Below are 53624 nucleotides of genomic sequence, written 5' to 3' on the forward strand. Positions count from 1 at the left end.
ACTATCCCTTTTTTGCAAATAAAAAATAACTTTTCTTACGTCGAACTCACGTTATTATACCAATTTTTTCCGTACTTTTGCCCCTCGATAATATCATCATTTCAAAATGAAGAAGAAAACTACAAATATCACCCCTGTAGAAAACCTTGATGTTCAAGGCGCAAGGGTGCATAACCTCAAAAATATAGACCTTTCCATTCCCCGCGAAAAACTTGTTGTCTTCACTGGGCTTTCTGGTAGTGGCAAGTCCTCATTGGCTTTTGATACTATTTATGCCGAAGGACAACGCCGTTATATCGAGACTTTCTCGGCTTATGCTCGCCAGTTTCTCGGGGGATTAGAGCGCCCCGATGTAGATAAAATCGACGGACTATCGCCTGTGATTGCTATAGAACAGAAAACTACCTCCAAATCACCGCGCTCTACAGTGGGTACTATCACCGAAATCTACGACTTCTTGCGCCTGCTTTTTGCCCGTGCTTCCGATGCTTATAGCTATGCTACAGGCGAAAAAATGGTAAGTTATACCGATAGCCAAATTCAGGAACTCATTACCAAAGAATACAAAGGCAAACGCATTAACCTATTAGCGCCCGTGGTTCAATCGAGAAAAGGACATTACCGCGAGCTCTTTGAACAGATTGCCAAACAAGGCTTTGTAAAGGTGCGTACCGATGGCGAAATCCGTGATATCGAAAAGGGTATGAAACTCGACCGTTACAAAACACACGATATTGAAATTGTGATCGACCGTATGCTAATTGATGATACTGACGACACCCAAAAACGCCTACAAGAAAGTATCAAAATTGCAATGAACTACGGCGACGATGTGCTAATGGTTTTAGAACACGACCAAAAAAAAGCTCACTATTTCAGCCGACATTTGATGTGTCCTTCTTCGGGCATCTCATATCCTCTTCCTGAACCTAATACCTTCTCTTTCAATTCTCCTAAAGGAATGTGTCCGCACTGCAATGGGTTGGGTGAAGTGCAAGAAATCAACCTCTCCAAAATTATCCCCGACTCTTCTATCTCTATCAAGAACGGCGGGATTACAGCGGTAGGAGAGCAAAAGAACACTTGGATATTCAAACAATTAGAGCTCATTGTACAAAAGTTCGGTCATAAACTCTCCGACCCTATTGAAACACTTCCTAAAGAAGCGATGGATATTATTCTCTATGGTGGTAAAGATAAATACGCTATCAAATCGGATGTATTAGGCATTACGCGCAATTTTGAAATTGATTTCGAAGGTATCATCAACTTCATCAAAAGCCAGCACGAAAATGCCGATATGGCAGCTATCAAGCGCTGGGCTGAAGAGTTTATGGATACTATTCCTTGCGAGGAATGTCACGGCACTCGCTTGCGTAAAGAGGCACTTTACTTTAAAATAGCTGATAAAAATATAGCTGAACTATCTGCCTTAGATATTACAGATTTATTGGCGTGGTTCAAATCTCTACCTGAGCATCTCTCTACCAAACAGCGCAAAATTGCAGAAGAAATTATCAAAGAGATCACCACCCGACTCCAATTCCTCATAGATGTAGGGCTTACTTATTTAGCTCTTAACAGAAGTTCTAAATCGTTGTCTGGAGGAGAAGCTCAACGTATCAGACTGGCAACGCAGATAGGCTCTCAACTCACAGGGGTACTCTATATACTCGATGAACCTAGCATTGGTTTGCATCAGCGAGATAACAAAAGGCTTATCAACTCGCTGAAATCGCTCAGAGATATTGGCAACTCAGTAATTGTGGTAGAACACGATGAAGAAATGATACAAGAAGCCGATTATGTAGTGGATATAGGACCTAAAGCAGGCGTAAATGGAGGGGATATTATCTTTCAAGGAACGCCTAAAGAGTTGCTAAAAGCAAATACCATCACCGCCGACTATATGAGTGGGAGAAAACGAATTGAAATACCTACCCAAAGACGCAAAGGCAATGGCAAGGAAATTATCCTAAAAGGCTGTACAGGTAACAATCTAAAGAACGTAACCGTAAAATTCCCATTAGGAGTAATGATAGGGGTAACAGGTGTATCAGGAAGTGGCAAATCAACGCTTATTAACGAGACTCTGTATCCTATCTTAAACGCTCACTTCTTTAATGGCGTAAAAAAACCGATGCCTTACAAAAGTATTGAAGGCTTAGAACATATTGATAAGGTAATCGATATTGACCAATCACCTATTGGGCGCACACCACGTTCAAATCCTGCTACCTATACAGGTGTTTTCAGTGAGATACGTAACCTTTTCACCCAAGTACCCGAAGCGCAAATACGTGGCTACAAACCAGGTAGATTTAGTTTCAACGTGAAAGGCGGTAGATGTGAAACCTGCGAAGGCTCAGGCTTAAAGGTGATTGAAATGAACTTCCTCCCTGATGTCTATGTGCCTTGCGAAACTTGTAAAGGCAAACGCTTCAACCGCGAGACCCTTGAAGTGCGATACAAAGGGAAATCTATTGCCGATGTGCTGGATATGACCATAAGTGAGGCAGTAAAATTCTTTGAACCTATCCCTAAAATATACCGCAAACTAAAAACTATTGAAGAGGTAGGTTTAGGCTACATCACTTTAGGGCAACAATCTACTACCCTTTCAGGAGGAGAAGCCCAACGGGTGAAGTTAGCCACAGAGCTTTCTAAAATAGACACGGGCAATACTTTTTATATATTAGATGAACCCACCACAGGACTCCATTTCGAAGATGTGAAAGTACTCCTCGAAGTACTCGACCGTTTAGTAGATAAGGGCAATACTGTTCTGGTGATAGAGCACAACCTCGATGTTATCAGAAAAGTAGATTATATCATAGATATAGGGCACGATGGGGGTAAAGCAGGTGGCGAAGTAATAGCTTTTGGTACTCCTGAAGAAGTGGCTAAAAACAAGAATAGTTTCACTGCCGAGTACCTAAAATAAAAAGGGCGTGCTTTAACAGCACGCCTCTTCTTTATAAAGATTTTTCTATTTGATCCGCTATATTTTCAAACAAATTGTTCTTTGTTTTTTCGTATAATTCGCGGAACTTCTTAGCGTATTCTTTAGGAAAAGACTTCCAAAAGTTTTCATCTTCTATTATGTTATTATAATAATAGTGGTATCCTTTAGGTATCTTTGCTATCGACTCATATAGCACTTCAAACTTGTTAGGTATATTGCTTTTCGCAATAAGGTAGTAAAGAATTTCTTTCTTATAAATAGATGCTTTAGGAAGTATTTCCAAAATAAGTTTGTTAAGACGAGAACTATTTTCTTCTAAATTAGAAAGAACTTTAAGAGCTTCTAAACTGTAATTATCATCGCATTTCTTAAGGCTTAACAGATAATTATAGAATAAATCAGCCCAACGTGAGTCTATTTTATCAGGTGTAATAGGACGTAATTTTTTATAGAAAAAACCTACGGCATATCCCCCTTTAGTCCCTGCTAATCCTTCTATAGCATCATAATGAGCAAGTACCTTTCCAAATTGAGGAGCAAAAATCTCATAGATTTTCTCTTTGCTATATTCGGCTTCTCCGTTAAGAATACGATAAAAATAATCAGTAAAAAGAGGATATGCCCAATCACTATGTACTAATGTATCAGTGTATTGTTCATAAAAAGATATGATTTTCTCTTGTTTAAATGTATCTAATACATCTACAAGGCGTGGTATAATATGATAATTAGTAAGTGAACGCTTCTTAGCCATCACATTGAAGAGTTTATTACCAAACATTTCTCCCAAAAGTGCATAAGTCTCAGGGTAATCTTTGTATTTCAACACTTCCAACTCTATAGGCAAACGTTCAAAAGCTGCTACTACTGCTTTCTCGTCAGAGTCATCCATTGCAAGTAACGCTTCAAAGTATTCACGCACTTTTTGAACAAACGACTGATAGTGCGAGGGTAGCGGAACTGTAGCAATAGCATTTGCTAAGAGTTCCGCATTTCCTTTCTGTTTGTTATTGCTGTACAATTCGTAAAGTTTGTCAATACTGCGTTGCGTACCGAGTTTGGCTAACGCTTTATAAGCTGCTCCTCGTACCACTTTATTCTTATCACTTGTCAAACTGATGATAAAGTCTTCTGTCTTTTCATCTTTCTTGTCTGAAAGTATAATGACTGCTTCAGCTTGTAAATTAGGCAAGTTTTCGGCAAATATTTTATCTACCAAAGCATCTATTCCTTCATAACCTAATTGGTGTAGCAAACGCAATCGGCGTACGTGTTCTGTTTTGTCCTCCAAACTAAAGTCTGATAAAAGAAAGGGGAGCATTGCTTTCCCACAAGTAGGGATAATAGTTTCCTCTACATAATCGGCAAGTTCGGTGTATTTATCTGCTAAAGCATAACTCAAGTAACCATAAGTCCGCGAATCGTCAAACAGTTTGCGTTCAAAAGCATCTTTAAGCACCTCTAATCGTCCCGATTTGCTCTCAGTAAGAGCTTGTAACACGGGTTTCAGCTGTAAATAAGAATAAGTAGTATTCACATCTGCCAAAGCGATAGTGGGAACCTGCTCGCTCTTTTCGGCTTCAGCCTCTATAGTAACACCTTGTGTGTAGAGTACTGAATAGAGCAAAGTAGCAACATTCAATAACTCTTCGGCAGCTTGTGTGCTTTCTACTTGTAGCAAAGATTCTACTTCTTGGGCTAACTTATTGAATACAGGAGCTTTTTCACCTAACTTTTTCAGTATAGGAACGTGCTTCTGCAAGCGTGGATCATTCTTCGCAAACTTACTTCCCGCTATAAACAAGCGATTCAGTTCTTGTTGTAAATCGTATAAGGGTTTCATTTTAATCTGCTATTTAACTGATTTCTCAATTTCGTCTGCTATGTCTTCAAATACATTTAGCCTATTCTTCTTTGCCAAAGCTCTAAACTTCTCTACATATTCCTTAGGAAACTGATTCCAGAAATCTGCATTAGAAAGATAGTAAAGATAGTAATAAGAATTACCTGATTTTACTCTCTCTAAGGTATGATAAATCAGCTCAAACTTACTAGGCAAATTGCGTTTTAATACCAAGTGAAACAACCATATCATATCATCTGAATACGATTGAGACAGAGCTTTCAAGAGTAAATCATCTAATCTTTGACTGGCTCCTTCTAAAGCATCAAGTACAAAGAGTGCTCTATAGGTATAATTGTTGTTGAGCTTCTTAAGACTATTGATGAAAGAATAGAAAGTGTCTACCCAGCGAGGATCTAACCTATCTACTCTCACTTCTGATTCTTTGCGAGCATTATAAGCATAAGCTCCTGCAATACCGCTAAAAGCCTCTAAAATATTATCCGTAGCAGCTGATTTTCCCAATTGAGAACTGAATACCTCAAAGAGCTTTTCTTTGCTGTAGTTCTCATTCTCGAAAGCACTACAGAAATAGTTAATCCACATATCGCTATAGCCATTGGTATAGGTGAGAAGTTGCTTATGGGTATCATAAAAGGCGAGCACTTTATCACTGTTCAAAGTATTTAATACCCCCATCATATTGTTAGCGGTAGGGTCATACGTATTCTTGAACACTTTCTTGCGTCGTGCATTAAACTCTTTGTTCTGCAACATCTCCGCGAAGAGTGTATATACTTCTTCACAATCCTTATTTGCCAAAATATCTATATCAATAACAAAGCGTTCAAAAGCTGCGCTAAGCGCTTTCTCATCTGAATCATCTATGGTTAATAACTGCTGATAACGCTCTTGTATTTTCTCCACAAATGGCAGGAAATACTCAGGAGCAGCTACTTTGGCGATAGCTTCTGCCAAGAGCTCTGCATTGCCTTTCTGCTTATTGGTGTTGTACAATTCGTAGAGCTTATCAATACTGCGTTGCGTACCAAGTTTTGCTAAGGCACTATATGCTGCCCCTCGTACGGCTTTGTTCTTATCACCCGTCAAACTGATGATAAATGCTTCGGTTTGTTCATCCTTCTTGTCTGCTATAATATTAATAGCTTCTGCTTGCAGATTGGGGAGATTTTCACTAAATATTTTGTCTACTAAGGTACCTATTTCTGCATATCCTAATTGGTGTAACAAGCGCAATCGGCGTACATTCTCATTTTTGTCTTCTAAACGGAAGTCGGCAATGAGGAAAGGGAGCATCGCTTTTCCACAAGCTGGAATGATAGTGTTTTCAACGTAATAAGTGAGCTCTGAATACTTGTCAGCTAAAGCATAACTCAAGTACCCATAAGTGCGTGAATCGTCAAATACCTTGCGTTCAAAGGCATCTTGCAATATTTCCAAACGTCCTGAGTTGCTTTGGGTAAGGGCTTGTAGTACAGGTTTCAGCTGTAAATAGGAATAGGTAGTATTCACATTCGCCAATTGTATTGTAGGGATTTGGCTTTCTTTTGTAGCCTCTGCCTCTACAGTAACGCCTTGAGTATAGAGCACTGAATAGAGCAAAGTAGAAACACCCAATAGTTTTTCGGCAGCTTGTGTGCTCTCTACTTGTAGCAAAGCTTCTACTTCTTGGGCTAATTTATTGAATACAGGAGCTTTTTCACCTAACTTTTTCAGTATAGGAACGTGCTTCTGTAGGCGTGGGTCGTTCTTAGCAAACTTACTTCCCGCTATAAACAAGCGGTTCAGTTCTTGTTGTAAATCGTATAAAGGCTTCATAATAATTGACAATTGATAATTAACAATTAACCCAAAGTCCGCATTAAAATAATTATTTGCTAATAAATTCTTGCTTTTGCGGATTGTCCCCTTTTGGGGAAACGGGGGCTTTTTAGCTATTGTATAATTTAGTATTAGTAGAGTAGTCTAATTACTTTCTCTGCTGTGATAAGTGAAAGTGGTTGCGCTGATAGCAATCCGCTGGCTACATCGTTGTGCATCATTACCACAAGGGAAAGCCCCTCGGCATTTGCTGGCAAAAACGACTTCAGATTGCCCGTTGGTGATACAGCGCCTTCCTCAATATCTCTTAGAGTGATAGCAAAACCATTAGCATCTTCTACTACCAAGTCCTCCCCTACTCTATAAGCCTTATGCAACGCCAAAAGCACTACTGGGTGTTTATCCATTAGCGGATTCTTAATAGTGTTCTTTACAGCCTTTATCGTCTCGGCAAATTGCCCCGAAGCAAAACCTTTCACTGCTGCAAGGTCAGCTTGTGATAGCGGACGCTCTGAAGCTCCATCAGCCTCCCAACGAATACGCGGATTGGTATCTCCAGGATAGATGTAAAGGTCTTTTAGTTGCAACACACTGAACACACTGTTGTCTTCTTTAATATACTTCGCAGCTTTATAAGGACGATAGTTCAATGTTTTATAGATTTTACCCGTTTTGAGATTGAGCCATACACCCTCATCTACATACTCTTTGCGTGCCTCGTTGTCATAACTGTTGAATGACAATTGCACCAAAGAAGCATTCTCTTCATATTGCCCATACTGCATCAACTCAACGAGTTTCCACACATAGCCTATTTGCTCTTCAATTGTTGAAGACAGTTCAGGCGTTCCTTCAGGGTCTTCCTTGCGCGCCTTGAGGTAGTCAGTAGCTTTTTTAAGCAAAGCCGAAAGATAGTTTAAGTTGTCTACCACCGCAGTATATTCCTCATTCTTTACCTCCTCAATAGAAAGCAATAGATTGTTGAAAGCCGTTTGAATACCGCCTATGTAGTAGTTTCCTAAGTCTTTTATCTGTGTTTTGAGGGTCGCACGCATTTTAGCATCCACTGATGAGAGTCCTGTATTCACCATATCTCGCAACAGCTTTTGGGCAGTTTCGATACCAGTGAGCTGGGCATCAACCTTCTTAGTGAAAGCCGCCTTATTTACCTTCTTAGGTTTCTCGGCTTTCTCCTTGATAGATTCCTTTTCTTGAGCTTTCTTCTCTTGTTTCTTCTCTATCTTCTCACGCTTAGAGAGAATGTCCTCAGGTACTTCTCCTTCGGTAAACTGACCAGCATTCGCCTCAAAACAGTAAAGCAAACCCACGGAGTGTTTACACGGAAACTGACGACTCGGGCAGTTACAGCGGAATACAGGGTTATTAGGGTCTATATAATCGGCAGAGCAGTAGTAAGGATTCTTCCCACTCCCTGCACATTCACCCCATATAAGGTTCTTTTCTGAGTTGATTTTTAAGTTGCTGAATTTGTTTTTCTTCACCAACTCACGTCCTTTTTTAGCCGCCTCAGCATTGGGGGCAAGCTCTTCAATCTTCTGTTGCGTTACTTCTATCATATTTTATATTGTGATTTTTATATACTTTAAAGCGCAAAGATACTAAAAACAATCTAAAAAGCAAGTATTACTCTTTTGAACTCTATCTAATATCAATCAACCATCCAAAGTGTGATTCTTCCTATAAAGCTCTATGTTCTTTAGGTACTTCATCATATTTCTTATCGTCCTTAAAGGCTGAAATAGGAATAATATCTCCCGAAACAGGCTCTATAATCCGAATATCATCGCCATTGTTCCTGTTTACATAAAGAATATAATACGTTTCAAACCGAATAGAACTATCATACCCTATCCTTATCTCATAAAACTCTTCACCGTCAATAGTAGCAGCATCCGAAAAATAACTAATACCCCTCTTCCCCTCCGAAATCGTCTCTATATACTTAGCCACTCGTTTAGCCAAAGGCAAAGCAAGCACTCTATCCTCAGCTTCTTCTAAACTGATATGAGCCGAAGTATCTTTCACAACAAGTGAATCAATAGCAGGCACACCTTTCTTAGCTTCCTGACTACCAAACCATTGACAACCAAAAAGACCTCCAATACATAGTAATAATAGAATCTTTACCTTATTCATAATGTAACTTATTACTTAAAAAAGTGCAGAAAAATATAATAAAATCTTCAATTACAAAATTTTACCCCTAAATTATCAATAAATTCACTCTTTTTCTTATTTTCTATTTATAAATATTTCGTACCTTTGCCCCCAATTTACAAATCAGCTAATCAACAAATAAACACTATGTCTTTAAAACAAGAAATACAAAAGCGCCGTACCTTCGGGATAATATCCCACCCCGACGCCGGAAAGACAACCCTTACCGAAAAACTCCTACTCTTTGGAGGGGCTATACAAGAAGCAGGCGCAGTGAAATCAAATAAAATAAAAAAAGGAGCCACCTCCGACTTTATGGAGATTGAGCGACAACGCGGCATTTCCGTTGCTACTTCAGTACTCGCTTTCAATTATAAAGAACATAAAATAAACATCTTAGATACCCCCGGTCACAAGGATTTCGCCGAAGACACCTTCCGCACTCTCACCGCCGTCGATAGTGTCATCGTAGTCATCGATGTCGCCAAAGGGGTAGAAGAGCAAACCGGAAAGCTCGTCGAAGTATGCCGTATGCGTAATATCCCTATGATTGTCTTCATCAATAAGTTAGACCGTGAAGGGAAAGATGCCTTCGACCTGTTGGACGAAGTAGAGCAAAAACTCGGCTTAAAGGTAACACCACTGAGTTTCCCCATCGGAATAGGCTATGATTTCAAAGGGATTTATAACATTTGGGAGAAGAATATCAACCTATTTTCTGGCGACAGCCGAAAGAATATAGAAGAAACTATCGCCTTCAACGACATCAATAGCCCTGAATTAGAGAGGATAATATCCGAACGTTCTGCGGCAAACCTCCGTTCCGACTTGGAATTAGTATATGAAGTATACCCAAAATTCGACCGTGAAGCCTACCTCAATGGAGAACAGCAACCCGTTTTCTTTGGCTCGGCACTCAACAATTTTGGCGTACGTGAGTTACTCGATTGCTTTGTCGAAATCGCCCCTTCACCACGTCCCAAAGCCAGCGAAGAGCGCATCGTAAACCCCGATGAACCTTCCTTCACAGGTTTCGTCTTCAAGATTCACGCCAATATGGACCCTAACCACCGCGATCGTTTAGCATTCGTGAAGATTGTTTCAGGCACTTTTGAACGCAACAAGCCCTATTTGCATACACGCCTTGGCAAGAAGCTGAAGTTCTCCAGCCCGAATGCTTTCTTTGCCGAAAAAAAAGAAGTAGTGGATATATCTTATGCAGGGGATATTGTAGGCTTGCACGACACAGGGAATTTTAAAATCGGAGATACACTCACCGAAGGCGAAATGCTACACTTCAAGGGAATACCGAGTTTCTCTCCTGAACATTTCCGTTACATCAATAACGCCGATCCACTGAAATCCAAACAATTAGAAAAGGGCATCGACCAGCTAATGGACGAAGGGGTCGCGCAGCTATTCAAATTAGATTTCAATGGTCGCAAGGTCATCGGAACGGTAGGAGCACTTCAATATGAGGTCATTCAATACCGATTGGAACACGAATACGGAGCGAAGTGTAGTTATGAAAACTTCCCTATCTACAAAGCCTGCTGGGTAGAAGCGCCCGAAAACCCTAAAGACCCCGAATATCTTGATTTCCTACGTGTAAAACAGAAGTTCTTAGCACGCGACAAACAGAACCAATTAGTCTTCCTCGCCGACTCCGCATTCTCTATTGAGATGGTAAAACAAAAATACCCGAACCTGAAGCTACACTTCACATCCGAGTACTAACCCCTGACACCTGTCCCCTGACACCTGACATCTATTACTTGTTACCTGTTACCTGAATAAACGTTTCCTCCAAGTCTCTATGTTTATGGTTGATTTGGAGGATTTTTAATCCGTTCTCCTTAGCAAAGTCAAACACAACAGGGCGCATATCCTCTTCGGTGTCAAAGGTGATTTGATATAAGAAATCGTATACATTTTGTGCTGCCGACACATTAGGCAAAGCACACAAAAGGCGTTCCTCTACACGAAAATCGAATGCTACTTCTATCACCTGTTCCTTGCCTTGCAGCTCGCTCATCTTTTTATCAAGCACTATATTGCCTTTATGCAGTACGATTACTCTATCGGCAACCGCCTGAATTTCCTGCATAATATGCGACGAAAGCAAAACCGTCTTCTCTTTGCCAAGCTCTTTAATGATATGACGTATCTCTATCAACTGATTGGGATCAAGCCCCGTAGTTGGCTCATCGAGAATGAGTATCTCAGGGTCGTGAATTAGAGCCGAGGCAAGTCCCACGCGCTGGCGATACCCTTTAGAGAGTGCTTCTATCTTCTTATTGCTCTCTGGTGTAAGCCCTGTAAGGGCAATCACCTCCTCTACCCTACTCTTAGGTACATTCGGATATAAATCTGAAGTGAAACGCAAATACTCTCTCACATACATTTCGGTATACAAAGGGTTATGTTCAGGCAAATAGCCAATAGTCTTCTGTGCCTCAATAGGATGCTGAAGCATATCAATCCCGTTAATAGTAACCGAACCACTGGTTGGCATCAATGCCCCCGTAATCATCTTCATCGTTGTTGATTTCCCCGCCCCATTAGGACCTAAAAAACCGGTAATCTCCCCCTTTCTGAGCTTGAAACTGATAGAATTCACAGCCGTTTGCTGTCCATATATCTTTGTTAATTGATTAACTGTTACTGACATTTCATTTTATTTTGGGCTCAAAAGTACAATATTTCTTTATTCTAACAAATTATTTCTAAATATATTTTAATTCCTCCCACCACTCCCACCTCCTGCCCGTGCGGCTCGCTCCTCCCACCACTCTCTTTTCCGGATTGTCCCCCTTTGGGGGATCGAGGGCTATCCCACCGCTCCCATATCATTTGTCATTTGTTAATTGTTAATTGTTAATTATTTTGTACCTTTGCCCCCTAATAAATCATTATATCACTTTTTTATGAAGAAAATAAGTCTTATGTTATTGGCTTTCTTGTTGCTCACTCCCGTAGCAAGAGCTGATGAAGGAATGTGGTTCTTGATGTTCATTGAACGTCTCAACCAAAGAGATATGCAGAAGTTAGGATTACAACTCACTGCACAAGAAATTTATAGCATCAATAACAACAGCCTCAAAGATGCTATCGTACAATTTAATGGAGGTTGTACTGCGAGCATCATCTCCAAAGATGGCTTAGTACTCACAAACCATCATTGTGGCTATAGCAATATTGCTCAGCTTTCTACCCCCGAAAGCAACCACTTAAAGAACGGATTTTGGGCGCGCTCTCACGCCGAGGAACTCTCCCCTAAACAGTCATTCGTCCGTTTCTTCGTCCGTATGGACAACGTAACCAATCGTATGTTGGCTGCTGTTACCCCCTCTATGAGCGAAAAAGAACGCGAAGCCGCTCTCAACCAAGAAATGTCTAAAATACAAAAAGAAAACAGCGAAGGTGGTAAATATGTAGTTTCTGTGCGTTCATTCTTCCAAGGCAATGAATATTATTACTTTGTATATCAAGACTTCAAAGATGTACGCCTCGTAGGTACACCTCCTGAAAACATTGGAAAATTCGGTGGTGACACCGACAACTGGGAATGGCCTCGTCAAACTGGCGACTTCTCTCTCTTCCGCGTATACACTGATAAAGATGGAAATGCAGCCGACTATTCTCCTAACAACATACCTCTTAAAGCCAAACGTTACCTTAAAGTGAGCCTCAAAGGCGTACAAGATAAAGACTTTGCGATGATTATGGGCTACCCTGGGCGTACTAACCGTTGGGAAAGTTCTTATTGGGTAGATCAAAAGGTGAAATATGCTTATCCTGCTTGGGTTGAAGCCTCCAAAACAGCAATGGATGCAATGAAGCGTTATATGGATAAGGACGATGCTGTGCGCTTGCAATATGCCTCTTTGTACTCTCAATTAGCTAACTATTGGAAAAACCGCCAAGGTATGATTGATGCCCTTACAACCCATAAAACAGCCGCTGAAAAACGCAAAACCGAAGCTATTTTTGGAAAATGGGCTAACAAAACCGAAAATATAGCAGAATATGGCGAAGTGCTCAACACTTTGGCTAAATATTTTGAGAAGACAAACTTGCGCTCTGCCGATGAGAACTATGTGAGTATCTTGTCCCGCGCTTCTTTCTTTATCAAAATGCCTTCCCTATACATCAACACTATTGCTGCCGCCCAACGCGGTGGTATGCCGGAAACCGACTTGCAAAACAGAATTGACAACATCCTTGCTAATTACGATAAGATAAACGCTAATGTCGAAAAAGAAATCCTTGCTGATATGTTGCAACTCTATGCCAACAAGGGGAATAATGTACCTGCTTTGCTAAAAGATGTTAAAACAAAATACAAAGGTAACTTCCTCAAGTATGTCAATGAACTCTTAGCAGGTAGCATTTACCGCAGTAAAGAAGCCTTACAAGCTAATACACAACGCGATGTAGAAGAACTCTTAAAAGACCCTTTGTTGCAACTCGCTGAAGCCCTTGTCGAAGACTTCCGTTCACCTTCTCAAGAGATTATAGACTTAGAAGATAGCTATGCCAAAGCCTACCGTAAATTCGTAAAAGGAATGCGCGATTCTAAAATTAGCACAATCTTGTATCCTGATGCTAATTCCACCTTGCGCCTTACCTATGGTACAGTAAGTCCATTGGCTGCTGATAAACGCAACCCCGATGTAAAAAAGAACTACTATACCACTTTCAAATCTTTAATGGCTAAATACAAAAAAGGCGACCCTGAGTTCGATATGTCTCAACGTATGCTCGACCTTTATAAAAAGAAAGAGTTTGGTAGATATATAGACAAAGACGGCTCTATGCACGTAAACTTTCTTACCAACAACGACATTACTGGCGGTAACTCTGGATCACCCGTGATGAATGGCAAAGGAGAACTCATAGGTCTCGCTTTCGATGGTAATATCGAAGCAATGGCAGGTGATGTGATTTTTGATAAACAACTACAGCGCACCATCAATGTCGATATTCGCTACGTACTTTGGGTAATTGATATTTATGCCAATGCTAAAAACATCATCAACGAAATTGAAACTGTACAATAAAGAGTAGAAATTAGAAATCAGAAGTTAGAGGATAGGAATTACCCTATCCCCTGACACCTGATACCTGATCCCTTATGCCTAACTTATCAAACTATACAAAAGAATTTAAATACAACTTCAAGATTGCTTACCCCGTCATTTTAGGAATGTTAGGGCATACCTTTGTAGGCTTTGTCGATAACGTAATGGTAGGCAAAGTAGGTATTACCGAACTTGGAGCTGCAGCTCTCGGAAATACAGCTATCTTTATCGCAATGTCTTTCGCTATAGGTTTTTCGGTGGCTACTACTTCTTTAGTAGCTATGAACGACGAAGCAGGCGATAAACAAGCCGTACAATCCATCCTCAACCACAGTATGCTGCTCAATATCATACTCAGCACGGTACTTTTCTTGCTGATGTTCTTTGTCGAACCCGTGATGAGAATCACAGGGCAAAGTGAAAACGTAATCGCTTTGGCAGTCCCCTATACTCATTTGGTTGCCTTTTCATTGATACCTTTAGGCGTATTCAACACTTTCAAACAATTCGCCGATGGTCTCTCTATGACTAAATATGCAATGTATGTTACCCTATTGGCAAACCTTATCAATATATTTGGTAATTATCTCTTCATCTATGGCAATTGGGGTTGCCCAAAATTAGGAGTATTAGGTGCTGGAGTAGGAACGCTCATTTCGCGTATAGCAATGCCTATAATGCTCTATTATATGCTCAAGTATTTACCTAAAACTAAAGAATACGTTACCAATATAAGTTTCAAAAACATCACTAAACCAATGATAAGAAAAATAAGTAACATCGGGCTACCTACAGGGTTACAAATGATTTTTGAAACAGGTATTTTCTCTGCTGCTATATGGATAAGCGGTGTATTGGGTGAAAACCAACTCTCAGCTAACCAAATAGCTCTCAACCTAGCAAGTATGACCTTTATGGTAGCCAACGGATTAGGTATTACAGCTATGATACGTGTAGGCAACCAGTTAGGAGCTAGAAACTATGCCAACCTACGTCGGGTAGCCTTTTCTGTATTCTTATTAGTGTTGTGTACCCAAGTCTTTTTTGCAGGACTCTTAGCCTTATTACGCGATTGGTTACCCTCATTGTATTTAGAGATGGACAATATCGAAAAAGCAGCTACCAATGCAGCTGTAATAAGCGAAGCAGCCAATCTATTGTTGATTGCTGCTATTTTCCAAATCTCCGATGGATTACAAGTTACAGCTCTTGGGGCATTGCGTGGAGTCCAAGATGCCAAAATTCCTATGGTCATTACCTTTATAGCCTATTGGCTCATTGCCTTCCCTATTCTTTGTTTTTTAGGACTTCACACTTCTTTAGGTACTATGGGTATTTGGATAGGATTACTCACAGGACTCACTGCTGCTGCTATATCCCTCTTGTATAGGTTCAACCATATCAGCTTGCGACTCATCGTCAACCGCCATAAATTACCTAATTAACAAATTGCCTAATTGACAAATTATTATTACCTTTGCACGCTCTTTAATTTAAAAAACGAATATGAAAGCAGGAATTGTTGGACTGCCCAACGTGGGAAAGTCTACTCTATTTAATTGTTTATCAAATGCTAAAGCTCAAAGTGCTAACTTCCCGTTTTGCACTATAGAACCTAATTTAGGGGTAGTAAATGTACCCGATCCCCGTTTAGAAAAACTCGAAACTCTTGTAAAACCTGAACGTGTATTACCTGCAACCGTAGAAATTGTAGACATCGCAGGTCTTGTAAAAGGTGCGAGCAAAGGTGAAGGTTTAGGCAACCAATTTTTAGGAAATATACGTGAGTGTAATGCTATTATTCACGTGTTGCGCTGCTTTGAAAACGACAATATCGTACACGTCGATGGCAGTGTAGACCCCATCCGAGATAAAGAAACTATTGATATAGAACTACAACTAAAAGACCTCGAAACTGTCGAAAAACGCCTCGAAAAAGTAACCCGTGCTGCCAAAGCTGGCGATAAAAAAGCCGCTAAGGAAATGGACTTGCTCAATCGTGTGAAAGACGCTTTGCTCACTGGCGTTTCTGCCCGCGCTGTACAAGTAGCCGACGATGAAAAAGAATTATTAGAGAGCTTTCAATTGCTCACTGCTAAACCTGTGTTATACGTGTGTAATGTCGATGAAAAATCAGCTAAAAATGGTAATGCTTATGTAGAACGTGTAAAAGAAGTGGTGAAAAATGAAGAAGCCGAAATCATCGTTTTAGCTGTAGCTACTGAAGCTGATATCACCGAATTAGAAAGCTATGAAGAACGCCAAATGTTCTTGGAAGATATAGGATTGGACGAGCCTGGTGCTTCTAAATTAATTCGTGCTGCTTACCACTTGCTAAACTTGCAAACTTATTTCACCGCAGGGGTAAAAGAAGTACGAGCTTGGACAATTCATAAAGGAGATACGGCTCCTCAAGCTGCTGGTGTTATCCATACTGATTTCGAAAAAGGATTTATTCGAGCCGAAGTAATTGCCTACGACGATTTTATCACCTATGGCAGCGAAGCCAAAGTAAAAGAAGCAGGAAAAATGCGTGTTGAAGGTAAAGAATATATTGTAAAAGACGGTGATATTATGCATTTCCGCTTCAACGTATAACCAAAATTGCTAATTATAAATATTTCATTATATGAGAAAAAAAATTGTAGCAGGTAACTGGAAAATGAATAACGACCTCAACAAATCGTTAGCTCTCATTTCCGACCTATTGAAAAAAGTACCTCAAACTGATGCTGAGGTAATGATTGCCCCTACCTTTGTAAACCTTATTCCAGCAGTAGAAGCTGCTAAAGGTAGCAAAATCGAAGTGATTGCCCAAAATATGCACTTTGCCGAAAATGGTGCTTATACTGGTGAGATTTCAGCTGAAATGTTGAATAGTATTGGCGTAAAAACCACTATTTTAGGTCATTCTGAACGCCGTGCTTACTTCAACGAAACCGATGAAAGTTTGGCTAAAAAAGTAGACACTGCCCTCAAACACAATATGCGTGTAGTGTTCTGTATTGGTGAAGAATTAGCCGAACGTAAAGCTAACAAACACTTCGACGTTGTAGGTAGCCAAATCAAAAACGGCTTGTTCCACTTGCCTACTGAGGCTTGGCAACACATCGTATTGGCTTATGAACCCGTATGGGCAATTGGTACAGGCGAAACTGCAACCCCAGAACAAGCGCAAGAAATCCACCACTTCATCCGCAAAACTATCGCCGATAAATATGGTAAAGAAGTAGCTGATAAAGTATCTATCTTGTATGGTGGTAGCGTAAAACCTGATAATGCTAAAGAAATCTTCGCTAAAGAAGACGTTGATGGCGGTCTCATCGGAGGCGCTGCCCTCAAAGCCGATGATTTTGTTACTATCATCAAAAGTATTTAATTGTTATTGTTAATACACAAACTTTGTCAAAGTTCTCTGGGACTTTGACAAAGTTTACTGCTTTCAATCTAAAAAATGTTACAAAACGACTTATTCCTTAGAGTACTCAACGGTGAAACTACCCAGCGTCCTCCTGTTTGGATGATGCGACAAGCAGGCAGATATCTACCTGAATTTAGAGCTTTACGCGACAAATACGACTTCTTCACGCGTTGCCAAACCCCTGAGTTGGCAGCCGAAATTACCGTACAACCTGTTGATATAGTAGGTGTAGATGCCGCTATCTTATTTTCCGATATATTGGTAGTACCTCAAGCGATGAACATACCTTTTGAAATGAAAAAAGGTGTCGGACCTTGGTTGCCTAACCCTATTCGTACTGCTAAGGATGTAGCGCAAGTAACAATTCCTAATATCCAAGAGCGTTTGGGTTATGTGATGGAGGCTATCAAACTTACCAAACAAATGCTCAACAACCGTGTGCCTCTTATTGGATTTGCTGGCTCTCCTTGGACGATACTCTGCTATGCCGTCGAAGGGGCTGGTTCACGCGACTATGCTACTGCTAAAGAATTTTGCTTCACTCAACCTGAGTTAGCTCATCAACTATTGCAAAAAATTACTGATACTACCATTCTCTACCTCAAAGAAAAAGTAAAAGCTGGCGTAGATGCAGTACAATTCTTCGATAGCTGGGGAGGCGTTTTATCTCCTGACGACTATCGCACTTTTTCTTGGCAATACCTCAATCAAATAGTAGAGGCTTTAGCACCTCTTACCAAAGTGATAGTTTTTGCTAAGGGTTGTTGGTATGCCCTCCCCGAAATGGCTACTTCCAAAGCTGCTGCCTTAGGAGTAGATTGGACTTGTGCCCCCGAAATAGCACGTGAACTCACTTGTGGCAAAAAGGTATTACAAGGCAACTTCGACCCTTCACAATTGCTCGCTCCTCCTGTTCAAATTAAGAAAAAAGTAAAAGAAATGATCGATGCTTTTGGTAAAGACCACTACATCGCCAACTTAGGACACGGCATCCTGCCTAATGTCCCCGTTGGAAACGCTATTGCCTTTGTAGAAGCTGTAAAAGAATATCGTTAAGAAAAAACTTATGAAATTAAAACACGCATTCCTTATTATTCTGTTGGTACTTATCATTGACCAATGGAGCAAAATATACATCAAAACACACTTTATCCTCAACGAAGCCGTAACCGTTTTCAGTTGGTTTCAAATATATTTTGTAGAAAACGAAGGTGCAGCTTGGGGTACTAAAATCCCTGGCGAATACGGCAAACTCATTCTTACCCTCTTCCGCATTATAGCGGTAATAGGTATCGGTTATTGGCTGGTATCGGCAGTGAGAAAGCAACATCCTAAGATACTTATCATTTGCATTTCTTTGATATTGGCAGGAGCACTGGGCAATATCATCGATTCGGTGTTTTACGGCATAATTTTCGACCATAGTTATGGTAACATTGCTACCCTATTTGCCGAAAATCCTTACGGAACCCTCTTGCACGGCAAAGTGGTGGATATGTTCTACTTCCCTATTATCGATACTACACTTCCCAGCTGGGTACCCTTTTGGGGAGGCGAACGCTTTCGTTTCTTCGAGCCCGTGTTCAATGTGGCTGACTCTGCAATATGTATAGCAGTGGGGCTGATGATTTTATATCACAAAAAGATATTTCCTAAAAACTAAATGAATACAAAAACACTTGAAGACTTAGAGTTCCCTATGGTACTCTCTCATTTGTCTGACCTTTGCCTTACTGAACTCGGCAAGAAATACGCCTTACGTATCAAGCCTTTCGACAATCAGGAGAGCCTGTTATTGGCACTGAATCAAACCAATGAATACCTATCGTCTTTTGATAATAACAACACAATCCCTTCACACTATTGCGAATCTATCACTTCCGAAATTAAACTCCTATCTATTGAAAACGCTTTGTTAGAAGTGTCGAGTATTAGGAAGATTCATCGTATCAGCGAGGTTGTAAACACTCAAATTCTCTTCTTTAAGAAGTTCAAAACACTATACCCTACCCTTTTCGAAACCGCTGATAGTATCGAGTATACTACCGAACTGCTGAACGCTATCGATAAAGTGTTAGACAAGTACGGCGAGATAAAAAACGAAGCCTCTCCTACGCTTGGCAATATACGTCGCGAGCTGAGCGCCTTGAAAGGAAAACTCAACGAAAGTTTCAACCGTGCTCTCGCCGAGTATAACACTGCCGACTATCTCGATGATATCCGCGAAACTGTAGTAGAAAACCGCCGCGTATTGGCAGTGAAAGCAATGTACCGCCGAAAAGTACAGGGTACCGTATGGGGGAGCTCAAAAACAGGCAGCATAGTGTATATAGAACCGCGACAAACCGAAATCTACTCTCGCGAACTCTCCAATTTGCTTTATGACGAAAAAGAGGAAATCCAGCGTATATTAAGAGAACTTACCGCCTTCATCAGTCAGTTTGCCGACCTGCTGAAAGACTATCAGCGATACATCACAGCCGTTGATATTATTTGCGCCAAAGCCAAGTACGCTCACCAAATGAACGCACTTTTGCCAGAAATCACTCAGGAGCGCGAACTATTTCTCCGTGAAGCATATCACCCTTTGCTGTACCTGAGCAATGCCAAAAAAGGTGTTACTACCTTCCCTCAAACCATAGAACTGAATGATGAAAATCGTATTATCGTCATCTCGGGACCTAATGCGGGCGGAAAAAGTATTACACTTAAAACCATTGGCTTATTGCAATTAATGTTACAAAGTGGAATGCTGGTTCCGGTGCATCATCGTTCTAAAATGTGTTTGTTTGAACGCATTCTTACCGATATCGGTGATAACCAATCTATTGAAAACCACCTTAGCACATACAGCTACCGACTCAAAAATATGAATTACTTCCTCAAAAAGTGCAATCACCGCACCTTGTTTTTGATAGATGAGTTCGGGACAGGTAGTGACCCCGAATTAGGAGGTGCTTTGGCTGAAATATTCTTAGAAGAGTTCTACCACCGAAAGGCTTTTGGGGTGATTACCACCCATTACACCAATTTAAAAATGCTGGCAGATGAATTGCCTCACGCCAGCAATGCCAATATGCTTTTCAACGATAAAACCTTAGAGCCCATCTATAAGCTGATAATAGGCGAAGCGGGAAGTTCTTTCACTTTTGAAGTGGCGCAGAAAAACGGCATTCCGTTTAGCCTCATCAATCGAGCTAAGAAAAAAATAGAGAAAGGAAAAGTGCGTTTTGATGCCACTATCGCCAAATTGCAGAAAGAACGCTCCAAAATGGAAAAAACTGCCGAAACCCTGAAAGATGAGGAAACCAAAGCCCGCGAAGAAGCCAAACGTTTAGAAGAACTCAATGATAAAATAAAAAGCAAGCTCATAAATTATCAAGAGCTCTATGACCAAAACCAACGTATGATTAGCTTAGGTAGTAAGGTAGACCAGATAGCCGAACGTTATTTCTACGATGGTAAGCGTCGCCCTTTGGTATCCGAATTTCTCAAACTCATTGAAATGGAAAACGCCAAGCGCAAACAAATAAGCAAAGAGGAACGCACCAAGCAAAAAGAGGAGAAAAAAACTACTACCGAAGAAGTTCATAAGCAAATGGAGGCTATCCGCCAGCAACGCAAAGAAGAGAAGAAAGAGCGCATTGCCCAAGAACGCGCTGAAAAAGAAAAGCTACAACGCGCCCTTTCAGTAGGCGACCGTGTGCGCATTAAAGACAGCCGGAGCGTGGGAAGTATCGATAAGATTGAAAAAGGCAAAGCCATAGTAAATTACGGGGCGTTTACTACCTCTGTTTCTTTGGACGAATTGGAGCTTGTACAAAAAATAAGATAATTTTATCGAAATTTTATTTGCTACATAAAATATAATTACTAATTTTGCATCATTCTAAATTAATAACTATATTTTATGTTCAAACACATCATATTATTTGTAATGCTCGTGATGAGCCCACTGCTTTTTGGGCAACATCACAAAATCAAAGGAACAATTTCCGATGAAACTAAATTTCCTGTAGCTGGGGTAATTATCCAACTGCAAAACAACCCTAGTATTGCCACTCAAACCGATGCTAATGGGCTGTATACCCTCAACTTTATACCTAGCAGCAAAGAGATAACCTTAGAAATTATCAAAGAGGGATTTGAAAAACAAATGGCTGTTGTTACGCTCCAAAACAACGAAAACCGCGTCACTTATGTAGATTTCACACTCCCAAAGGAGGCTATTGCTTTGGAAGAAGTAGTAGTGAGCGATAACCCCAGCTTGATTGCTAACTCCGAGAGTTTATCGCGAAAAAAATTAGATAAAGTTCCTGGAGGTACCAATATAGCCAACTTAAAAGATTTGTCTGAAAAGCGTTCTCAAACCCTCAAAGATGCTCTTGTGCGTCAACCAGGGGTAGTTATTCAAGAGTTCTTCGGTGGTAACGACCAGCCTCGCCTTAATATCAGAGGCTCAGGAATACAAAGCAATCCACAATCGCGTGGGGTTGCCCTATATCAAGATGGTATTCCCATTAATTTTGCTGATGGATCGTACATTATAGGTGTTTTAGAACCTCAAGCATCCAATTTAGTAGAAGTATACCGCGGAGCTAATGCTATGGAATATGGTGGAGCTACCTTAGGAGGTGCCATGAACTTCGTGACCAAAAATGGATATAACGCCTCACCTCTTAGTGTAAAAATGGAAGCGGGTAGCTTCAATTACTTCAACAGTAGTATTTCTTCAGGATTTTCTTCTGGCAAAAACGATGGTTTTATTTCTACCTCGTATAGTAAAAGCGATGGATACCGCATTTACAACTCCTCCAAACGCTTCAACGCATTGCTAAATATTGGCAGACAGTTTACCAATAAGTTTGAAACTCGCCTATATGCCTCATTTACCGATTTGTATTTCGATATTCCAGGTCCTCTTACCAAACAACAATACGAAAGTGATAGCAAACAAATAAACGGAGCTCCTAAACTCACCGTTCCTTATGCTTTTGGACCTAATGTACAACGCGATAAACCTAATAGATCAAGCAAAATTGCACGTTTTGGTAGCAAGTCGGCTTATAAATTTAACAACCATAGTTTGCTCACTGCCACTTTGTATTACCAATATGCTGATGATGCCTTTGTATATCCCATAGCTACCAATATACGTCACGATTACAACAACGATTATGGTTTGCGTCTTACTTATGACTACAATACTCGTAAAAACGATTTGTCAATAGGGGTACAACTCAGCCAAGGCAAAATGCATCAATTGCGAAACATCAACGAAAAAGGAAGTTTCGGTGCATTATTTGCCAAACAAGACCTCTTATCAAACCACGCTGTAGCCTACATTTCCGATGTATACAAAATCACCGATAAATTCCTTGTGAATGTAGCCGTACAAGGTAGTTACGACACCCGAAAGGTAGAAGATAAATTTGAGGGTAGCAGCCGACCTATATCCTTCTTTGCTGGTCAAAATTTACGCCGTGTTCAAAGCCCTTCTCCTGTAAAAAAACTTGATAATGAGTATACATACAATGCTGTCAATCCCAAAGCAGGTGTAATTTATAAGTTCAGTGATAATGCCCAAGTATATGGTAATTATAGCTTTAGTTATGAGCCTCCTACTTTCCTTGAAATCATTCGCTTAACAGGAGGTGCAGCAATGAGCGGTACACAAGTAATTTTCCCCAATAGTAGCAATGCCAATTCCAGTGCTAAAAATATTGCAGCCTTTGAATTGAAAGCTCAAAAAGCACAAACCGCCGAGATTGGAACTAAAGGAAATATTAGTGATGTCTTCGTGTGGAATGTAAGTGCCTATCACTCTTGGGTAAAAGATGAGATTTTTACCCTCACCGATGGCGAAATTGGCATCAATGGTATTACTGTAAATGCTCCTTATACCACCGTCCACCGAGGAGTTGAGGCGTCATTGCAATCTACCTTTGCTAAACGTGTATTTTCAAGCAAAGGCGATGCCTTTACTCTTTTTGTAAACTACAATTACAGCGATTTCTTCTTTGATGGAGGCGCTCTAAAAGGCAACCAAATAGCAGGTATCCCTAAACATTACATCTATGGCACTTTAGACTACAAACACCCTTCTGGATTCTTTGCCGAGTTCAATGTTGAAGCACTCCCTGAAGATACCCCTACCGACCATAAAAATACTTATTACCAAGATGCCTATCAACTGTTAGGCGCTAAAATAGGATTTAAAAAAGGAAACTGGACGTTCTTCTTCCAAGGTAATAATTTAGCCGATACAGTTTATGCATCTAGCTATTTAATTCAAGACCAAGTAACTCCTCCTCCTGCAAAAGTAGGCAACAGAGTCTTACGACCTACCCCCACCATTGTCGATAAAACAAACTTTATCCCTGGTGTCGGACGCAACTTTGTAGGTGGTATAACTTACACTTGGTAAAAATCTTACAATTTAGTTTTGTACATATCAAAAAAGATTGTATCTTTGCGCCCGAATTAATAACCGAGGTCGTGAACCTCACTAATTAAATTTTTTTTATGCCAGTAAAAATCAGATTACAACGTCACGGTAAAAAAGGCAAACCTTTCTATTGGATTGTAGCCGCCAACTCACGTGCAAAAAGAGATGGTAAATTCCTTGAAAAATTAGGAACTTACAACCCAGTTTCTAACCCTGCTCAAATCGAAATTGATGTAGATGCAGCAGTAAAATGGTTGAAAAACGGTGCTCAACCAAGTGATACAGCTCGCCGTATCCTTTCTTACAAAGGTGTATTGCTTAAATATCACTTGTTAGGCGGTGTTGCCAAAGGTGCCCTTACCGAAGAACAAGCTGAAGCTAAATTCAAAGCTTGGTTAGACGAAAAAGCTAACAAAGTATCTTCTAAAGAACAAAAATTAGCTAAAGAAAAAGCAGATGCTAAAGCTAAAGCGTTAAGTGCTGAAAAAGAAGCTAACGAAAAACGTAAAAACGACGCTGCTGCTAAAGCTGCTGAGGCTGCTGCCGAAGCTACCGCTGAACAAGCTGAAGCTGAAGCTCCTGCCGAAGAAAACAACGAAACTGAAGCATAGACTCATAATATGACCATTAAAGATTGTTTTTATGTAGGAACAATTGTGTCAAAGTTTAGCTTTAAAGGGGAAGTGCTCATCAAATTAGATTCTGACGACCCCGAAATGTACGAAGAATTGGAATCAGTTTTTATTGCTTTAGGCAATAATCTGGTTCCTTTTTTTGTTGAAAAAAGCTCTTTGCACAAATCCGATTTACTCCGTGTAAAATTTGAAGAAGTTAATAGTGAAGCCGATGCCGATGCTTTGCTAAAACACAAAATCTACTTGCCCTTAGCAGCTCTTCCTAAACTTTCAGGTAATAAGTTCTATTACCACGAAGTAATAGGATTTGAAGTCGAAGATATAAACTATGGAAAAGTAGGTAAAATTGTGAGTATCAACGATACTACTTTCCAACCCTTATTCGAAATAGAAAATGAAGAAGGCAAAGAAATCCTTATCCCTATGAACGATGAGTTTATTGAAAAAGTAGATCGCCCTAACCAAAAAATCATCGTAAAAACCCCCGACGGTCTTATCGATTTATATGTAAATTAAACTTTTTATTAGGAGAAATTAATAAAAAGCATTACCTTTGTCGCTCAATAACATTAACACTCATTTTTCCAATGAAAAAATATATCGATACAGGAAAAAAAGATACCCGAAGTGGCTTCGGCGCTGGACTTGCCGAATTAGGTCGCAAAAATCCTAATGTAGTAGCCCTTTGTGCCGACTTGATTGGCTCCCTAAAAATGGAAAAATTTATCGAAGAAAACCCTACCCGTTTCTTCCAAATAGGTATTGCTGAAGCTAATATGATGGGCATTGCTGCTGGTCTTACTATCGGTGGTAAAATCCCCTTTACAGGCACTTTCGCAGCTTTCTCTACAGGTCGTGTTTATGACCAAATACGTCAATCAATTGCCTATTCTAATAAAAATGTAAAAATATGCGCCTCTCACGCCGGACTTACCTTAGGCGAAGACGGAGCTACTCACCAAATATTGGAGGACATCGGACTGATGAAAATGTTGCCTAATATGGTGGTTATCAACCCTTGTGACTACAATCAAACTAAAGCAGCAACCCTTGCTATTGCCGATTATGTAGGTCCCGTATACCTCCGCTTCGGTCGCCCTACCGTAGCTAACTTTACTCCCGAAAACCAAACTTTTGAAATAGGCAAAGGAATCTTGCTAAACGAAGGTTCTGATGTTACCATCGTTGCTACAGGTCATTTAGTTTGGGAAGCGCTTTTAGCTTGTGAAGCCTTAGAACAACAAGGTATCTCTGTCGAAGTGATTAATATCCATACTATCAAACCTTTAGACGAAGAAATCATCCTCAATTCTGTAAAGAAAACCAAAGCAATTATTACTTGTGAAGAACATAATTACTACGGAGGTCTGGGTGAAAGTGTAGCTCGTGTACTCACACAACACTACCCTACTCCACAAGAGTTTGTTGCCGTAAACGACACCTTTGGTGAAAGCGGTACGCCTGCTCAGCTTATGCAAAAATATGGGTTAGACAAAGAGGGTATTTTAAAAGCAGTTCAAAAAGTACTGAAAAGAAAATAAATAGTATGATACAATCAATGACAGGATTCGGAAAGAGCGTGTTATCTCTTGCCGATAAACATATCAGTATAGAAATCAAATCTTTAAACAGCAAGAGTATTGATATCAACACGCGTATTCCTCAGGTATATCGCGAAAAAGAACTCGACTTTCGCAAACTTATTGCTGAACAATTGCAACGCGGAAAAGTAGATTTTAGCATCTTCATAGAAAATACAGGTACTCAAACACCTTCTAAAATCAATCCTAACATCGTAAAATCGTACATAGAACAAATGCGTACGATTGTGGATGGCGACCTTACCGAGTTGCTTAAAATGGCAGTGCGTATGCCCGATGCCTTGCAAACCACTTCCGAAAGTATTTCTGAAGAAGAACTTGCTAATATTTTCCAACATATCAACCTCGCTATTGCTGATTTGCAAAACTTTCGTTCTCAGGAAGGTAAAGTGTTAGAAAAGGATTTTATTTTGCGTATTAACAATATCAACCGCCTATTACAAGAAGTACAAGGTATGGACGAAGAACGCTTAGCTTTGATACGTGAACGCCTTGAAAAAGCAGTTGCCGATATCCAAAATGTAGATGCCAATCGCTTTGAACAAGAACTTATCTTCTATTTAGAAAAATTGGATATTACCGAAGAAAAAATCCGACTCAAAAAGCACTTAGACTATTTTCTAGAAACCCTCCATAGCGAAGAATCTAACGGACGAAAACTGAGTTTTATCGCACAAGAAATTGGAAGAGAGGTAAATACCTTAGGTTCTAAAGCTAACTTTGCCCCTATGCAACAGTTAGTTGTCCAAATGAAAGACGAACTCGAAAAAATTAAAGAACAAGTATTAAACGTCTTGTAACCTGACACCTAAAATGAACAAACTAATTATTTTTTCAGCTCCCTCAGGGAGTGGCAAAACTACTATAGTAAGACACCTATTATCAATTGAAAAACTCAACTTAGCCTTTTCTATTTCTGCTACCTCTCGTGCACCCCGAGGCGAAGAACAACACGGTAAGGAATACTACTTCCTATCAGCCGATGAGTTCAAAAATCGCATACAGCGCGATGAATTTATGGAATGGGAAGAGGTGTATGCAGGTTGTTACTATGGCACCCTAAAATCAGAAGTAGAACGCCTTTGGGCTGAAGGTAAAAATGTAGTGTTCGACATTGACGTTGCTGGAGGTCTCCGCCTCAAAAAACAGTACCCCCACCATACTTTAGCAGTTTTTGTACAACCTCCTAGCCTTTCTGCCTTAGAAGAAAGATTGCGCAATCGTAAAACCGAAACTGATGAGAAAATACAAATGCGCCTTAACAAAGCCGAACAAGAAATGGCAACTGCCCATCAATTTGATGTAATTATCAAAAACGACGATTTGCAACAAGCCTTACAAGAGGCTGAGAACGTAGTAACCGAATTTATCAATCGATGAAAAAACAAATAGGCTTATTCTTTGGATCGTTCAACCCTATCCATATAGGGCACCTCATCATTGCTAACCATTTAGTAGAGCATAGTGCTATGAACGAATTGTGGTTTGTAGTAACACCTCAAAACCCATTTAAAGAAAAACAATCATTGTTAGACAATCACTTACGATTGGAAATGGTAAATTTAGCAATAGATGAATATCCCAAGTTACGAGCTTCAAACATCGAATTTCAGTTGCCACAACCCAATTATACAGTAAATACTTTAACCTATTTGGAAGAAAAATATCCTCATGCTAACTTTGCCTTAATTATGGGGGAAGACAACCTAAAAAGCTTCCACAAATGGAAAAACTACGAATATATTTTAGTTAATTATCCTATTTATGTATATCCTCGTATTTCAGAGGGAGATATCCCCCAATCCTTAATCAATCACCCACAAATCACCCGTATAAATGCCCCTATTATTGAACTCTCTGCTACTTTTATACGTGAAGAACTCAAAGTAGGGCGCAATATACGTCCATTACTCCCTGAAAAAGTATGGCAATATATCGATAAACTGGGACTCTACAGATAAAAAATTATCAATATCTCTCCAAGACACTCCCCAAACTCCATTTTTCAGTAATTTGATCATCAATAAAATTAAAACAAAATGCCAAAAACAAAAATACTAATGGTTTGCTTAGGCAATATTTGCCGTTCACCCTTAGCCGAAGGTGTGATGAGAAGCAAACTCCCTTCCGATAACTTTGAAGTAGATTCAGCTGGTACTGCCAATTATCACGTTGGCGATGCCCCTGATAATCGTTCTATTGCTTCTGGTAAACAACACGGAGTAGACATTTCTATGCTTAGAGGACGACAATTTTCTGCAAAAGATTTCTCACACTTCGATTATATCTTCGTAATGGACAGAAGTAACTACCAAAATGTGATCCGCATTGCTAAGAATGAAAAAGAACGTGCTAAAGTACATTTTTTAGCCGATGCTTTAGGAGGAATGGCACAACGTGAAATCCCCGACCCTTATTACGGTACAGAAGCTGATTTCGAAAATGTTTATCAGCTCATTGACGAGGCTTGCACAAAAGTTGCTCACAAACTATCTCCTAACCCCTAACTACTATCTCCTAAAATGGACTTCTCATCTAAACTCTTAGAAAACGCTGTATACGAAATAGCACAATTGCCCTCTATAGGCAAGCGCACCGCCTTGCGTTTAGCGCTGCATTTGCTCAAGCAACCCGAAGAGCAATCCTTGCAGTTAGCACAAGCCATTGTAGCGTTACGAACCCATATACAATATTGCAAAAACTGCCACAACATCTCCGATGTAGATATTTGTGAAATATGCGCCAATCCCACTCGTGATACAGGTATCATTTGTGTAGTAGAGGATTTTCGCGATGTAATGGCAATAGAGAACACTGGTCAGTTCAAAGGACAATACCACGTTTTAGGAGGTAAAATATCTCCCATTGATGGGGTTGCTCCCTCCAATCTACATATCGCCTCACTGATAGAAAAAGTAAAGGCGGGCAAAGTAACCGAACTCATTCTCGCCCTCAGCAACACTATGGAAGGAGATACAACCAACTTCTACATCTACAAACAAGTAGAGCCCTATCACATCACCATCTCCACCATTGCACGAGGCATAGCTGTAGGCAGCGAACTTGAGTACACCGATGAAGTAACCTTAGGTCGCAGCATCGCCCATCGCATCCCCTTTGAAAAAGCCATCAAAGCAGTATAACCCCACCGCTCCCATTACTCCCACACCTCCCATCCCTGCCCGTGCGGCTCGCACCTCCCACCACTCCCACCCTTCCCCCTCTTCAAAAATTCCCTAAAAAAATCTTATTTCATTAGGTTATTCAACTTTTTTACACTACATTTGCCGCACTGTGTAAAATAAAGACATCTTTATTTTATACAAAATATATAACAACCTTTCAAAATCAATATGTTAGTCGATAACCATTCTACAGAGTTTAAAGTACATAGCTTCATACAACAGTATATTAATGACGGCTCAATGGATATAGTAACAGGATATTTTACTGTTGGGGCTCTATGTCATTTTGCTAATCTTACTAATGAAAAAATAGCACAATATCGTATTATTTTAGGTGATATTACTCAACGTGATGTTACCGAAATTAGTTCATTAGATTTATTAAATGCTGACTTAAGCCTTGAAAAAGCACTTAGTCTAAAAAAACTTGCTAATGAGGCTGTTGATTTTTTAAAACTCAATAAAGTTTCTTTAAAAACCTTAGAGCCTAACTTCTGTCACGCTAAACTATATCTATTCAAAAGTGAAAAAAACGACCGACAGAAAAATTTTTATATCTCAGGAAGCTCTAATCTTACAGAAGCAGGTATTGGTATTAAACAATCTGATAATTTTGAACTAAATATAGCTGATTTTGGAGGGAATGAACAATATAAAGAAATTCTCAATTGGTTTAACGCACTATGGGAGCACCCTAAAGCCCATAACTTTAAAATACTTGTAGATGAAAATGGTAAGGAAACAAAAATAGATTTTAAAACTTATCTCATAAACGAAATAAGTAAACTATTTCAAGAATTTTTGCCTAAAGACATCTATTTTAAAATACTTTTTGAACGTTTCTATAATGATATATCGCTTTCTATCAACACTCCCGAATATCAGCGTAATATTCAAAAACTAAAAGATTCCGAAATCTATAATGCTCTTTATGAATTTCAGCAAAAAGGAGCTGAAAGCCTTATCAACCGCATAGAAAAATACAATGGGGCTATACTTGCCGATGCTGTTGGTTTGGGAAAAACGTGGACTGCCCTTGCTGTGATGAAGTATTTCCAAAACAAACGAGATGATGATGGAAACCAAAAATACGACATCTTACTACTTTGTCCTAAAAAACTACACCAAAACTGGCTAAAATACCGAAAAGACCAAAACTCTCGCTTTGAAGCGGATAAACTGAATTATGCTATCCGCTTTCATACGGATTTGGACGAAACTTTAATGCAAAAGCCCAAATACTTAGATGAAAGAAGGGATTACAATTTCACTAATAAAAAACCTAAACTGATTGTTATAGATGAAAGTCATAACCTGCGCAACGATAAGTCGAAGCGCTTTGAATACCTCTTGGAAGAGATTATCAAAAAGAATGAGGATGTGAAGGTGCTACTGCTATCGGCTACCCCTATCAACACTGATTTTAAAGATGTGCGCAACCAACTTAAATTGATAACCAAAGACAATAATGGAGCCTTTAAAGAAGAAATGGATATCAATAACTTAGATTATCTATTCAAGCAGACTTCTAAACATTACAACCAATGGCAGCAAGAAAAAGAAGCCTCTATTACTGAGCTTACCCAATCTTTTGGACGTGATTTCTTTAAACTTACGGATAGCCTTATCGTGGCGCGTACCCGCAAGATGATTGTCCATCAACAACGCGACTTGGTATTCCCCACTAAAGCAAAACCTATTAATAAGTATATTACCCCTAAGATTATGTTGGAGGTAGACACTCTTGAAGATTTGATTCACAAATTTCCTCCTATTCTTTCAGGGTACCAACCTAATTATTACACTCTTACAAGAGATCAGAGAGCACAACGAAAAAGAGATGAAAAAGAAGGTGTATATTCAGGTGAAAATGTTTTAGAAGATGATGTAGCACGCGACCGTTTTTTGGTGAAGATGATGTATATATTGCTTTTGAAACGCTTAGAATCAAGCTGGTTCTCTTTTCATACTACAGTAAATAAAATTTTGGAACATCATCAGAATGTTTTGACCAAAATAGAAAACTATCAGAAATGTAAAAGCTCTGAAATTTTATCGCAAACTCCACTATTATCAGATGATGAAGAAGAGGATTTGCAAGATTACACCATTGGAAAAAGAGAAATTAAACTTTCGGATATAGATAATGCAGGCAACTTAAATCTTTTTGAAAAATCTTTAAAAAGAGATATTTCAAAATTAAAAGGACTTTCTAAAGGTATGGACTATTTTTCGGAAGTGATAACCCAAGAGTTAGAAGATGATGAACCGTTAAAAAGTCGTGATAGTAAACTCCAAGAACTCATTGCTATTCTTAACGATAAAAAAGAAAATGCTACCAATAAAAAAGTAATTATTTTTACTACCTATACTGATACAGCTCAGTATCTTTTTGAGCAACTTTCGGCACGTGGTTTCTCTAAAATAGCAATGATTAACGGCAATGGTGCGCGAACTGATTATGAAGGTGAGACACATATTCCTAACTTTGAAGGAGTATTAGAACGTTTTGCTCCGTTTACTAAACTATTTGTAGAACGCAAATGGGAAGATTTTGAGTGTGAAACTGGAAGTCCTCAGGAGCGTTACACCCTATGGAAGGAGTGGGTTGCAAGTGTTGACAAGAAAGTAAAACAACAATTGGCTACCCCTATTGACATTCTTATCGCTACTGACGCCCTTAGCGAAGGACAAAACCTACAAGATGCTGATATGGTGATTAACTACGACATTCATTGGAACCCAGTACGTACTATTCAGCGCGTAGGGCGTATTGACCGTTTGGGCTCTCCTAACCAAGAGGTATTTACCGTAAACTTTTGGCCTGCCCCTAATATCAATGAGTATCTAAACCTACAAACACGCATTGAAAAACGTATGGCAGCGATGAAAATTATAGGATCAGAAGATATTAAAGATTTTACAGAAAATTATGGTAACATTGCCATTGATACTGATTTAGAGGAGCGTCAAAACCAAAAAATGTTGGAACAAATACAAGACAGCATAGAGGAGTTAGAAACTGAAAAATCCTTTGGTTTTGACGACTTATCACTTGAAATGTATCGCCAAGATTTAGCCCTTGAGTTAGAAAACCACTTAAACCATTATTTACAACTGCCTAACGGTATTTTCTCGGGGGTTGCCTTTGCTGAAGCAATAGAAAACGGACAGAAAGAAGGGATTATAGCTCTATTGGGCTCCCCAGTACGTAAAGCTAAACAAAAAAAGGCTTATCAGCAGCTAAAACTCGTATATGTAGATGCTCAAGGGAAGGAAATCCTCGTTAATGAAAAGGAAATTTTGCATTACCTTTCTCAGCAGAAAAATGCTCCTCGCTATGGCTGTGAAAAATTGGATATAGGCGCCCCAGAGGAGGTAAAACACTATGCTAATGCTTTAGCACAATGGTTTGAACACCAACAGAGCAATACTATAGTGGATGAAGATGGACATACTAAGAAGGTAGCAGGAAAAGCAAGTCTCGATATGCTCGACCAACTTAGTAAAGGCAAAAAAACAGCTATTGAAGAAATGAAAAATACGCAAACAATGAGTGCAAAATATAACAAAGACAATTGGGATTTAATTACTTGGCTCATCGTTAAAAAATAAACTAACTTATGGAAAATATCATACATACTTTTAAAGGAGGTAACCTTTTTGAAACAACTACAGCACTTTTTAAGCATCTCAATATTTCAACTCAAACTTTTGAAGAGCAAGCTTTCTTGCCACAGGATTTCTTAAAAGACTTGTATAAGCCTCAAAAGCACAAAGCTATAAATGAAATTTACTTAGTAGGGATAGTAACTGATGAGGTATTTAATGGAAAATCATTAGCCGAAGTTGATAATGAACTCAGTAATGATTATCAAGGTCTGCTAATAATAGCTGTAGATTTAAAAGATAAAACTGCTAATCGTACAGAACTCTCAACCCTTACACGCCTTTTTAGTCGTCGTTTAAAAGCAATGCCTGTAACGGTACTTTTTCGCTACGGTAACCATATAGCCCTTGCCAATGCTGAGCGTACCCAATACAAACAAACCTACCGTGAAGGCGAGAAAATAGGCAAAGTATCTATCCTGAAAGATATTGATACGCTTAAGCCACATAGAGGGCATTTACGCATTCTTGAAAAGCTTCATATTGATAAAAGTATAAAAACTTTTAAAGAACTTTATGTTAAATGGTTAGGGGTTTTTGATACAAAAATTCTTAATAAGGAATTTTATAAAGAGTTATTTGCTTGGTATGAATGGGCTATTTCAGAGACATCAGGTATTAAGTATCCTAATGACCCTAAAGCTATAAAAGAAGAAAGACAATTAGAAAAACAAATCATACGCCTCATTACTCGTGTACTCTTTGTATGGTTTATTAAACAGAAAGGTTTAGTGTCTGAAGAGATTTTTGATGAAAAAGCACTATCTGACATTTTAAAAGATTTCGACCCCAAAAGTGAAACGAAGGGTGAGTATTATAATGCTATTTTGCAAAATTTGTTTTTTGCTACTCTCAATAAAGAAATTACAGAACGTGCTTTTGCTAAAGAAAAAAATAGTCGTGATGTAAAAACACTTTATCGATATGCTGAAATGTTTTCTATTTCAGAAGAAAAAGTGATAGAGCTATTTAAGCCTGTTCCTTTCCTCAATGGAGGACTTTTTGAATGCTTAGATAAAGACCAAGGGAATGATGGTAAACGTTATCATTTAGACGGTTTTAGCAGAAATGAAAATACAAAAGAAGATGGGAATCGTTTTCTACAACGAGCACTCATTCCTAATATCTTCTTTTTTGAAAAAGATAAAGGATTGTTTTCAATCTTAAATAAATACTACTTTACTGTTGAAGAAAATACTCCTGAAGAAGTACAAGTAGCTCTTGACCCAGAGTTATTGGGGAACGTTTTTGAAAACTTATTAGGGGCTTTTAATCCTGAAACTGAAGAGTCTGCTCGTAAACTTTCAGGAAGTTTCTACACACCTAAAGAGGTTGTAAATTATATGGTAGATGAAAGCCTAAAAGTCTATCTAAAGAACCATTTACCCTCCTTTTCTTCTAAACTTATTGATGAACTTTTTGAAGGGCAAGATTTAACTACTGATTTTGATGATATAACTAAGCGCAAACAAGTAGCAGAATGCCTTCGAAAGGTTAAAATACTTGACCCTGCGTGTGGGTCAGGGGCATTTCCTATGGGCATACTAAACCGTATGGTGCATATATTAGAGAAGTTAGGAGTTGATACTAATGAAACTACCTATCAATTAAAACGCCATCTAATTGAAAAATGTATTTATGGAGTAGACATTCAAACAACAGCTACTCAAATTAGTAAACTACGCTTCTTTATTTCTCTTATTTTAGAACAATCAGAAACTAATATAGATCCAGCGCTTAACTATGGTATACAGCCATTACCTAATCTTGAAACTAAGTTTGTAACAGCTAATACTTTAATTGATATTAGAGAGAAGGGTTATACACAAGGAAATGCATTTATTCATTCTTCTGAATTTTCAAATATTCAAGAGAAACTTTTTGAGATAAGAGAAAAACATTTTAATGCTTCTACTCCAAGAGAGAAAAAGAAGTTGAGAGAACAAGATGAAACTTTACGGAAAGAATTAGCTCAATTATTGCAGGAATATGGAGAAGCTACTCCTGAAAATGCTAAACTATTTGCAGAATGGAATCCTTATGACCAAAATACTTCTGCTTCATTTTTTGTTCCAAAATGGATGTTCAATAAAATAGAAAGTTTTGATATTATCATAGGTAACCCTCCGTATATAAACATTGAAAAGATTGACAAAGATATCAAGGCTCGAAAAAAAGACTTTAGAACTGCCTATAAAAAATATGATTTATACGTATTATTTTATGAAAAAGGGATTGATTGGTTGGAAAAAAACGGCGTTTTATCTTACATAACATCTAACAAATTTTTATCTCAAGAGTATGGTCTATTTTTAAGACAAGAGCTTTTGAAAAATACTATAAAATCAATAGTAAATTTTAACTATGATATTTTTGAAAATGCTACAGTTAGGACGTGCATATTATTACTGACAAAGGTTCTTCCTAAAACTAACAACATTATAGAATTAATAGATGTGAAGAATGAAAAAGATGCTGGAAAATTCATTAATAGAGAATATGAAATGATTTTTCAAAATATCTTTACTACTACTGAATATAATAATTTTAGAATAAATCTTACTGAAGAAAAAATGTCTATTCTTGATAAAATAGATAAAAAATCTATTAAATTGGAAGATGTTTGTTCAGTAAATTATGGTTTAAGACCCATTAGTATTAGTGGTAAAGAAAAAACAGAGTTTATTAAAGACTTTTTTTTAGATGGATATAAAAAGTATTTTGAAGGAAAAGACACTGGTTATTGGATAATAAATAACTATAGGTATTTAAATTATTCAAAAGAGGATATCTATAATCCTATGTTTGAAGAACTATTTGAAAATCCTAAATTAGCAGGTCTTTGTACATTAAGTGAGATAAATAAGCTAAGATTTATTTATGATGAAAAAAATTACTATGCTAATCATTCTGTTGTTATTTTAACTTTATGGTATTTATTTGAAAATGTAAATAATAGTACTATCAAAAGGAATATTAGTAATAAAAAAATAGAATTATCAAAAGAGTTTGACTACAAATATTTACAAGGTGTTTTAAACTCTAAACTCATAAAATTTTATGTAAATGAATTGTTCTATGATGGGACGCACTTTTACCCTAACCAAATGAAAGCGTTACCTATCAAAAAAGCAAGTAGTGCTATCCAGCAGCTATTTATAACATTAGTAAATATGATTCATTACTTGCAACCTAATGTGAGTGAGAATATATTCATACACACCTCTAACATAGGAGTAGCCTCTCATTTTCAAGATATACTTGATATGATGGTATATGAACTTTACTTTGAAGTTCATACCAAAGAAGCAGGCTTAGATGTGTTACAATTTATCAAACCTATGATGGAAGAAATACAAAATCTTCCGATAAATGAACAAATTGAAAGATTTTATAAATGGTATCAGCAATCGGAAAACAATGTTAGACAAAGAGTTTTATTGCTTGATACACGTAGTGAAAACTTATTGGCTATTATCAATAAAATCATATAGAAATGAGCAAAATTAAAACCATCAAAATTAATAATTTTAAATTTTTTACTAATGATATTCCTTTAGAATTGGAAGGAAAACATCTATTATTATTTGGAGAAAATGGTAGTGGAAAAAGTTCCATTTATTGGGCTTTATATACACTTTTTCAAGCTGCAATAAAAGATAAAGTTGATGATTTTCAAAAGTATTTTAAGCACCCCAATGACTCTGAAGAATCCTTAATCAATATTTATGCGGAAGCCAATATTGTAGATGATGTAAAAGATTACAAATCGTTTATTGAAGTAGAAACTACCGATAATAAAACATATAGAGTCTCTCAGTTAGACACAGCTATAAATGGTGATACTGAAGCTATTGAAGTAACTATGGCTTCTGATTTTCTAAACTATAAAGTGCTATACAAATTTCAAGACTTTTGGAATGGGGAGCAGATAGATTTAGCAGATATTTTTGTAGGCTATATATTACCCTATATAAAGTTTACTTCTTCTGAAATTAGAGATAGACAATTATCAAACGCCTATGAAATGTGGCAAGAAATCACAAAAGGCCCTGGTACTACTACCAATTCAAAAGGTAAAATCATACAGGTTTATAAACACAGTGAAGAGTATAGGTCTTTTCAAAGATTTTCTGAACACTTTGAAAATGAAATGAGAAGTTTAATAGACTTCATTAATGCAAATGCTCCTGAAATTTTAAAAGAACTAGGCTATAATATTGATTTTCATTTGGAATATGAACCTCATACTCACCACAAGAAAGATGTTCAATATGAATATGCTCCTTTCAAAATAGTTTTAAAGATAACGTCCTATTTAGGAAAAACTATTTCAATTCATCGCCCCCAGTCCTTCTTGAATGAAGCTAAATTTACAGCTATTGCTATAGCTATTCGGTTAGCTGTATTGGAGAAAAGAATAAATACAGAAACATCTGTTCTTAAATTTATCGTTTTTGATGATATAATGATAAGTTTGGATATGAACAACCGAGATAAACTAATAGAATATCTCTTATCAGCTAAAAGCGATTTTACAAAAAACTATCAATTATTATTTCTTACTCACGATAAAAATTTGTACGACTTTCTATACTTCAAAATTAAAAAGTTAGATAGCCTTGATAATTGGAAGCGTAAAGAAATGTTTATTGGCAAAGACGAGGAAAAAGAATACCCAATAATAATAGATAGTGAAATAGAATTTATAGACAAAGCTAAAAAACATTTTCAAGCAAATGATTATGTGGCTGCCTCTATATATATTAGGAAAGAGTTGGAAAAAATAGTAGGAGAGAGACTACCTGATGAACTGAAATACAAATCTGATGGCAATTTCCTTTCTTTACAAACTTTATGGGATAGAATGAATGAGAGATATAATGCTGTTAACAAACCTATTCCTGAAGAAATATATTCTCTCTTTGAAGAATCTAAATTGTTTGTACTCAACCCTCAAGCCCACTATCAAAATTATTCCTTCCCTATCTATAAAATAGAGTTAGAAAAAGCATTTAAGCTAATAGACAAGTTAAGTGCAGTTTCAATACCAGAACAAAAAATTTTGTTAGCTAAAGGCATGGAACTTGAATTTAAACACCCAACATTAGATTATACCTTTAAGTTTGAACTACTCAGTGATTTTTGTAAGGATTCTTTAGATAGCAACTCAATACCTATATATCCTAAATGTAAAGTTATGTTTTGGCAATTTGAAAGCAAAGACTTTTTTGATATACAAAGTCAACAAGTACTTTCTCAGGATAAAATAGATAAAATACAAAAAAGAGAGGATAAGTTAGATAAAGTAATTACTAATATAAAAAAATGTTTTCCTCTTACAGATAGTGAAATAATCTACGAAAACACTAAAATCAATGATGTTTGGAAATTAAAAGATATTATTGATTGGGATATTTAATAAATATTAGTAACTTTGCGCTTCAAAAAACATAAAAATGGCACAAGATTTAAAATTAGAAATTTTTAGAATAACAATAAAAGAAAGACATTCAAGAGATGATAAAATACTTTCTTTCAGTAAATTATTTGATAAATTAGAGACTGATGATAAAGAAAATAAGTTTCATCAATTCTTACAAGATTTTATAAAGTTTTTTGATGATAAATTCCAAATAAATAAACAAAAAACAAAGGGAATTTCGCACAATTCCGATATGAAACACTCTATAAGAAGTACTAAAAATATCATTGATTTTGAATTTGTAGGTGGAAATACAGGAAGTGAACAAGGTGTATATGCTATTGGAAATTCAAAAATTCAAGTTGATACAATCAATGGAGATAAGATTGTATCAATGCCTTTTTATGTAAAGCTCTGGTTGCCTAGTGACTATACAGCTGGAGTTCTTATGATTCAAAGTTATACTGATTACACAATTTCAAGATTTGCTAAAGCTATATTTCAAAAATTTTTTGCAAAATATGGTGTAACTCTAAATATATATACTTTTATTCCGAAAAAGAATAAAGATGAATTTTTAGCAAAGAGTCAAGTTTATGAACTTCAAGTTATAAAAGATCGTATAACTAAAGGGAAACGTCATCTAATTAATCCTATCTTTACTGATTTTGAAAAGTTAAAGGTTACTGTTTCTGTAACAAATTTTAGAGAACCTGCAAAAACTTTTTTAAATAGACTTTTTGGGAACCAAAAAAAGGATGAGAATTTAATTGGCTCTGATTTGAGTGATTTTGATATTATAGAAAGAGATGACTATGATATGAAGATTTTTTATATAGATCCTAAAGGCAGGAAAGCTAATATAAATATATCTAATCCTGAAGAAATAAAACCTACAATATTTTTAGATGATGATATTAAAGAAACAGGTAGTGAGCGTTTTGATTTTGAAAAAATTAAAGAACATACCGATGGTATTTTAGAACAAATAAAAGAGGAAATAGGTTATTATGCTAATTGAGAAATTCAGTTTATTTGAATTATTGAAAGATGGATTTTCTATACTAAAAAAACAGACTAAAAACTATGAAGTATTACTATATTTTGTAGTCATTCCGTCTTTAATTTCTTATCTATTCATATTTTTTGATATTACTTTTGATAATGATATTATTTCAAATATTATTAGTTTTATAAGCATTTTTTCTGGAATTCTATTTTCAGTTACATTTGTTCTTAAAGAAAACTATATAAGACGAAAAGAAATATATAGCACTAAAAATGAAGAAGATACAAATTATATTAACCGCTATAAAGCCTTTATGCAACAAGTATCAACCTTAATTTTATTCTCTGTTGGAATATCTGTTTTTTTAATATGTTTTTTACTTAGTATTCTTTGCTTTAAAGAAGAATACCTACAGTCTTTAATATCTATATATACTAAAATATCTATATATACTAAAAAAACATTAGAAATCATCACTATTTTCTTATCATATTTCTATTTATTATCAATTTTAAACATTATAAAAGAAGTATATGCTATGCTATATGATGATTTTGAAAATTAGAAATCTTAACACTTAAATCTTCTTTTAAACTCAAAAAAAATACCATTAATTCCTATATATTTCTTCTAATAACTATTTAAATGATTTTTAAAAGATGATTTACGGATACATTAGGGTCAGTACAGACTGACTCTGAATGAGTGTATGAACCGCGATATTCAGGTGTGGACAATTAAAGATAATTATCGCTTAGGGAGCGACATCAATAGCAAGGTATTAGCATTTGCTTTTGGTCTATCTGCTGAGATTGAACGTAACCTTATTAGTCAGCGTACCAAAGAGGCATTGGCACGCAAGAAAGCAGAGGGAGTAGTTCTCGGTCGCCCTAAAGGTAGTAAGTCTGCTAAAACGAAACTGACAGGGCAAGAAAAGAAAATTAAGGAACTTTTAGAGAAAAAAGTATCATATTCGGCTATTGGGCGTATTCTTGGGGTGCATAGGCTTACAGTAAGTACTTTTGTAAAAGAACGGTTGTGTAAGTATGGTGTCTGATTTTATTAGGTCATTTGACTTTTTTATAATACATTTGCAACTCTCATCTAAACTCTTTACAAAGATATGAAACACTTTTTAATCACTCTTTTAGCAATATTATTTGCTCAACTTAGCGAGGCTCAAACTCAAAAGTATTCAACTTTTTATGTGCAACGGGCTAACCTATTCAGCAAATTGTCTGTCACCCCTAAAGATATTGTTTTTATTGGCAATAGTATTACTAATGGTGCCGAATGGAATGAACTTTTTCCGCGAAAACGTGTAAAGAACAGAGGTATTAGCGGCGATACTTCCGAAGGGGTGTATGACCGATTAGAGGCTATCGTAAAAGGTAAGCCTGCTAAAATATTCATCCTCATTGGGATTAATGATATTTCTTGTGGGATAGAGGTGAAAACTATTGTGCAGAATATGAAGCAAATTGTTGAGAAAATACAAAACGAATCTCCCAAAACGAAGATTTACATTCAGAGCATATTGCCCGTAAATCCAGATTTTGAAATGTTTAAAGGTCACCAGAAACCCCAACTCATTAAAGAAATCAACCAACAGTATCAAAATATAGCCAAAGAGTATAACGTGAATTATATTAATTTATACCCCCATTTCCTCGAAGAGGGAACCGACAGAATGAATAAGAACTATACTAATGACGGATTACACTTGTTAGGCGAGGGATATTTATTGTGGAGCGAAATTATAAAACCATATCTTTAACTTCAGTTCAATATAACAAAACACCGATTTACAATTACATTTAAGGTAAGCTCCCTAAGAATTTTAGACTATACTGTTCAGCTTGCACCTCTCACACCTCCCATTGTTTTCACCTGCCCGTCAGCCTTGTCATAACAAAATATTTTATGTAGCCCCTATTTCGTGTAAATTCGTGAGAGATTTAAACTATATACCCTCAAACTACCTTCCTGTCCGGATCGCACTCTTTCGAGGTTGTTGGCAATTGCCGAATAAATGAGTCGGAGGCTAAATAAAAACGAGTAAATCAGCAACACTTTTTGCTAAAAAATTTTTGTGGTTTAGAAAAATGTCGTATATTTGTAAAATATATTTGATGACAAAGAAACTCAACACTGAAACAGGAGAATATTTAATATGAAAATGACAAAAAATGATTTACATAATGCCCTGAAACACTACTTTGGTTTTGAATCTTTCAAAGGGCATCAGGAAGAAATTATCACCAGCGTGATCAACAAAGAGAATACCTTTGTTATTATGCCCACGGGTGGTGGTAAATCATTATGCTACCAATTGCCTGCATTAGTTTTGGAGGGAACTGCTATTGTAATATCTCCTCTTATTGCCTTGATGAAAAATCAGGTAGATGCGATGCGTGGCATTTCGTCTACCGATAGTATTGCCCACGTACTCAACTCTTCACTTACCAAAAACGAAATCCGTGAGGTAATGGAAGACATTAGCGCAGGAAAAACCAAATTGTTATATGTAGCCCCCGAATCACTTATTAAAGAAGAATATGCTAACTTCCTCAAAACGGTAACTATTTCTTTTGTAGCGGTAGACGAGGCTCACTGTATCTCTGAATGGGGACACGACTTCCGCCCCGAATACCGAAATATCAAAACCATTATCGAACGTTTAGGAAGCAATATCCCTATAGTAGCACTCACAGCTACTGCTACTCCTAAAGTACAAGAAGATATCCTCAAAAACTTGGGAATGCTCGAAGCCAATGTGTTTAAGTCATCATTCAACCGTCCAAACTTGTATTATGAAGTACGTCCAAAAACCAAAAATGTAGATGCCGATATCATTCGCTTTGTAAAACAGAATAGTAAAAAATCTGGAATTATATATTGTTTAAGCCGTAAAAAAGTAGAAGATCTTGCTCAAACCTTGCAAGTAAATGGCATTTCAGCAGTACCTTACCACGCAGGATTAGATGCTAAAACACGTGCCAAGCACCAAGATATGTTCTTGATGGAAGAAGTAGATGTGGTAGTAGCAACTATCGCTTTTGGTATGGGAATCGATAAACCCGATGTACGCTTTGTAATTCACCACGATATCCCTAAAAGTATTGAAAGTTATTATCAGGAAACAGGACGTGCAGGACGTGATGGCGGTGAGGGACATTGCTTAGCTTTCTACTCTTATAAAGATGTGGAGAAGCTCGAAAAATTTATGATAGGCAAACCTATAGCCGAACAAGAAATAGGGCAAGCTCTCTTGCAGGATATTGTAGCGTATGCCGAAACCTCTAGTTCACGTCGTAAATTTATATTGCACTATTTTGGTGAAGAATTCGACGAGGTGAATGGTGAAGGCGCTAATATGGACGATAATGTACGTTTCCCTAAAGAGAAAAAAGAAGCCAAAGACGATGTTGTAAAATTGCTTAATGTGATTATTGCTACCAAACAAAAATTCAAAGCTAAAGAAATTGTAAATACGCTTATTGGTAAGGTGAGTGCAATTATCAAGGCACATCGCATTGATGAGCAAGATTTCTTTGGCATTGGTAAAGATAAAGACGATGCTTATTGGATGGCTCTCCTTCGTCAGGTAATGGTAAACGGACTCATACGTAAGGATATTGAAACTTATGGAGTGATGTTCATTACCGATAAAGGAAAGGAATTCTTAAAAGATGTACCTTCATTTATGATGACCGAAGACCACAGTTACGAAGAAGAACCTGAAGACTTCAATAGTGCAAATGCAGTAGCTGCCGACCCTGTGTTATTGGATATGCTAAAAGATTTGCGTAAGAAAGTAGCTAAACAAAAAGGCGTACCTCCATTTGTAGTATTCCAAGACCCTTCTTTGGAGGATATGGCCCTCAAATATCCTATAACCATTCAAGAGCTTACTAATGTACACGGTATAGGGGAAGGTAAAGCTAAAAAGTTTGGTGCAGAGTTTATAAAACTCATTGGTCGTTATGTTGAAGAAAATGACATTGTGCGTGCTGAAGACCTTATCGTGAAAACTACAGGTTCTAATTCTGCATTGAAGTTGTTTATTATTCAAAATATCGACCGCAAATTACCCTTACCCGACATTGCTCAAGCTAAAGGATTAGAAATGGACGATTTTCTCAAAGAAATGGAACAAATAGTATATAGCGGAACTAAGCTAAATATTGATTATTGGGTAAACGAAATCTTTGATGAAGAACAACAAGAAGAACTTCACGAGTACTTTATGGAGGCTGAAAGTGATAAAATATCATTAGCTTCTAAAGAATTCGCAGGAGATTATGAAGATGACGAACTTAGAATCTACCGTTTGAAATTTATTAGTGAAGTAGCAAATTAAGTTAAAAACATATTATAATACCTAAATAAAAAATGTCTGAGAAGATTTAAAATCTCATCAGACATTTTTTATTTAATAATACCTCAAATATTTATACTATTCTACTTTTTTTGGAAGTTTAACATTATTAATATCTATTTTACTCTTATTTTTATCATAGTTTCAATTTTACTATAACTCTTTTTTTTGTAAATGCTGAGCTATAAGTTCTAATTCCTCATACCATTGCTCTCCAAATTTTCTAATAAGAGCTTCTTTTACAAACTTATAAATAGGCAACTTTAAGTCTCTCCCTAAAGAACAAGCATCATCACATATAGGCTGCCAACGATGATAGTTTACCGCAGTAAATGAGCTATATCCCTGTAAACGTATAGGATACAAATGACAAGAAATAGGTTTCTTCCATTCGATTTTCTTATCATTATATGCTTGTTCTATAGCACAAAGAACCCAACCTTTTTCATTGCGTACTACATAAGCACATTCACCTCCTTTGATAAGAGGGGTTTCCCACTCTCCATCTTCTCCTTTCACATAAACACCTTGCTCTTCTATTGCTTTTCTACCTTCTTCACTAAGGTAAGGTGCTACTTCAGAATAGACATGCTTCATCGTCATTAACTCTTTTTCTTCTATTGGCGCCCCTGCATCCCCTTCTACACAACAAGCTCCTTTACAAGCATTAAGGTTACAAACAAAGTCACGTTCTATAACATCTTCTGAAATAATGGTATTAGCAATTTGTATCATTTTAATAATGGAGTTATTTAAACAAAATTTCTAGCAACCTCAGTACTATTATATAATATAATCTTGAAAAATTATACATAACTACACAAATAAGATTACTCGTTTGCAAAAATAAACAAAAAATATTTCACAACCAAATTTCATTCTTTCTCAAAGAAAACAAAACATTTAGTATACTCCCCTATTTTTCTTTTGTTTCCTCACTTTATCCCTAAATTTTAAGCTTTTCTATATCTCCTATCCTTTCTATAATATTTTCAAAATTTAAAATTTTGATTTCTAAATACTTACATTATACAAATAAATTTTATCATAAAAAAACGATTAAAATTTTGGTAATATAAAAAAAAGTAGTACTTTTGCACCCGCAAAGAAATATTAAACTTAATGGCGAGGTAGCTCAGGTGGTTAGAGCGTTGGATTCATAACCCAAAGGTCACGGGTTCAAATCCCGTCTTCGCTACAAAATTAAAACCTAATAAAAATACGCTTTAAAGCGTATTTTTTTATGTCTATACTTTATGAACTCATACAAAGCGAGTATAAAACCGAGTATATTTCCGAGTATACGAAAATGAAAGAACTTATGGAAAAGAAAAATATTCTGTTCCAAAAATCTATCCAAAAATTATTTCTGAAAAACGACTTTCAGCTTTTTCTGAAAGAGAAAAAGAAGAGATTCTGAAAAAGCATAAACGTTGGTATGTGTACTACAGTAACTACCAAAGATGGTTGTACAGCAACAGATGCTATTACCATTGAAAGTGTAAATACTCAAATAGCTTCTGAGTTTTTACTCACTACCCAAGCCTATGAGAATGAAGAGGTAATATTAGTAAATACCAGTAATCCTAAAGGAGAAACTACTGAGTGGTTAGTACCCGAAAATGAAGCTATTGAAGTCACCAACAAAAATGATGACTATATCTCTCTCATTTTCAAAGCAAAAGGTGAATACCGCATAGGCATCAAGCAAACACAAGGTAATTGCTTTGAGTTGTTCTACAAGAATATCATTGTAGAACCCGCTACCGATTTACCTAAAACTCAAAAAACCAATGAGGCTTTTGTAAGAGAATTTGAAGTCGCACCTAACCCTAACGATGGCAAGTTCAAAGCCAAAGTAGTTTTAGAAAAAGCAGGGGCTATCAAATTCCGTTTATATAGTATCACAGGGCAATTAGTGAGCGAGAAAAACTCAGCTTCAGCTACTGAACACTGGGTTGATTTTCAAGACCCACTACCAGCTGCTACCTATATATTGGTTTTAGAAACTCCTTACCAACGATTAAGTAAAAAAATCATTATCATTCCTTAAGTACGATGCGCCTATTCTCTTACATATTCCTCTTTCTGCTCACAACGTGGCAGCTCATAGCACAAACCTACCCTGTGCAGGTAGTGCCTGTGCTCACACCTCCATATAGTAGTAAGATTGCTGACTATGCCAACCCAATGGCTAATAAGGTACAACTGCAACTCATCACTACCGACTTGAGTGTACAGAACCGCCCCGTACAATTATATGTAGAGATTAAAGGCAATGGACTTACAGCAGCCTCAGCCCCCATACTTTCAGGCGTTTCACCCTTGCGTATCAGTGGAGGCGAAATCCTCCGCCTCACTAATGCCGAGCTGGCAAGCTACTTCCAGTTGCGCAACCTGCAAGGTATCACCTCACAACAATACGCCTCTGCCTTGCCCGATGGGATGTACTCGTTCTGCTTTAGGGTAAAAGATGTGCTCAGTGGTCGTTGGCTGTCACAAAGCCATTGTGCCATTGCCTATCTAATGCTCAACGACCCTCCAATCTTGAATATCCCTACTGATAATGAGCAAGTAGCTGTAACCGATTTTCAAAACATTATTTTCAGTTGGACACCCCGTCAAATCAACGCGACCAATGTAACCTATTCCTTTGAATTACGTGAGATTTTAGACTCTACCCTCGACCCTCGTTTTGCTTTTGAAGTAAGCCGACGCATACTCAAAGAAGACGATTTGCGAATGACCAGCTTCGTCTATGATGTGAGCAAACCCAACCTCATTCCTGGCAGACGCTATGCGTGGCGCGTAAGAGCTATCTCCACAGGTGGACTGGCAGAAAATAGTGTCTTTAAAAACAATGGTTATAGCGAGGTACACACGTTTGTCTACGCCGTAAACTGTAGCAAACCGCTCTTTTTGCTAAGCGAACAGCAGGGTAAAAGTCGTACCAAACTACTCTGGCAAGGGCACACACTGCATCAAAAATACCATATCCAATACCGTAAGAAAAACGTAGAAGGCGCACAGTGGTTCGAGACCTTTACCCGAAATACCCAAACCCTCATCGCCGACTTGGAGGCGGGTGAGTACGAGTTTCGTGTAGGAGCTTCTTGCGAGGGCGAATGCTATGGTATTACTCCCAGCTATGTGTATTCGGATATACAGACTTTCAAAATAGAGAAAACACCCAACACCACTGAGCAAGGGTATAACTGCGGAATTGTACCCAAAATAACGATTACAAACCAAAAGCCTCTCAATAGTTTAATAACCAATGAAGTGTTTACAGCAGGTGATTTTGCGGTTACCCTTTTGGAGGTGAGTGGTAGCAATGGTGTATTTTCAGGTAAAGGCTTTATAAAAGTGCCTTACTTGAACGATACTAAGCTGGCGGTAGAATTTGAAAACGTCAAAATCAACAGTGATTACCAGCTCACAGATGGAGTAGTGAAAACTACTTATGATGCCGATTGGAAAAATGTACAGTTCATAGAAAACCTCATAGGTCAAGGCAAAAAATCTAATGAGATAAACGTACCTTTTGAGATTGATAAGGTAGAAACTCGCAATGGTGAAATAGTTGTTACAGGTAAAGACGGTCGCAAGGAAGTATTCCCATTTGGAGGCAATGATTCCACTGTCAAAGGAAAAGTAACCACTACTACCAACGGAGTAACCTCTACCCAAGAAAAGATATATCACATAGATAAAGACGGTAAAGTATCTGAACCTCAAACAGTAGCTCAAGGAGGCAAACCTACGAAGGAAAACACCAATGGTGTTAGCAAAAATGGTGAGGCTACAGCCCTTACCGCCAAAGGTATTGAGGTGACTTTTGAGAATACAGCCGACTCTAAATACGCTTATGAAGTCCCTACCAAAGCCTATAGTAAGGACTACCAAAAGCTTGACGGTAAGTACATTCCGTTTAAAGCGGTGGTAAAAGGCGAAACAGAACCTTTCTTAGCCAAAGTACAGATTACCGATAAGAATATTAGCACTGATAGCCTTATCTTCAAAACCGATAAAGGCGCACTCATCGAATCCAAACGAGTAGAAGGTTCTAACGACTTTTTGCTTACCCTCAAAGGTTTCCATAGCTTTGCAGTAGAACAAGTACAAGCTACTATCAAACAGGGCAAGAAATACCAAATCGCAGGAGTGTTTAACTTGGTACACCTCTCACCTAAAACTGCCAAGGTAATCCTTGTACCCACTTCCGAAAACACTTCTATGGATATAGATAGAGTAAAATCTATTTATAGCAAGATAGGAGTAAATTTAGATATCACTTGGGCAGCACCTTTTGATATCACACCTTATTTGACCAATGGCGTGTTGGAAACCAAAGATGTATTTGGTGACCTTACCGATTACAGTCCGTCACAACAGGCGGTTATCAATGCCTATAAAGCCACAGGCAAGGTAGCAAACGATACCTATTACGTGTTTATTACCAATGCCAAGAGCAGTACCGGACAAGGAGGCTATATGGCACTGGGCGGACAGTTTGGTTTTGTATTCGACCAAACCGAAAGAACCCTCGCCCACGAATTGGGTCACGGAATATTTAAACTAGCACACCCATTCAAGAAAAAACAACAAGGTAATGTCCCCTCCCTAATGGACTACACCTCCGATGAAGCCCTCCTCTTTGCTGATTGGAAGCAAATCAACGACCCTAAAGTGAAGTTATACGCTTTCCAAGGACAAAGTGAGGGCGAATTTGGAGGTAAAATATGGCTTACTCCTGATTGGCGACCTTTTAAATATGATAGATCCCATACTACAGCGATTGATAGAGAGGAGCTATCAGAAATACCACAAGGAGCTTTGCCCGCAATTTTAGGAGAAGATAAAAAAGCCTACTATGCCGAGTTCTCTAATGAAAAATTTGTAGGTTATAAAAATTTAGATGGACTCTTTTTAAAACTTGATTATCAAACATCAATAAATGATAAAACAGAAATTTATCTATATAGAACAGGTAATTTTTGTGGTAGTGATACTTACTATAAAACCTCTTGGGGATATATTAAAGATAAAAAGGGTACTGTTAGTTTCACAGGAACTCCTATTACTTTTGTAAATACGATCGCCTGTCAAAAAGAAAATTCTATAGATAGTCCTTGTGACAATTTTAGAGTAATTAAAACCTCTGACCTTGCTGAATATCAAAAAGATTTAAAAGAGTATTTAGCAAATGCTATTAAAAAAATAGCAACTTCACGAAAAAAAGAAGTTGTTGCTGTTGGGCAATACAACCACATTGTAAATAACTTTGTAACTAATGTACCTGAAAAACAACTTTATGAATTAGAGGAAAAATTACATCTATTATCGTATTATACAAAAATAGATGTAGTACTTACATTTTTACCATTAAGAAAAAATTCCTATATACCAGAGCATATACTTTCCGATTTAGCACAAAAAGCAATAGAGGGCGTTTCTGGCAATAAATCTGATCGTAAGTTAGTATATTTAGTGGTAGCTTCCTCTGAATATGAGTCTATTTTCAAAGAAGGTACTATTAAAAAACTAAATTGCCATACAATAAGTTTTGCCCAGACAGATAATAGCATTATCCGAAGCAAATATAAAGGGAATTCCATTTTTGAAAAACTTCTTACCCTATATCAAGATATTCCTAAGCCCTTGATAATGAATAAATATTATCAATATGCTGATGGAAGTGTAAGAAATTATACCTATAAATCAAAAGAAAACTTACGAGGCTATCCTTTTATTAAAAAATTAACTTTCTATCAGTCAAAAGAGTTTAGAAGAAATAAATATTGTGTTTATACAAGCGATTATCCCGAACTTTATCAGAATTGTGAAAATAAAAACAGAAAAGCTCTTATAAAAAGTCTAAAAGCTGAATACGCACAAGATGGATTGAAAAATAAAGCACTTTGGGAAGAGGTAGACATTCATCAGTTAGGCAGGTTTAGAGAGGTGTATATGGATTATGGAATAGACAAAACACCTAATTATCCTCTCTACCTATGGCAAAACTCAGTTGATACTTGGCAGTTTAAGAATAAAGTAAAAATAGCCTTAGAAAAAGGAACACTCCCTTCTGAAGTCTTTTATGATTTTGAAAAACTAAAGGTTTTAGACGATGCCGTTTATGGCACTTTAGATTTCATAAGCCTTATTCCAGGGGCTGATATTTTCACCGACCCTCTATGTGCCGCCTATGCCTCTGCGCGTAACGATGCTACTAATTTAACAATTTACTCAGCTGGAGCTATCTTGCCTCTTGCCAGTGGTGCCTATATAAGAGGAGGAGCAAAAGCTCTCAATGAAGAGATTATGGTTGTCGTAGCTAAAAAAGCTGACAACGACGAGGTTGAGTTAGTTTACAAAAACATAAATGATATAGCCCCTAACGAGCTTTATATCGCCACAACTATCGACAACAAACAAACCCAAGCCTTTTTAGATGAAACTAAAAAACAGTTAGACCTTTATTCTATAAACACTCAGTTAGATAACTTAGGAAAAACTGGAAAACAAATAGCAAACCTTGCTGAAGACCTCTCTAAAAAAACAAACAACATACTTACTAAAGCATTCTCCGAAGGCTCTAAATTTATAGATGATAAGAAAACAATAGAAAAAATCACTCATTATTTAGCCCCTGAAAATGCCGAAAAATTAAAAGCTATTGGAGGTGAACAAGGATTGATAGATTTCTTGAAGAAATATAAAGATGCTCCTTGCGGTAATTGTAAAGATGCAGGAAGAAAAATTTTTGGAGGTCGTACCATAGATGAGATGCTTGAAAACTATGTAGAGGTTGCTCATACTTTTAGAAACCGTCCTGATTTATGGAAAAAAATAGAAGAAGGCGCTTTAAGTAGCAATGCCGCTATGCGTGAAGGTACTCAGCATATGTTATCCACCTTTAAGAAAAATCCTAAAAAATACGCTCCTGAAAATATTGAGCATTTAGATATGCGATTTGAAAATGCCTTAGATGATATTTGTGCTAATTGTCGCTATGATGTGAAGTTTAGCAGGAAATATGATGAAGACTTGCCTTTATTTGAAGAATTTAAAAGCTATAATACTGAAACTTGGAGTAAAATAGCTAATGATAAAGGTTTTATCCAACAATTTAAAAGCTACTTGAACACAGAAGGTATCGAAAAAATAGAAGATTTAGCTTATGTGATTAACAGTAATAAAGCTAATATAAATGAAGTAAAACAAGCTTTTAAAGAATTGTTTAAACGTAACAGTGATGAAATTTTAGAGATTATGAGCCCTGAGTTGAAGAAAAGTTTAGGACTTATAAATAAAAATAGAGAAGAAGTATTTAAACTACTAATAAAAGACACCAATTCTCCACTTTATAACTTTATAAAATCACAATAAAATGTTTAAACTAAATTCTAAAATAGATAATGTAAGAGATTATGTTATTTATAAAGGCAAACCTTATTACATCAATACATCACGTGAAATTCAATGTGGTGAAAAGAAACAGATGCTTTATAAAACACCACTAAGCCCGCTTGTTATGTTTAATAATAAGTTCTATTGTTCTGAATGGAATAATAATTACAAAATTTTTGACGAAAATTTGGAGTTGGTAGAAGAGGGCGAAGATAAAGTTTTTTTATATTTATCTAACGATTATTTAGAAACACAATATTCAAATGAATATCTAGAGGATATTACTGCTATTATAGATAGAAAAGAAAATCTCATAGTATTAGGTGAAATTGACAAATTTTCTATAAGTTTTTTCCAAATGGATATATATATATATATATACAAAAAGAATAAAATATATGATGATGTGATGTCTATCAGAGCTTTTTCTATTCAAGAGAAAGAGCATCTATGGGAGTTTTCTCTTGCTTCATTTGGAAAGTATAAAAATTCGTGGGATGAAGAAAGATATTTTAGGGTATATAAGCTTATAGGTATACACAACAATATTTTTTGGGCTTTTATAGAGTTAGGAGGTTTTATAGGTTTAGATATTGAAACAGGAGAATTAAAATATCATATTCCTGAATATCATCAAGCTGTAGAAAAAACTATTACCAAAATTAAAGGTTTTTATAGGAGTGACTATCTCTTAGATAGTGGAAAAGGGAAAATTCTTGGTATGGCTATGGATGTTTTTATTGAAATAGATTTAAACCAAGAACTTCCTTTTGCTACTCAATATGGTTTACAAGAGGAGTTTGAAAAATACAATATCGAAGGGAAAGATACTTCTACCCAATACATCGTTCAAGATGATTTATTGTATTTTTACCTTTCTAATCAACTGAGATTTGGCGTTTTAGATATTAATACCAAAGAAATTGTATACATTTCAGAACCTATTACAGTAGGTGAACGAGATGATAGGTTTACTCAGCTTAAAGATTTAAAAGTTTCTGAGAATAAGGTGTATATCTTAGATAGTAATAATACCTTACATATTTTTGAAAGAGAAGAATAACGTTTTAAAATAAAAGAAGGTAAGTTTATTGATAATGCCTTAGAGCAAGATTATCAAAAATATCTCGCAAGGAAATCTAAAGAATCTAAATCAGCAAGAAACCGTTTAAGCTGGAAAGAAGAACGAGACTATTGGTTAAACGATTCACCTATGGCAAGAGGAAATGAATTTAATAAAAAAGCAATAGATAATGATTGGTATGACTATAATGAAATTCATCTTGAAAATGGTAAACGTCTAGATAGTTATGATCTTGATTTAGGAGAGATTGTTTCACGAAAAGCAACCAATTTAGAAGATATAGAACTTTCTACATTTGAGAGTTATCTAAAAGAAATGAAAAGTAAATATCACAAGGGTATACGAATTAGATCTAATAAGTATCCTGATTTAGATGGTAAAAAATTAAAAGGTAAACAAATTCTTGAAATTCCTGAAGCGAATAAAAACTTTTCTCAATTGCAAGAATATATTGATTTGGCAAAGGATAAGTACAACATAGAAATAAGATTCAGACCTGAATAAGTATGGAATTAAATAAAAAAGAATTAGAGATTTATGAAAAAATAAATCTCTATAAAAGGCACTACGCTCTTAGTGTTCAGAATAATTATGAGAACACATTTGAGAATTACTCTAATGAAGAAGTTTTAAAAATTGTAAAAGAATTAGGATATACAGCTAAATATAAAAAGAAAGAAAACTTCTTTCAGATTTTAGAACCTATAAATGAAATTAATTTCTATTTTCATTTTTCATTAAAATATGGAAAGGTTGAAGTTATAATGTATTGGGAAAGTAAGAAAAATAAAGCCATATCAGGAGGAGGCCCTTTTTCAAGAATATGTAAGTTAATAACAATCAATAAAGGAAGAGAGTTTGAAAAAATTAAATATGCTCGTTTTAGAAATTATGAAGATTTAAAAAATGTTCTTAGAGAATATTTCTTAATCTATGAAGATTTTAAAACTGAAGTCTTAAAAGTAGATTGGGAAAAAGAATCTTAGCTTTGCTATAAAAGCAGATGCAGGTAGGAAAATTTTTGGAGGTCGTACCATAGATGAGATGCTCGAAAACTATGTAGAGGTTGCTCATACTTTTAGAAACCGTCCTGATTTATGGAAAAAAATAGAAGAAGGCGCTTTAAGTAGCAATGCCGCTATGCGTGAAGGTACACAGCATATGCTTTCCACCTTTAAGAAAAACCCTAAAAAATATACGCCTGAAAACATTGAGCATTTAGATATGAAGTTTGAAAAAGGTTTAGATGATATCTGTGCCAACTGCCGTTATGACGTGAAGTTTAACAATAACCGAAATGAAGGTCTACCTTTATTTGAAGAGTTCAAAAGCTATAATACTGAAACTTGGAGTAAAATAGCTAATGATAAAGGTTTTATTCAACAGTTTAAAAGCTACTTGAACACAGAAGGTATCGAAAAAATAGAAGATTTAGCTTATG

At 36.9% G+C, this 53624-nt stretch carries 37 protein-coding genes, 1 tRNA gene and 2 pseudogenes; 34 read left to right on the plus strand and 6 right to left on the minus strand.

Annotated elements, in window-relative coordinates; genetic code table 11:
- Positions 1-106: 106 nt before the first annotated feature.
- Positions 107-2944, plus strand: a complete 2838-nt coding sequence (gene uvrA / locus Q0162_RS08435) for an excinuclease ABC subunit UvrA (RefSeq protein WP_297890913.1) — start codon at positions 107-109, stop codon at positions 2942-2944.
- 31 nt (positions 2945-2975) lie between these two features.
- Here uvrA and Q0162_RS08440 read toward each other — a convergent pair whose 3' ends face one another.
- The 4 genes from Q0162_RS08440 to Q0162_RS08455 form a co-directional block, all read right to left on the minus strand.
- Positions 2976-4808: a HEAT repeat domain-containing protein gene (locus Q0162_RS08440; protein ID WP_297890914.1), complete on the minus strand. Its 1833-nt coding sequence runs from the start codon at positions 4806-4808 to the stop codon at positions 2976-2978.
- Positions 4809-4817: 9 nt separating this feature from the next.
- Positions 4818-6647 carry a HEAT repeat domain-containing protein gene (locus tag Q0162_RS08445; protein WP_297890915.1) on the minus strand — a complete coding sequence of 610 codons (1830 nt, stop codon included), beginning with the start codon at positions 6645-6647 and terminating at the stop codon, positions 4818-4820.
- 134 nt (positions 6648-6781) lie between these two features.
- Positions 6782-8227 (minus strand): SWIM zinc finger family protein, encoded by a 1446-nt coding sequence (locus Q0162_RS08450; protein ID WP_297890916.1) that lies wholly within the window; start codon positions 8225-8227, stop codon positions 6782-6784.
- Between the two features lie 121 nt (positions 8228-8348).
- Positions 8349-8807 carry a hypothetical protein gene (locus tag Q0162_RS08455; RefSeq protein WP_297890917.1) on the minus strand — a complete coding sequence of 153 codons (459 nt, stop codon included), beginning with the start codon at positions 8805-8807 and terminating at the stop codon, positions 8349-8351.
- A gap of 168 nt (positions 8808-8975) precedes the next feature.
- Here Q0162_RS08455 and Q0162_RS08460 point away from each other — a divergent pair, with 168 nt between their 5' ends.
- Positions 8976-10565: a peptide chain release factor 3 gene (locus Q0162_RS08460; protein ID WP_297890918.1), complete on the plus strand. Its 1590-nt coding sequence runs from the start codon at positions 8976-8978 to the stop codon at positions 10563-10565.
- 34 nt (positions 10566-10599) lie between these two features.
- Here the strand turns inward: Q0162_RS08460 and gldA are convergent, their stop codons facing one another.
- Complete coding sequence (gldA, locus tag Q0162_RS08465; protein ID WP_297890919.1) at positions 10600-11499, minus strand: gliding motility-associated ABC transporter ATP-binding subunit GldA; 900 nt, start codon at positions 11497-11499, stop codon at positions 10600-10602.
- A gap of 256 nt (positions 11500-11755) precedes the next feature.
- Between gldA and Q0162_RS08470 the strand changes: the two genes are divergently transcribed.
- The 24 genes and pseudogenes from Q0162_RS08470 to recQ all read left to right on the plus strand — a co-directional run bounded on the left by Q0162_RS08470 (position 11756) and on the right by recQ (position 43668).
- Positions 11756-13891 (plus strand): S46 family peptidase, encoded by a 2136-nt coding sequence (locus tag Q0162_RS08470; RefSeq protein WP_297890920.1) that lies wholly within the window; start codon positions 11756-11758, stop codon positions 13889-13891.
- Between the two features lie 74 nt (positions 13892-13965).
- Positions 13966-15357: an MATE family efflux transporter gene (locus Q0162_RS08475; RefSeq protein WP_297890921.1), complete on the plus strand. Its 1392-nt coding sequence runs from the start codon at positions 13966-13968 to the stop codon at positions 15355-15357.
- Positions 15358-15418: 61 nt separating this feature from the next.
- Positions 15419-16510 carry a redox-regulated ATPase YchF gene (gene ychF, locus Q0162_RS08480; protein ID WP_002678189.1) on the plus strand — a complete coding sequence of 364 codons (1092 nt, stop codon included), beginning with the start codon at positions 15419-15421 and terminating at the stop codon, positions 16508-16510.
- A 31-nt stretch (positions 16511-16541) separates the two neighbouring features.
- Complete coding sequence (gene tpiA / locus Q0162_RS08485; protein ID WP_297890922.1) at positions 16542-17291, plus strand: triose-phosphate isomerase; 750 nt, start codon at positions 16542-16544, stop codon at positions 17289-17291.
- 75 nt (positions 17292-17366) lie between these two features.
- A complete protein-coding gene (gene hemE, locus Q0162_RS08490) occupies positions 17367-18389 on the plus strand; it encodes a uroporphyrinogen decarboxylase (RefSeq protein ID WP_297890923.1) in 1023 nt (340 codons plus the stop codon).
- A 10-nt stretch (positions 18390-18399) separates the two neighbouring features.
- Positions 18400-18996 carry a lipoprotein signal peptidase gene (locus Q0162_RS08495; protein ID WP_297890924.1) on the plus strand — a complete coding sequence of 199 codons (597 nt, stop codon included), beginning with the start codon at positions 18400-18402 and terminating at the stop codon, positions 18994-18996.
- Positions 18997-21168, plus strand: a complete 2172-nt coding sequence (locus Q0162_RS08500) for a DNA mismatch repair protein MutS (protein ID WP_297890925.1) — start codon at positions 18997-18999, stop codon at positions 21166-21168.
- Between the two features lie 75 nt (positions 21169-21243).
- Positions 21244-23760, plus strand: a complete 2517-nt coding sequence (locus Q0162_RS08505) for a TonB-dependent receptor (protein WP_297890926.1) — start codon at positions 21244-21246, stop codon at positions 23758-23760.
- 98 nt (positions 23761-23858) lie between these two features.
- Positions 23859-24392, plus strand: coding sequence for a 30S ribosomal protein S16 (locus Q0162_RS08510; RefSeq protein WP_002678283.1), 534 nt, complete (start codon positions 23859-23861; stop codon positions 24390-24392).
- 9 nt (positions 24393-24401) lie between these two features.
- Positions 24402-24932 carry a ribosome maturation factor RimM gene (gene rimM, locus Q0162_RS08515; RefSeq protein ID WP_002678153.1) on the plus strand — a complete coding sequence of 177 codons (531 nt, stop codon included), beginning with the start codon at positions 24402-24404 and terminating at the stop codon, positions 24930-24932.
- A 71-nt stretch (positions 24933-25003) separates the two neighbouring features.
- A complete protein-coding gene (locus tag Q0162_RS08520; RefSeq protein ID WP_297890927.1) occupies positions 25004-25957 on the plus strand; it encodes a transketolase family protein in 954 nt (317 codons plus the stop codon).
- A gap of 5 nt (positions 25958-25962) precedes the next feature.
- Positions 25963-26817, plus strand: coding sequence for a YicC/YloC family endoribonuclease (locus Q0162_RS08525; protein ID WP_297890928.1), 855 nt, complete (start codon positions 25963-25965; stop codon positions 26815-26817).
- A gap of 13 nt (positions 26818-26830) precedes the next feature.
- Positions 26831-27397 carry a guanylate kinase gene (gmk, locus tag Q0162_RS08530; protein ID WP_297890929.1) on the plus strand — a complete coding sequence of 189 codons (567 nt, stop codon included), beginning with the start codon at positions 26831-26833 and terminating at the stop codon, positions 27395-27397.
- The gene (gene nadD, locus Q0162_RS08535; protein ID WP_297890930.1) at positions 27394-27978 is read left to right on the plus strand and encodes a nicotinate (nicotinamide) nucleotide adenylyltransferase; all 585 of its coding nucleotides are present in this window, start codon (positions 27394-27396) and stop codon (positions 27976-27978) included. Before gmk ends, nadD begins: the two co-directional genes overlap by 4 nt.
- Before the next feature lie 78 nt (positions 27979-28056).
- Positions 28057-28524 carry a low molecular weight protein-tyrosine-phosphatase gene (locus Q0162_RS08540; RefSeq protein ID WP_297890931.1) on the plus strand — a complete coding sequence of 156 codons (468 nt, stop codon included), beginning with the start codon at positions 28057-28059 and terminating at the stop codon, positions 28522-28524.
- Positions 28525-28539: 15 nt separating this feature from the next.
- Positions 28540-29160 carry a recombination mediator RecR gene (gene recR, locus Q0162_RS08545; protein WP_297890932.1) on the plus strand — a complete coding sequence of 207 codons (621 nt, stop codon included), beginning with the start codon at positions 28540-28542 and terminating at the stop codon, positions 29158-29160.
- A gap of 210 nt (positions 29161-29370) precedes the next feature.
- On the plus strand, positions 29371-32817 hold the full coding sequence (locus tag Q0162_RS08550) for an SNF2-related protein (protein WP_297890933.1): 3447 nt from the start codon (positions 29371-29373) through the stop codon (positions 32815-32817).
- Between the two features lie 8 nt (positions 32818-32825).
- The gene (locus Q0162_RS08555) at positions 32826-36365 is read left to right on the plus strand and encodes an N-6 DNA methylase (protein ID WP_297890934.1); all 3540 of its coding nucleotides are present in this window, start codon (positions 32826-32828) and stop codon (positions 36363-36365) included.
- Between the two features lie 2 nt (positions 36366-36367).
- Complete coding sequence (locus Q0162_RS08560; protein WP_297890935.1) at positions 36368-38293, plus strand: hypothetical protein; 1926 nt, start codon at positions 36368-36370, stop codon at positions 38291-38293.
- A 37-nt stretch (positions 38294-38330) separates the two neighbouring features.
- The gene (locus Q0162_RS08565) at positions 38331-39317 is read left to right on the plus strand and encodes a hypothetical protein (RefSeq protein ID WP_297890936.1); all 987 of its coding nucleotides are present in this window, start codon (positions 38331-38333) and stop codon (positions 39315-39317) included.
- A gap of 22 nt (positions 39318-39339) precedes the next feature.
- Positions 39340-39870, plus strand: coding sequence for a hypothetical protein (locus Q0162_RS08570; protein ID WP_297890937.1), 531 nt, complete (start codon positions 39340-39342; stop codon positions 39868-39870).
- A gap of 132 nt (positions 39871-40002) precedes the next feature.
- Positions 40003-40362, plus strand: a pseudogene (locus tag Q0162_RS08575) (recombinase family protein); the annotation flags it as partial.
- 66 nt (positions 40363-40428) lie between these two features.
- Positions 40429-41082, plus strand: coding sequence for an SGNH/GDSL hydrolase family protein (locus Q0162_RS08580; protein ID WP_297890938.1), 654 nt, complete (start codon positions 40429-40431; stop codon positions 41080-41082).
- Between the two features lie 396 nt (positions 41083-41478).
- On the plus strand, positions 41479-43668 hold the full coding sequence (gene recQ / locus Q0162_RS08585; protein WP_297890939.1) for a DNA helicase RecQ: 2190 nt from the start codon (positions 41479-41481) through the stop codon (positions 43666-43668).
- Positions 43669-43839: 171 nt separating this feature from the next.
- Here recQ and Q0162_RS08590 read toward each other — a convergent pair whose 3' ends face one another.
- Positions 43840-44421 (minus strand): DUF3109 family protein, encoded by a 582-nt coding sequence (locus Q0162_RS08590; protein ID WP_297890940.1) that lies wholly within the window; start codon positions 44419-44421, stop codon positions 43840-43842.
- Positions 44422-44810: 389 nt separating this feature from the next.
- On the opposite strand from Q0162_RS08590, the gene Q0162_RS08595 reads away from it, so the two are divergent.
- From Q0162_RS08595 to Q0162_RS08630, 8 genes and pseudogenes are all read left to right on the plus strand, one after another.
- Positions 44811-44884, plus strand: a tRNA-Met gene (locus Q0162_RS08595).
- A 45-nt stretch (positions 44885-44929) separates the two neighbouring features.
- Positions 44930-45106, plus strand: coding sequence for a hypothetical protein (locus Q0162_RS08600; protein WP_297890941.1), 177 nt, complete (start codon positions 44930-44932; stop codon positions 45104-45106).
- 18 nt (positions 45107-45124) lie between these two features.
- Complete coding sequence (locus Q0162_RS08605) at positions 45125-45739, plus strand: T9SS type A sorting domain-containing protein (RefSeq protein WP_297890942.1); 615 nt, start codon at positions 45125-45127, stop codon at positions 45737-45739.
- A gap of 5 nt (positions 45740-45744) precedes the next feature.
- The gene (locus Q0162_RS08610) at positions 45745-51078 is read left to right on the plus strand and encodes a hypothetical protein (protein WP_297890943.1); all 5334 of its coding nucleotides are present in this window, start codon (positions 45745-45747) and stop codon (positions 51076-51078) included.
- 1 nt (position 51079) lies between these two features.
- Complete coding sequence (locus Q0162_RS08615; RefSeq protein ID WP_297890944.1) at positions 51080-52162, plus strand: hypothetical protein; 1083 nt, start codon at positions 51080-51082, stop codon at positions 52160-52162.
- 150 nt (positions 52163-52312) lie between these two features.
- Complete coding sequence (locus tag Q0162_RS08620; protein WP_297890945.1) at positions 52313-52687, plus strand: hypothetical protein; 375 nt, start codon at positions 52313-52315, stop codon at positions 52685-52687.
- A 2-nt stretch (positions 52688-52689) separates the two neighbouring features.
- The gene (locus tag Q0162_RS08625; protein ID WP_198473837.1) at positions 52690-53169 is read left to right on the plus strand and encodes a hypothetical protein; all 480 of its coding nucleotides are present in this window, start codon (positions 52690-52692) and stop codon (positions 53167-53169) included.
- A gap of 58 nt (positions 53170-53227) precedes the next feature.
- Positions 53228-53624: pseudogene (locus Q0162_RS08630) on the plus strand (hypothetical protein); the annotation flags it as partial.

Source organism: uncultured Capnocytophaga sp. (genome assembly GCF_937936315.1).
In the GTDB taxonomy this organism is placed as follows: Bacteria; Bacteroidota; Bacteroidia; order Flavobacteriales; family Flavobacteriaceae; genus Capnocytophaga.

Bases quoted from the DNA above. Each gene is read 5' to 3' on its own strand.
- uvrA (WP_297890913.1), top strand. From the start codon at position 107: ATGAAGAAGAAAACTACAAATATCACCCCTGTAGAAAACCTTGATGTT.
- Q0162_RS08440 (WP_297890914.1), bottom strand. From the start codon at position 4,808: ATGAAACCCTTATACGATTTACAACAAGAACTGAATCGCTTGTTTATA.
- Q0162_RS08445 (WP_297890915.1), bottom strand. From the start codon at position 6,647: ATGAAGCCTTTATACGATTTACAACAAGAACTGAACCGCTTGTTTATA.
- Q0162_RS08450 (WP_297890916.1), bottom strand. From the start codon at position 8,227: ATGATAGAAGTAACGCAACAGAAGATTGAAGAGCTTGCCCCCAATGCT.
- Q0162_RS08455 (WP_297890917.1), bottom strand. From the start codon at position 8,807: ATGAATAAGGTAAAGATTCTATTATTACTATGTATTGGAGGTCTTTTT.
- Q0162_RS08460 (WP_297890918.1), top strand. From the start codon at position 8,976: ATGTCTTTAAAACAAGAAATACAAAAGCGCCGTACCTTCGGGATAATA.
- gldA (WP_297890919.1), bottom strand. From the start codon at position 11,499: ATGTCAGTAACAGTTAATCAATTAACAAAGATATATGGACAGCAAACG.
- Q0162_RS08470 (WP_297890920.1), top strand. From the start codon at position 11,756: ATGAAGAAAATAAGTCTTATGTTATTGGCTTTCTTGTTGCTCACTCCC.
- Q0162_RS08475 (WP_297890921.1), top strand. From the start codon at position 13,966: ATGCCTAACTTATCAAACTATACAAAAGAATTTAAATACAACTTCAAG.
- ychF (WP_002678189.1), top strand. From the start codon at position 15,419: ATGAAAGCAGGAATTGTTGGACTGCCCAACGTGGGAAAGTCTACTCTA.
- tpiA (WP_297890922.1), top strand. From the start codon at position 16,542: ATGAGAAAAAAAATTGTAGCAGGTAACTGGAAAATGAATAACGACCTC.
- hemE (WP_297890923.1), top strand. From the start codon at position 17,367: ATGTTACAAAACGACTTATTCCTTAGAGTACTCAACGGTGAAACTACC.
- Q0162_RS08495 (WP_297890924.1), top strand. From the start codon at position 18,400: ATGAAATTAAAACACGCATTCCTTATTATTCTGTTGGTACTTATCATT.
- Q0162_RS08500 (WP_297890925.1), top strand. From the start codon at position 18,997: ATGAATACAAAAACACTTGAAGACTTAGAGTTCCCTATGGTACTCTCT.
- Q0162_RS08505 (WP_297890926.1), top strand. From the start codon at position 21,244: ATGTTCAAACACATCATATTATTTGTAATGCTCGTGATGAGCCCACTG.
- Q0162_RS08510 (WP_002678283.1), top strand. From the start codon at position 23,859: ATGCCAGTAAAAATCAGATTACAACGTCACGGTAAAAAAGGCAAACCT.
- rimM (WP_002678153.1), top strand. From the start codon at position 24,402: ATGACCATTAAAGATTGTTTTTATGTAGGAACAATTGTGTCAAAGTTT.
- Q0162_RS08520 (WP_297890927.1), top strand. From the start codon at position 25,004: ATGAAAAAATATATCGATACAGGAAAAAAAGATACCCGAAGTGGCTTC.
- Q0162_RS08525 (WP_297890928.1), top strand. From the start codon at position 25,963: ATGATACAATCAATGACAGGATTCGGAAAGAGCGTGTTATCTCTTGCC.
- gmk (WP_297890929.1), top strand. From the start codon at position 26,831: ATGAACAAACTAATTATTTTTTCAGCTCCCTCAGGGAGTGGCAAAACT.
- nadD (WP_297890930.1), top strand. From the start codon at position 27,394: ATGAAAAAACAAATAGGCTTATTCTTTGGATCGTTCAACCCTATCCAT.
- Q0162_RS08540 (WP_297890931.1), top strand. From the start codon at position 28,057: ATGCCAAAAACAAAAATACTAATGGTTTGCTTAGGCAATATTTGCCGT.
- recR (WP_297890932.1), top strand. From the start codon at position 28,540: ATGGACTTCTCATCTAAACTCTTAGAAAACGCTGTATACGAAATAGCA.
- Q0162_RS08550 (WP_297890933.1), top strand. From the start codon at position 29,371: ATGTTAGTCGATAACCATTCTACAGAGTTTAAAGTACATAGCTTCATA.
- Q0162_RS08555 (WP_297890934.1), top strand. From the start codon at position 32,826: ATGGAAAATATCATACATACTTTTAAAGGAGGTAACCTTTTTGAAACA.
- Q0162_RS08560 (WP_297890935.1), top strand. From the start codon at position 36,368: ATGAGCAAAATTAAAACCATCAAAATTAATAATTTTAAATTTTTTACT.
- Q0162_RS08565 (WP_297890936.1), top strand. From the start codon at position 38,331: ATGGCACAAGATTTAAAATTAGAAATTTTTAGAATAACAATAAAAGAA.
- Q0162_RS08580 (WP_297890938.1), top strand. From the start codon at position 40,429: ATGAAACACTTTTTAATCACTCTTTTAGCAATATTATTTGCTCAACTT.
- recQ (WP_297890939.1), top strand. From the start codon at position 41,479: ATGAAAATGACAAAAAATGATTTACATAATGCCCTGAAACACTACTTT.
- Q0162_RS08590 (WP_297890940.1), bottom strand. From the start codon at position 44,421: ATGATACAAATTGCTAATACCATTATTTCAGAAGATGTTATAGAACGT.
- Q0162_RS08600 (WP_297890941.1), top strand. From the start codon at position 44,930: ATGTCTATACTTTATGAACTCATACAAAGCGAGTATAAAACCGAGTAT.
- Q0162_RS08605 (WP_297890942.1), top strand. From the start codon at position 45,125: ATGTGTACTACAGTAACTACCAAAGATGGTTGTACAGCAACAGATGCT.
- Q0162_RS08610 (WP_297890943.1), top strand. From the start codon at position 45,745: ATGCGCCTATTCTCTTACATATTCCTCTTTCTGCTCACAACGTGGCAG.
- Q0162_RS08615 (WP_297890944.1), top strand. From the start codon at position 51,080: ATGTTTAAACTAAATTCTAAAATAGATAATGTAAGAGATTATGTTATT.
- Q0162_RS08620 (WP_297890945.1), top strand. From the start codon at position 52,313: ATGGCAAGAGGAAATGAATTTAATAAAAAAGCAATAGATAATGATTGG.
- Q0162_RS08625 (WP_198473837.1), top strand. From the start codon at position 52,690: ATGGAATTAAATAAAAAAGAATTAGAGATTTATGAAAAAATAAATCTC.